The organism is Martelella sp. NC20, assembly GCF_013459645.1.
In the GTDB taxonomy this organism is placed as follows: Bacteria; Pseudomonadota; Alphaproteobacteria; order Rhizobiales; family Rhizobiaceae; genus Martelella.
This window is the reverse complement of record NZ_CP054861.1, coordinates 292,501-346,440: the sequence shown is the minus strand read 5'-3', so window position 1 is coordinate 346,440 and position 53,940 is coordinate 292,501. Positions and strand designations below refer to the sequence as shown.

Below are 53,940 nucleotides of genomic sequence, written 5' to 3'. Positions count from 1 at the left end.
CGCCGATGCCGGAGCGGACCGGAACCAGAATGACATCGCGATACTTGTAGACCTGCATCGAGAAGCCGGCAACGATATAGGCCGAGCCCGAGACGCCGCCATAGCGATGATAGAGATCGGGCACCGAGGGCAGATTGTAGACCAGCATCATCACCCGCGAGCCGTCACCGCCGTAATCGATGCCGAGCGACGGTCCCTGCCAGAACACCTTGTGGGAGCCGACATTCTTGGTGTTGAGCACGCCCTCGCCATAGGTAAGGCCGGCGATGAAGGCGCCCGACCCTTCCGCTCCGAGAATATAGCCATTGGGCAGGCCGTATTTGGAAAAGGCGTTCTGCAGCGTCTGGGCCAGGCCCGAACTCGCTTCGCCGAAGAAGGTGTTGCCGGCGGCGACGACCTCATCCGGCGAGAACGTGTCGGATTGCTGGGCCTGCTGTTGCGCTCCGGCCGGAACGATGGCGAGCGCCACCATCCAAAGGGCGAAGACAAGTGTCTGTATGGACCTTGCGGCTTTTCTGGCAAACATGGCGGTTCCATTCCTGTTGCTTTTGGTCTGATCCGCGCGCGTCGCACATGCCTGACAGCGGCAATCCGGCGAAGAGCGGTCTTTTGGCGGACATTGTGGGCCATACCCCTTAACAATGGATTTACCAAATGAGAGGAATTTCCGGGAACGCGATTATCGCTTGCCATGGCGCGGCGATAACAGCAAAAGACATTGGCGGCCAATGGCTGCCCGATCTGAAGGCCCGATCTGAAGAATGGTGGACGCGATGAAGAACCCGAACCTGACCCTGAGCGGCGCAGATCTTGCGGCCCTGCTCGCAAGCCGCATCTGCCACGATGTCGTCAATCCGATCGGGGCCGCCGGAAACGGGCTGGAACTGCTGGATGAAGGCGGGATGGACGAGGACGCGCTGCAGCTCATCCGCCAGAGCACGGCTTCTGCGACGGTTCACCTGAAATTTGCCCGCATCGCCTTCGGCGCCTCTGGCACGCTGGATACGCCGCTCGACACCGGCGAGGCGGAGACGGCCGCGCGCGATCTGATCGGGCTCGGCAAGCGCATGACGCTCAACTGGAGCGGCCCGCGCATCAATGCTCCCAAGAACCGGGTCAAACTGCTTTTGAACCTGTTCCTGGTGGCCCAGTCCACGATCCCGCGCGGCGGCACCATCGATGTCGGCCTCGATGCCGCGGGCGACATCTTCGCCTTCATCATCCGCACCCGCGGCAATTACGTGCAGATGCCGGCCGATTTCGCCCGCATCTATGGCGGCGTGATGGAAGAGCCGATCACCTCGCACAATGTGCAGCCCTATTACACTGCATTGCTGGCGGAGGAATCCGGCATGGCCATCGAATTCGTGGTCAATGAGGGCGAGGTCGTGTTCGAGGCCAAGCCGGCGGTCTGAGCGGCGCTTTCCAATCTCTTTTGCGGTGCAGCGGGTAACATCCCATTTTTGCCAAGCTTTAGGTTCACTCTCACGCCATTGAATCGATCGTAGTTCGGCTTTTGCGGAAACAAGTCGCCGTCCAAGGCGTTCCTCCGAAGCCAGAACTGCAATTTTCCCGTCAGTTTCTGAGGGAGAGACCAGCCGTGAGATATCCACAAATTTCTGTGCCTTTATCGGCGGTCACCGCCGCTTTCGCGCGCATGGACAGCCCGATGCCTGACGGCATGACGCTGTTTCCCGGAGAAATCATTCGCACCCGCACAACCGGTCGTGGTCACCTGGATAAGCGGTCAGCGGGACTCGAGGGGCGCAATCGCCGGAGACCGCTTCCTTTCCGGCTTCAAACCGGGTGATGTCGGCCTTGATTGATCGAAACTTGCGAAACGTTAGGCCAGCCAGGGTGGGCATGGGCGTTCTTGCTGGCGTCGGGCTTGCGCTTGCCGGTTGCGCCTCGCATCAGTTGCAGGAAACCGCTGAGCAGATCGACGTGATGGCGCAGGAGCTTGCCGCGCCGCCGCCCGAACCGCCCGAAGATGGCGCGGCGCTCGGGCCGGCGGACCTGCTCGCGAATGCGGAAAGCCGGGGCAAGGATTTCATGCGCGCCCGCATCAGCCGGGCGCGGGCGATGCTCGAACTCGACAAGGTGAAATCCGCGCGCCTGCCGCGCATCAGCGCCGAAGCGCGCCAGATCTCCACCTATAAAGGCGACGATCTGGCGGATGTCGCCAGCGTTTCGAATATCGTGCTCGGCGTGAACTGGGATATCTCGAAGGCCCTGCTGCGCCTCGACCAGCCCGCAGTCAAGGTCGCCGGCCGCCTGATCCCGGTGCAATACCAGATCGCCCAGCGCACCGCGACGACCAATCTCTTCAACACCTACAATGAGTATACGGCGCTCGACTTCAGGCGCCGCAATGCCCTTTTGAAGGAAAGGGGGCTGGCTTGCCGAGCCGGTGATGTGGCGATGGAGGTTGCGGACGGCGACGCGACGCCGCAGGAACTGAAAGCGCTCAAGGATCAGGTCGCCGCCGCCCGCCGTGAGGCCGATGCGGTGTCGCGCTCGCTCGATTCGAAGCGGGATGAAGTGCTGGGGTTGGCGGGGCTTGCCGAGGGCGGCTATCGCGTGGCGCCGGAGCGCTCCGTGCTCTCGGCGCTTTCCGGCTATCAGTCGGTGACGGACGACGATGCGGAAGCCTGTTTTGCGAACTCGGGCAAGAAGCGTCTGGAGGACCTTCTGGTGGAGGCTGCCGCGGCCCAGCTCGACCTTGCCAGACAATCGCGCCTCACCAAGCTCAAGACCTCGATCCCGAGTTTCATGACCCAGACCGGCGGCCTCAATCTGCAGTTCCTGGTCTCCTACGTCCTGCCGCTGATCGATGAGGGCGATGCGCTGCGCATGACGCAGAATGCCCGGCTGACGCTGCTGGAAACGATTATCGGCGCGCGCGACAACCGACGCCATTTCATGAGTGATTTCGCTTCGCTGAAACTGGGCATTGCCGCGGCGGACAGCGATCTGGCGGCGGCAAGCGCGGCATTGGTGCGGGCGGAAAACCAGCGGCAGAATGCCGATCCGGCGCAATGCGCGGCGAATGTCGATGTCGAAAAGGCGAAAACCACCGTCGCGGCCGCGAAGTTCAAGATCGACATGCTGAAAAGCCGTCTGCGGCTTCTCTGCGCACCGCTCAGCGAGAAGACCACCGATGAGGCCGGCCCGTAAACAAAAAAAGCGGCGCCGGGGCGCCGCGCTTTGTTCAGCAGGGTGAGACGCGTCAGGCGCGTTTTTGCATTTCCTGCTGGTCCTGCTCGCGCAGCACATAGCCGCGGCCCCAGACCGTTTCGATGAAATTGGTGCCGCCGGCGGCGTTGGCGAGCTTCTTCCTGAGCTTGCAGATGAAGACGTCGATGATCTTCAGTTCCGGCTCGTCCATGCCGCCATAGAGGTGATTGAGGAACATTTCCTTGGTCAGCGTCGTGCCCTTGCGCAGCGAAAGCAGCTCGAGCATCTGATATTCCTTGCCGGTCAGATGAACCCGCTGGCCCGCGACCTCGACGGTCTTGGCATCGACATTGACGGCGAGGTCGCCGGTGGAGATGATCGATTGCGCATGGCCCTTGGAGCGGCGCACGATGGCGTGGATGCGGGCGACCAGCTCTTCCTTGTGGAAGGGTTTCGTCAGATAATCGTCGGCGCCGGAGCCGAAACCGCGCACCTTGTCGTCCGTGCCCGACATGCCCGAGAGAATGAGGATCGGCGTTGCGATCTTCGAAACCCGAAGCGCCTTGAGCACTTCATAGCCGGACATATCCGGCAGGTTGAGATCGAGAAGGATGATGTCGTAATCGTAGATCTTGCCGAGGTCGACGCCCTCCTCGCCCAGATCCGTGGTGTACACGTTGAAGCTTTCGCTCTTGAGCATCAGTTCGATGCTCTGTGCTGTGGCGCCGTCGTCTTCGATTAAAAGAACCCGCATGTCTTTCCCCTTGAACCGCCGCTGTGAAAGGTCTGTTGTCGCCCCCGACGCGATACGGACTCAGTGATGACCTGATTTGGAAGCTGCCATCTAATGGTTAACAAATTCTGATTCTTTTTGGCAAGACGGACAGAAGATATTAATGAACATTAGAATGGCATTGATTTTATTGTATTTTTTTAAGACCGATTGCCGATAAAAAAGATTAACCAAGTCTGCTAAGTGACTCATCTGACTCGCTAGTTTTTGTTTGAATCCGATAATGCGGTTTACCGACCCTTAAGTCCTGACGGCTATGATCGGACATGACTGTAAACGAAAGGTTACCGCGATTTCGATTTCGTTAATCAATTTTGGTGCGAATCAGAAGCCGAGGGGGGACCGATCCGCTACGCGTTCGTCAGCCGGGGAGTTTTGCGTATGAAGGCACGAAACAGTCTGTTGCGTCTGAAGGCGTTTCAGGTGAAGGAAAAGAAGCGGCAGTTGCAGCAATTGCAACTCATGATGGATGAGTTCGCCCGCATGTCCGGCGAACTGATGCAGCAGATCGCCGCCGAGGAAAAGAAATCCGGGATCACCGACCCCGGGCATTTCGCATATTCGACATTTGCCAAATCGGCGCGCCAGCGCGCCGACAATCTGGCCGTCTCCGTCGCCGACCTGCGCCAGCAGCGCGACAGGGCCGAGGCCGATCTTGCGGAGATGGAACTGGATTATGAGCGCGCCGCCGCCATCGAGGTGCGTGACGCAGCGGGCCGCAAGCGCGCCTGAGGGCGTGTCGAGGGGATCCGTCAAAACCAAAGGCCGCATCGTCACGATGCGGCCTTTGGTTTTTCGGCCCCTGGCGGGCGTGATCTGGTATCGTTGAATGCTGGAGAGTTTCCGCAAAGAGCAGCGGGTGAGTGCTTGAAATCGCGCGGCGCCGTCGTCTTCTTTCGTTGGCGGATCGGGTTCTCGGAAGTCCGGCCTCCGCTCCGACGCTCTAGATTCTCTATTTTTACGCGTCGGGTTAACGAAAAATCGGATTCCACTTTTTCGCCCGACGCTCTGGCCGTTCTTGGAAAAAGCCGGCATTCATGCAGCGGCGATCCTGCCTTGCCGAGTCGAAAGTGCCTTCGCGATGAGATGGGCCGAAAGGAAGCGCGCGGGTCGTCCGACGTCAGCCGGGACCCGCGGGGCGGCGCGATGTCGCGCCGGTCAGTTGCGGTATTGCTGGATCCGGGTGGTGCGCAGGCCGGCAAGGCCGTGATCGTCGATCGAGGCCTGCCAGGAGAGGAACTCCTCCACCGTCAGGCGGTATCGCTCACAGGCCTCCTCCAGGCTCAGCAGGCCGCCGCGCACGGCCGCCACCACCTCTGCCTTGCGCCGGATCACCCAGCGCCGCGTATTGGAAGGGGGCAGGTCGGCAACGGTCAGCGGACTGCCGTCGGGACCTATGACATATTTTGCGCGAACGCGGGCTAGCTCGGTCATCGTACTCTCTACAAAACTCACAACCTACGCTCACAACCTAGCGCCACACTTTTAAAATTTGCCTAAGGCGAGTGTAACGCTCTGGTAACCAGGATTTTCGGGCTTCCGGCCGGAGATTTTCCGCGCGGGTTGCGGGTATCGCCAGGCATCGTCCTGTGCACCCATCACGAGAAGTCAACGTTGCGACTGTACCTTCCGGGCGGCAGGGAGCCGGCGACCGTATCCGGCGCTTTCCACGCATGATCCGTTTTGCCAGCGTCGTGGCGACAGGGTGGCGACCGGGAATTCACGCAGCAAATCCGCCTTATGGCGAATCGGCGGAAGTCTATGATTTTCTTGGAGAAACTGGAGCGGGTGAGGCGATTCGAACGCCCGACCCCAACCTTGGCAAGGTTGTGCTCTACCCCTGAGCTACACCCGCTCGTGAAATCCGGCCGGGGGTAAATCGGAGACCGGATATGTCATCTCGGCGACGACGAAGGCGTATATGGCCCAAGCGGATTTCAAATGCAACAGAGAAATCGCGGGAATTGCGCATTTTTTTGTCTCCCCCGGAAAATTTTTGTTTTTCAATATATTACGTGATTTTTGCGGCGGCAGGCGGAACCCGGAATGGCGGAGGGCGCCTCCGCAAAATGCTGCCGCCCGGCAAAAAGACGAAGCGCATCGCCGGGATGCGGCTTGTTGGCGGCCGAAAATGCAGCGGCGCACGGGCTTGCCTCCCGCGCCTTTGTTGCATTGACCGCCATTTGGTGCTGAAACAGGCACCAATTCGAAAACGGAACAGCCCTGATGACCAAGACGTCCGATGACGTGTTCGCCTTTCTCGATAAACTCGGCATTTCCTATCAGAATCACGAGCATCGGCCGGTGTTCACCGTGGCGGAAGGCGATGATCTGCGCGCCAAAATTCCCGGCGGTCACACCAAGAACCTGTTCGTGAAGGACAAGAAAAGCCGATATTTTATGCTCACCGTGGAAGAATATGCCACCGTCGACCTGAAGACGGTGCACACGCTGATCGGGGCGTCGGGTCGTGTGTCCTTCGGCAAGCCGGAACCGATGATGGACTATCTCGGCGTCGAGCCCGGTTCCGTGACGGCGCTTTGCGCCATCAATGACGATCAGCGCCAGGTTACCTTCATTCTGGACGAGAGCCTGATGGAGAACGCGATCATCAACTGCCACCCGCTGCGCAATACCGCCACGACCTCGATCGGGCGCGATGATCTCTTGAGCTTCATCAGGGCGACCGGGCACGAGCCGGTTGTCTTGAAAGTAACGGTGTGACACACGATCTTACATCCAACAAAGATGCGGCCGGCGCGGCCATACGGAGAGAGTAGTGATGAGCGGATTTGACAACCCCTATAGCGGTTCCTTCGGCGGCCAGATGAGTGTTTCGGCCGATGGCGCCGTCAATGGCGCGACGCCCCCCGGCGGGCTGATCAAGGACACGACCACCGCCGAATTCGCCAAGGACGTCATCGAGGAATCGAAGAGCCAGCCGGTGCTTGTGGATTTCTGGGCGCCCTGGTGCGGCCCGTGCAAGCAGCTTGGCCCCGTGCTCGAAAAGGCGGTGACGGCCGCCGCCGGCAAGGTCAAGCTGGTGAAGATGAATATCGACGATCACCCGTCGATCGCCGGCCAGCTCGGCATCCAGTCGATCCCCGCCGTCATCGCATTTGCCGCCGGTCAGCCGGTGGACGGCTTCATGGGCGCCGTGCCGGAAAGCCAGGTCAACGAATTCATCGACAAGCTTTCCCAGAACAGCCCGTCCGAGCAGGATCGCAAGGCCGAAATCGCCGGCGCGCTCGATCAGGCAGAACAATTGCTCGCCGAGGACAAGCTGCAGGAGGCGGGACAGCTTTTCGCCGCCGTGATGCAGGCCGATCCTGAAAACCCGAAAGCGCTGGCCGGGATCGGACGCTGCATGGTGGCCGCGGGCCAGCTCGACCGTGCCCGTCAGGTGCTGGAGCAGGTGCCGGAGGAATTGCGCGAGGATGACGCCATCAAGGCGCTCGTGACCAAGATCGAGCAGATCGAGGAAGCGCGCAAGTTCGGCGATCCGGCAGCGCTCGAACATACCCTTGCCCAGAATCCGGACGATCATGAATCCCGTATGAAGCTTGCCAAGGTGCTGAATGCCGAGGGCAAGCGCGAGGCGGCGGCCGAGCAGTTGCTGATCATCATGCGCAAGGATCGCGAATTCGACGATGATGGCGCGCGCCGGCAGTTGGTCGCGTTTTTCGAGGCCTGGGGACCAAAGGACCCGGCGACGATTTCCGCGCGCCGGAGGCTTTCGACCATCCTCTTTTCCTGAAGGACGATATCGCCATGCAGGTTGGCAATGCCCGTTATCTGACCGCGAAGGATCTGCCGGAGAGCGCTCCGGTGTTTCCGCTGACGGGCGGGCTGCTGCTGCCATACGCGCAATTGCCGCTCAATATTTTCGAGCCGCGCTATCTTGCCATGGTCGATCAGGCGATCGCCGGCAACCGGCTGATCGTCATGGTCCAGCCCTCCCGCCACGACGAGACGCTTGCGGTGACCGAGGATACGCCCGTTTCCGGTATCGGATGTCTCGGGCGGATCACTTCCTTTGCGGAAACCGGCGACGGGCGCTATCTGGTGGCGCTTACCGGCATTTGCCGTGTGCGTCTGATCGACGAGTTGAAAACGACACGGCCGTTCCGCAGCTTCGCCATTACCCCTTTCCTTGGCGATCTCAACTCCGAGGGCCAGGACGATGGCGTGGACCGGGCGGGTCTTATCCGGGCCTTCCGGAACTATCTCGATTCCGAGGGGCTCGATACCGAGTGGGATCATATCGAGCAGGCGAGCAATCTCACGCTCGTCAATTCGCTGTCGATGATGGCGCCGTTTGGCCCCGCTGAAAAACAGGCATTGCTGGAAGCGCCCGATCTCAAGGCGCGGGCGGCGCTGTTCATCGCGATCATCGAATTCGCGCTTGCCGGCGATCCCGGCGACCGGCTGCAATAGGATAAGCCATGATCGCCAAGGAAGCCGGGATCGATCCCAAGATGCTCGAACTGCTCATCTGCCCGCTGACCAAGGGACGGCTGACCTATGATGGCGAGCGCCAGGAGCTTGTCTCGCAAAAGGCGAAGCTCGCCTATCCGATCCGCGATGGCGTGCCGATCATGCTGGCCTCCGAAGCCCGCCCGCTCGAAGACTGAGTCCGGCTGACTTCCCCGTCTTGGAGCCGCTTGCTGGCCGCAGGCCGCTGCTCTGATCTTTGTTCTATTAGCGAAATTTTTACAGCAAATCGGAAATGGTTTCATTTCAACCTGAAGGGCTCTAACGTGCGGTGAAAGCGCAGGCCGCCGCAGGCTTTGCGCGAAAGCGAAGCAGGAGCATTGTCGGGGCACCGAAATATGCTCGGGAAGTGTTGGATTGCCCTTGAGGCCTGATCGGCCGGGGGATGGAGATCAGATGTCGCGTGTCATCATGCAGGCCCCGGCCGGAGACGAGTATTATCCGGTCCGGGTGGAACGGTCCTATTTCAAGCGCGGTGACGCGATCGTGGCAGGCGATCCGCTTTACGATCTCGCCACCGCCAACGGAAGGCAGTTGAGGATTCGCGCGACCCATAGCGGCCTTGCGCTCTCGTCGCCCTATGAGGCCGGCGATCATCTGGGCGCGCCCGAAAGCCTGATTGAAATCGAACTCGGTTTTCACGAACGCGCGCGCCCGGCCCCGCAGCCAGCCGGGATACCGGCGGTTCCGGCATGGGACGATGATGTCGACGACGAGGTGTGGGATGCCACCCCACGCCAGACGCGAAAACGGGACCCGCGCAAAATCCTGCTGTGGCTCGGCGGCGGCGTCATCGCCTTTGTGCTTTTCGGCGTAGTGGGCTGGTTTGCGCTGTCATATATGCCGCTCGGCTCCGACAGCGGGGATACTGACGGTTATTACGGCGCGCGCACCGGCCTGGAGCCGCTCGGGGGCAAACGCAGGCTTTTCATTTCGGACGAACAGCAGGAAAGGTTCGAGCTATGGCTCGATACATAACGTCTCTGCTGCTGGGCGGGCTCGTGCTTTTTCTGCCGGCAGCTGCGAGCGCCGACGATAATCGTCTGGTCGAGGCGCGGGGGCAGGGCTACAGCGCGAGCTTCACCCCTTCAGCGTCGCCGGCGGACGAGCCGTCGACAACCAGTCTCTTATGGGATGCGGATCTGCAAATGGCGCTGGAGAATGACGCGCCGGCGCTGACGGTCCGTTTTCGCTACGAGATCGAGGACTGGCGCTATCTGTTGCCGACATTCGGACCGGGCACGGTGCAGGCTTGGTCGCCGGGAGATGCGACTGGCACGGCGCTACCCGAGGAAGCTCCGCGCATTCAACCCCTTGACGTGAAACTGATGTTCCGGTTTTACGCGCCCGGGCAGAATGCCTATGTCGGCGTGTCGCAGGAAATCGCAACGCCCGGCGCGCCGGGCGAATGGGCGGAGAGCGCGCCAACCCGGCCGGACTGGGGCCAGACCTTCATCTGGCTGAGCGGCATCAACAAGGACGCGTGGCTTGCGCCGGATACGGCGCGTTCGGTCTGGCAGGGCGAGCTTCGTCCCGAAGGGGTGACGATCCTGGAGACGGCGTGGTCGGCGGACGAACTGATGGCGTTTCTGGCTGAAAACAACATGCGCAATCGCGCGGTGGCGGCCGCCGAGGCGGTCAACCGGCTGCTCGACGGCGTGGCGCGCAGTTTCGGCTACGAGGTCGATGCGATGCGCGAGGACCCGGAAAAATACCTGGAACCAGCCTTTCGCCGAGGGGTGCCGATCGCGCTTCTGCGCAAGCTTGAGCGGCTGAAACACCTGCCGAACGGGCTGAAGCAGGGCGATGACGCAGCCTATGAGCAGGCCCGCAGCGAGGCCGACGCGATCATGGCCGCCATGGAACGTGATCGGGAAAGCCATGCCGGGCAGGGCTGGCAGAAGCCGTCGGGCGGGGAGCAGAATAATGAATAGGCGGATATCGCGGTTGCCCGTCTTCCTGTACCTGCTTTTCGCGGGCTGGTTTTTCTTTTCCGCGGCATCGGCCGCGACCTTTGTCGAGCCGGTGGATGCTGGTCGGGTCAGGGACCGGAGCCTTGCCGCGATCGTCACCGGGGTGGACGATGTTGTCTGCACCGGCACGGTCATCGGCCCGCGCCATGTCTTGACGGCGGCGTCCTGCGTGATCGATCCGGAAACCGGCGCGCCGTTCCGGGACCGGCAGATCATGCCGCGCATCGACCTTGATGATGGCTATATTCCCGCCGCGCGGCGCTTCGTCCGGCGGGTCTATCTACCGGCCGCCGATGCGTCGTTCGGGCCGGGCGGAGCGTTGGAAAGTCAGCTTGCGATCGTCGAGGTGATCGACGGACAGCCTGCCTTTTCCGAGGTCACATCGGAGACGGGCTTTCACTACGGCCATGCCGGCAATGACGGGCTGGACGCGCTTTTCTATGACGCCGTCACCGGCGGCCAGATGACGAGCGTCAGTTGCGCGGCGCTTTCCATCGAGGCCGGCGATCTGATGCCGCTGTCCTGTAGCTTGCCGGAGGGCGCCGCCGGCGCCGCCATCCGCTCGGCCTCGGGTATTGTCGGCATCTATCTCGGCCCGGGCCGCGGCCGCTATATCGGCAAGGCGGAACAGGAGGGGATCGGCCGGATCATCACCGGGCTTCAGCCCGGCCATTTCCGCGTCGCGGAAGCCGGTTACGCGCCGTTCATCTCATTCGTACTGGCCAATGCCTGTGACCGGCCGATCAGCTATGTCGCCCGCTACCGCCCGATCGCCGCGCGCAAGGATCAGCCGTTCGCGACGGTGTCCGGAGAGGTCGATGGGGGAGCGAGTGCGATACTGCCGTTCAAGACCGAAAATGGCGTGATCTATCTTCGCGGCATGGCCGACGGCGGCAGGCTGACCTGGGGCGGGGATCATCGTTTTGCCGGAGAGGGCTATTTCAAGGTGGCGATCACCGATTGGGGCGACCATTTCCACGCGCTGAGCTGCGGCGAATGAAGCTCCTCACTCGCCGGGGGTATCCTTGGTGCTGAAATAATGCCGGTCGGGCGAGAGGAAGAAGATGTAGGCCATATAGGCGGCCGCCGCGCCGAACGGGATCGCCCAGAAGGGGGAGCCGATAAACAATTCGGCGACAGCCCAGCCTGCGCACAGCACCACGGCCAGGATGCGCACCCACAGGGGTTTCAGCGAAGGGTGTTTGAGATCGAAACTCTTCCGCCAGTCCGTGCCCGCCATGGCTTGCCCTTTCTTCACCGCGTTTGTCCGGAGCGGATCCGCCTTTGACGAAAGCCCGCTCCATCTGTTGGTTTTACCGCATTTCGCAGTCAGGCGATTGTACCTGACCGCGAAATGCGCGTTTCCGAGAGATAGCCTTGTTTGCGGACTGCATTCAAGCGCCGTGTGCACTCAGACCAGCATCGCGACCACTTCGGTGGCGCCGTAGCCGAGGTTGTAGGTTGCTTCTCCGGTGAATGCCAGACGGGCGTCGTCGCCGGCGGCAAAATAGCCGACAGCGATTGCCGACAGGGTGACCTCGGTTCCGCCGGTTGCGCCGCCGCGCACGATCACCACGTTTTCCGAGGCGTTCTTTTCGAGCGTAACCGAAAAGGCATCGCTTGCGCTTGCTGCGACATTGAGGGTGATCGCGTAGTAGCCGCTGACCGGAAACAACAGCGTGAGGCCGCCGCCGGAAACGACCGAGCCGAGGGAGAAACCGCCCTGGCCGGTATAGAGCGTGTCGAAGCCGAGCGCGGTCGGGGTGTCGATCAGCGTTGAGCCGGCGGCAAGCGCTACGCGCGCCAGCGGGCGTTCGGGCATGATGACGGCGCCGGAGGGGGCGACGCGAAGGGCCTCGAACCAGCTCGAGCCGTCCGGGCTGATCTTGATCGCAAACCCGTCGGTGCCGGCAAGGCCCATCTCGGCGCGGCCGGACCAGCCGGTCTGGAACAGCAGCGACGCGGTGTCGGCCGGCGTCGCCTTGTTGATCTTGAGTTGGTGGCCGGCGCCGGCATTATTCAGCAACGTCGCGGGCGCCACGACCGAAAGGCGGTTGGTCGCATCCGCCGTGGCGTTGATGCCGACCATTGCAAACACCGCCTCATTCGGGGCGGGCGGCGTCACCCAGCCGGAACCGTCGAATATGCGCCATGCCTCATCGCTGCCAAACCAGGCCGACCAGCCTGCCGCAGGGGCAACGAACTGCCACAGGCCATCCTGATAGATTGCGATGTCGCCGGCGTGGCCGGCAAACAGGCCGCCGGGGCTTGCACCGACCAGATGGCAGACGCCGTCGGCGGGCGTTTCCGGCGGGGTCGCGTCCTCTCCGACGATCAGGAGGTGAACGATTGCATCGAGGCGCTGCAGCGCCTCGTTATGGGTAACGTGTTTTTGCGCCTGGGCGGGCAGGATAAAGGGGAGGCCCAGCTTCGATGTTGCATCCGACATGAAAATCTCCTTCGCGGGCTGCGTTCAGACAAGCCTAGCGCCGCGCGGGAAGATGAGGAAAATGGTTGGCGGAAGGGCGGAAATGGGAATTTCCTGGAGCCTGGAGCCTGGAGCCTGGAGCCTGGAGCCTGGAGCCTGGAGCCTGGAGCCTGGAGCCTGGAGCCTGGAGCCTGGAGCCTGGGCCCGTCGTATCGGGGCCGATGCGCGGCGGTGGAGCGTCACGCCGCGCGACCGCCATCAGGCGATGGCGCCGGTCCTCTCGGACATTGCGACGCGATAGGCGATCGCCTCGCCGATATGCATGCGGCCGACCTGTGCCTTGCCGTCGAGATCGGCGATCGTGCGGGCGACCTTGAGGACGCGGTGATAGCCGCGCGCGGAAAACCGCATCTTCTCCGCCGCCTCGCGCAGCAGCGCAAGACCCGCGGCATCGGGTTCGGCGAGCTTTTCGATGAGGTTCGCCGAACAGCGGGCGTTGACCGTTGTCGCCGTTACGTCGAGCGCGGCAAAGCGCTCGCGCTGGGCGTTGCGGGCGCGTTCCACCCTTCGCGCGACCGCGCTGCTGGCCTCGCCGGTCGATTTGGCGCCGATCAGGTCGATGGCGCTGACGGCGGGCACGTCGATGCGGATATCGATCCTGTCCATCAGCGGGCCGGATATGCGGGCCTGATAGTCGGCGGCGCAGCGCGGTCCGCGCGCGCAGCTATGGCCGGGCTCGCCCGCCATGCCGCAACGGCACGGGTTCATCGCCGCGACAAGCTGGAAGGCGGCGGGATATGAAACGCGATGATTGGCGCGCGCGATCACGCATTCGCCGCTCTCCAGCGGCTGGCGCAGCGCATCGAGCGCCTGCGGCGAGAACTCCGGAAATTCGTCGAGGAACAGCACGCCGTGATGGGCGAGCGAGGCCTCGCCCGGCCGCGCCTTGAACCCGCCGCCGACCAGCGAGGCCATGCTTGCGGAATGATGCGGTGCCCGGAAGGGCCGGCGGTCCGACAATCTGCCGCCGGCGAGCTTGCCGGCGATCGAGTGGACCATCGACATGTCGAGCAGTTCCTGCGGCAGAAGCGGCGGCAGGATCGAGGGCAGCCGGGCGGCGAGCATGGATTTTCCAGCACCCGGAGGGCCGACCATCAGAAGGTTGTGCCCGCCGGCCGCGGCCACTTCAAGCGCGCGCTTGGCGCTCTCCTGCCCCTTGATGTCGGCAAGGTCCGGCAGATCGAGTGCGGCCGCGCGCACCGCCGGATGCGGTCGGGAAAGCACCTGCGTACCCTTGAAATGATTGGCGATGCCGATCAGGCTCTTGGGCGCCAGAATATCGATATCCGCGCTTGCCCAGGCGGCCTCGGGTCCGCAATCGGCCGGGCAGATCAGGCCCTTGTCGAGCGCGTTGGCGGCAATCGCGGCGGGAAGGGCGCCGGCAACGCTCGCGATCGTGCCGTCGAGGTTCAGTTCGCCGATCACCACATAGCCGGAAAGTGCATCGGCAGGAATGGCCCCGAGCGCCGCCATCAGTCCGAGCGCGATCGCAAGATCGAAATGCGAGCCCTCCTTTGGCAGGTCCGCGGGCGCAAGGTTCACGGTCACCCTCTTGGGCGGAAGCGCAAGGCCCGTGGCATGCAGGGCCGCCTGCACCCGTTCCCGACTTTCGGCGACGGCCTTGTCCGGCAGGCCGACGATCTGCATGCCGATCTTGCCGGGCGCGACCATGACCTGCACGTCGACCGGAACGCCTTCAATGCCCTGAAATGCTACCGTATGAACACGTGAAACCATGACCATCCCGCCCGCTTGCCCGTACCCTCAGGTTGCAAGGATTCCACAATTCCCGTTTACATGCAAGAACAAAAGAAGAACTTTTCATCTTCCCCGGCCTTGGCCGGCTATGGACAATCGCGAAACCCGTGGATACATCTCTTGCGACTGTCTTGAAGGGGCCGCTATGGGACTGACGACCGAAGAACAAATCCTGATCGAGCAGCGCGTGACCAACAGCGCGAAGTCTCCCGCCGCGGCCTATCTGCTGTGGTTTTTCGTGGGCTGGGCCGGCGCCCACCGGTTCTATCTTGGCCGGTCGGGCTCCGGCATTGCCATGCTGTTGCTCTATGTCGTCGGCTGGCTCACGACCGTTTTCATGATCGGTTTCGTGATGCTCGGCGCCTGGGGCATCTGGTGGCTTGTCGACCTGTTCCTGATTTCGGGCATGATCGACGCGCAAAAGAGCGAGGTCCGCGCACGTCTCACGCAGGAAGCGCTTGTTGGCCAGCGCTCATAGGCGCTTGTTCTCGATCGCGTCCCACATCAGGCTGGCGATATCGGCGCCGCCGAATTTCTTGACCTCGCGGATGCCGGTGGGCGAGGTGACGTTGATTTCCGTCATATAGTCGCCGATGACATCGATGCCGACCAGGATAAAACCGCGTTCCTTCAGCGAAGGGCCGATACGGGCGCAGATTTCCTTCTCGCGCTCGGTCAGTTCGGCGGCCTCCGCTCGGCCGCCGACATGCATGTTGGAGCGGCTGTCGGTCTCGGCCGGCACCCGGTTGATCGCGCCGGCGAATTCGCCGTCGATCAGGATGATGCGCTTGTCGCCCTTGCGCACGGCGGGCAGATAGGCCTGTGCGATATAGGGCTCGCGGAACATCTGTGCGAACATTTCCAGAAGCGATGTGAAATTGCGGTCGTCGCGGGTGGAATGAAACACGCCCGCGCCGCCATTGCCGTAAAGCGGCTTCAGGATGATATCGCCCATCTCCTCGCGGAAACGCCGGATTTCGCCGACATCCCTGGTGATCAGCGTCGGCGGCATCAGGTCGGTGAATTCGGTGACGAAGATCTTCTCCGGCGAATTGCGCACCCAGGCCGGATCATTGACCACCAGCGTCTTCGGGTGGATGCGCTCCAGCAGATGGGTGGCGGTGATATAGGCCATGTCGAAGGGCGGGTCCTGGCGCAGCAGCACCACATCCATGGTCGAAAGATCGATCCTGTCCGGCGCGCCGAGGGTATAGTGATCGCCTTCGATGTCGCGCAGCGTCATCGGTTCGACGCTCGCAAACACCTTGCCGTCGCGCAGGCTCAGCCGGTCCGGCGTGTAGTGAAACAGCCGGTAGCCCCGGTTCTGGGCCTCGAGACTCATGGCAAAGGTCGAATCGCCGGCAATCTTGACGGTGGAGATATGGTCCATCTGGACGGCGACGTTCTTGATTGCGGCCATGAAAAGTGTGTCCCGGTTCGGTTAAGGCGACACGATATTTAGTGATCGCGTCGCCCCTTGGCAATCGCAGGCAACGCTCAGGCGTTCGAAAGCCGCTTTCCGGTGGCGTGGTCGTAGAAATGCAGCTTTTCCGGCAACACCGCGAAGGTGAGTTCGTCGGCAAGCGGTATCTCGGGGGAAAGGGCCGCGGTCAGCCGCTCGCCGCCGGTCAGGCAATGGGCAAGCCTTGTGGCGCCGAGTTCCTCGACATAGTCGAGCCGGGCCTTGAGGCCGGCGCCCGTCGTCGGCTGCAGGTCTTCCGGGCGGATGCCGACGGTGACCGGGCCATCGGCGGGCGGCGCGCTTGAAAATTGCATGCTGTTGTCGCCGATCGTGAGCCGGCCTTCAGTAAGCTTGCCCTCAACCAGGTTCATCGCCGGCGAGCCGATGAAGTTGGCGACGAAGGTGGAGGCTGGCTTGTGATAGACATCGAGCGGCGTGCCGATCTGCTCGATCCTGCCGCCGTTCAGCACCACCAGCCGGTCGGCCAGCGTCATCGCCTCAAGCTGGTCGTGGGTGACGTAGATCGAGGTGGTGCCGAGACGCTTCTGCAGGTGCTTGATCTCGCCGCGCATCGAAACGCGCAGCTTGGCGTCGAGGTTCGACAGCGGCTCGTCGAACAGGAAGGCGGCGGGCTTGCGCACGATCGCCCGACCCATGGCCACGCGCTGGCGCTGGCCGCCGGAAAGCGCGCGCGGCTTGCGTTCCAGATAGGGCTCAAGCTCCAGCATGCGGGCGGCTTCCGCGACCCGTTCCTCGATTTCGGCCTTCGGCGTACCGCGATTTTTCAGGCCGTAGGCGAGGTTGTTGTAGACCGTCATGTGCGGATAGAGCGCGTAGTTCTGGAACACCATGGCGATATCGCGCTCGGCCGGGTCCTTTTTGTTGACCACCTTGCCGGCGATCCTGACCTCGCCCTCGGTGATGGTCTCAAGGCCCGCCACCATGCGCAGCAGGGTCGACTTGCCGCAGCCGGACGGGCCGACCAGCACGATGAACTCGCCATCGGCGATCACGATATCGACGGCGTCGACCGCGCGCTGATCGCCGGCATAGATCTTTGAAACCTTAGAGATTTCGATTGCTGACATCGTCGCTGTTCCTATTTGTCGCTTTCGGTCAGGCCCTTGATGAACCAGCTCTGGAAGATCACCACCATCAGAACGGGCGGCAGCATGGCGAGCACGGCAAGGGCGAAGGCCTGATTATATTCGGGGATCTGGGAGCCGACCCAGACCAGCAGGATCTGCTTGATGCCGCGCACCAGCGTGTAGAAGCTCTCGTCATTGGTCATGATCATCGGCCACAGATACTGGTTCCAGCCATAGACGAACATGATGATGAAGATCGCGGCGATCATCGTCTTCGACAGCGGCACCAGAATGTCGATGAAGAATTTTATCGGCCCGGCGCCATCGATGCGGGCGGCTTCCAGCAGTTCATCGGGGATCGACTTGAAGAACTGGCGGAAGAAGAACGTACCGGTGGCCGATGCCAGAAGCGGCACGATCAGGCCGGTATAGGTGTTGATCAGGCCAAGCTTGGTCATCACGTCGTAGGAGGGCAGGATGCGCACTTCGAGCGGCAGCAGCAGCGTGGTGAAGATCATCCAGAAGAACAGCGTCGAAAACCGCGAGCGGAAATAGACGAGGCCATAGGCGGCCAGCATCGAAAGAACGATCTTGCCGACGGCGAAGCCGATGCCGAGGATGAAGGAATTCATCACCATGCGCGCGCCGGTCACCTCGCCGGTGAAGCCGCCCTTGCGGGTTAACAGTTCCGTGTAGGTCTCGACGAAATCGCCGCCCCAGCTCACCTGCAGGCCGTTCATATGAACGTCGAGCGCATTGTGGGTGGAGGTCATGAACGCCACGAAGACCGGGCCGATCATGATGAACACGCCGAACAGCAGAATGATATGGTCGATCAGTTTGGTTCTGTGCATGGCGCCGGCCTCAATTGTAGTGGACGCGCCGCTCGATGAAGCGGAACTGGAAGAAGGTAAGCGCCAGGACGATGATCATCAGGATCACCGATTGCGCCGCCGAGCCGCCGATATCATTGCCGCGGAAGCCGTCCATATAGACCTTGTAGACCAGCGTGATCGGGTTGTTGGCGGCCTTGTCCTTGACGATCACGTCGATGATGCCGAACGTGTCGAACAGCGAATAGGTCATGTTGATGATCAGCAGGAAGAACGCCGTCGGCGCCAGAAGCGGCAGCGTCACGGTCCAAAACCGGCCGAAGCGCGAGCGGTTGTCGATCGCCGCCGCCTCGCGCACGGACACCGGGATCGATTGCAGCCCGGACAGGAAGAAGATGAAATTGTAAGGGATCTGTTTCCATACCGCGACTGTGATCATCGCAAAGGCGGTGTCGTAATAGTCGATGCCGACCTTCATGTCCCAGCCGAACCAGGAGGCAAACTTCACGAACGGGCCGATATGCTGGTCGAAGAACATCATGCCCAGGAGGCCCGCAACCGGCGGCGCGATCGCATAGACCGAGATCAGCAGCGTCTTGTAGCTGCTCGACCCGCGGATGACGTCATCGGCCTTGGAGGCCAGCAGCAGCCCGAGCGAGAGCGACAGGAAGGTCACGATGATGGTGAAGATCACGGTGAACTGCGCGACATGCAGATAGTAGGAGGAGGTCAGCGCATCGGCGTAATTGTCGAAACCGACGAAGGTCTCGCCGAAACCGAACGGGTCCTCGAGAAAGAAGGACGAACGGATCGCCTGCGCCGATGGCCAGTAGAAGAAGACCACGATGATCGCCATCTGCGGCAGCACGAAAAGATAGGGCAGCAGGGGCGATGAGAACTGGACGCGCTTCATAGTGTTTTCCTGTTACGGTCGGAGCGTTCGCGCTCCCGCCCCACCGGCGTCATCCTCGGGCTTGACCCGAGGATCCAAGCACACAACCGCACGACGGGCGTATGCGGGTTAGAGCACGGCGTGCGAGGCGACGCTTCCGGACACGCTCACTCCTCTCGCGACGGAGGTGATTAGATGCTCGGGACAGGCCCGAGCATGACGAGCCGAAAGGTGGTCGCTCATCGTGAAGTCGGGAACCTGATGCGGGTTTAAACGCAAAAAATCGCCGGCTTCGGACGGTAGCCCTCACATCCTCCCTGGATGCGCCAAAATCCGGGGGCGTTAGCCCCCGGACCGTCAGCGACAAGGGTAGGCCCCTTAATTGGTCGCGGTCTTGGCGAAGCGGGCGAGAAGGGCATTGCCTTCCTGCTCGATCGTTGCCATCGCATCTTCAACCGAGGTCTCGCCGGCGAAGATCTTGTTGTATTCGCGTTCCATCACTTCGCGGATCTGCGGGTAGAAGCCCATGCGGTAGCCCTTGGACCATTCGCCGCCCGGCAGCGACAGCTGCTGGATGCCGACCTCGGCAACCGGCTGTTCGTTGTACCAGCCGTCTTCCTTGGCCAGTTCATAGGCGGCGGTGGTGACCGGAACATAACCGGTGGACTTGTGCCAGAAATACTGGATTTCCGGCGAGGTCAGGAATTCGAAGAAGTCGGCGGTGCACTTGTTCTGGTCGTCGGACTTGCCGGAAAGGGCAAACAGCGCCGCGCCGCCGATGAAGGAGTTGGTGCCGGCGCCGTCGATCGCGTTCCAATAGGGCAGGAAGGTCGCCGAGAACGGCATCTGGGCGGTGCTCTGGAGACCGCCGAAGGAACCGGAAGAGCCGACCCAGAGCGCTACCTTGTTTTCCTCAAAAGGCTTCTGGTTGTCGGACCAGCCGGCGCCGAAATAACCGAAATAGCCTTCGTCGTACCATTCCTTGAGCTTCTCATACATCATGACATGCTCAGGCGTGTTGACGAGGATTTCGGTGCCTTCGACGCTGTCATAGCCGTTGTTGTTGGTCGCGAACTGGAGATTGTTGCGCGAGAAGAAGTTCTCGGTCATTTCCCAGGTCAACTGCGACTGGACGAGCGGGATGTAACCGGCATCCTTGAGGGCGGGAGCGACGGCCTCGAACTCTTCCCAGGTCTTGGGCGGCTCGACGCCGGCTTTCTCGAAAGCCTCGGTGTTGATGTACATGATCGGAGCCGAGGAGTTGAACGGCATGCCGACGAATTTGCCATCGGCGTCAGCGTAGAAATAGCGTACGCCCTCGATGAAGTTCTCGCGGTTGAAGTCGTAGCCGGCGTTCTTGATGAGGTCTTCAGCCGGGACGGCGGCGCCCTTGGCGTTCATGATGGTGGCAGCGCCGGCATCGAACACCTGAAGAATGTTGGGCTGTTCGCCGGAGCGGAAGGCGGCGATGCCGGAAGCAAGCGCTTCCTCGTAGGTGCCCTTGGAAACCGGCGTCAGGCTGCAGGCATCCTGGCTTTCATTGAAGCGCTTGGAGATCTCGTTGATGATCTCCTGGTTCTTGCCGCCCATGCCATGCCACCAGGTGATGTCGGTGGCGGCGAGAGCGCTCGAAGTGGAAAGGCCGGCGACAAGCGCGGCCAGAACGAATTTCTTCATGATCAAATTCCCCGGTTCGAAAATCATCGGCTGCGATGATGATCGCCGGGGTAGCCCCGTGCTGTGACGGGCAGACGACGGTTTTGTTGCAGAATTGTTAAACCGCGGGTTCCGGGTCAGAAAGCGTCGGGAAAATGCCGCGGCAGCCGGCCCGGAAGGCAGGCGACGATGTCGTAGCGCTGCGACAGCCGGTGTGCGTCGGCCTGGCGCGACAGCCAGACATCCGAGGCCGCGCGGATGCGGCGCATTGCGGAAGGGGTCACGGCATCGACCGCCACTTGCGCCGCGCGCCGCGCCTTGACCTCGACGAAGACTGCCAGATCGCCCCTTCGGGCGATGATATCGATCTCGCCGGCATGGGTTTTGTAACGGGTGGCGACAATGCGGTAGCCCTTGAACCGCAGATAGAGGACCGCGACGCCTTCGGCGAAGCGGCCGCGCCGTTCGGCCTTCCGGCGCTTCTTCGGCGCGTCAGCCATTCTTCATTGCCAGAAGCTGCCGGTAGAGATCCTTGCGTGGCAGGCCGGTCTGCCTTGCCGCCTCCGCGGCAGCCTTGGCCGTTGGCATATCGGCGGCAAGCGCCTCCAACAGCGCGGCCACGTCGCCGGCCTCCGGGGCCGCCTCGGCAAGCGGCGGGCCGATCAGCAGCACGATCTCGCCCTTGACCGTCTCGCCGCGATAGCTTTCCGCAAGGTCCATAAGCGTTCCGCGCCGGAAGGTCTCGTGGGTCTTGGTCAGTTCGCGGCAGACGGCGGCCGGCCGCTCGCCGCCAAGCACATCGGCTGCCGCCTCAAGCGTGGCGGCGATGCGGTGGGGGGATTCGAAGAAGGCGAGCGTTGCCGGCACCTCGGCCAGTTCGGCAAGCCGGTCGCGGCGCGCCTTGTCCTTGCTCGGCAGGAAACCGGCGAACAGGAATGCATCGCTCGGCAGGCCCGCGCCCACAAGGGCCGCAAGCGGCGCGGAAGCGCCCGGGATCGGCACCACGGCGATGCCCTCTTCAATCGCATGCTGCGCCAGCCTGTAACCGGGGTCGGAAACCAGCGGCGTACCGGCGTCGGAAACCAGCGCCACGGTCTTGCCCGCGCGCAGGGCCTCCATCAGCTTTTCGCCCGCCTTTTCGGCGTTGTGCTCGTGATAGGCATAGGGCCGCTTGCGGATCGCGAAACGATCGAGAAGCTTGCGGGTGACGCGGGTATCCTCGCAGGCGAGAATATCGGCGCCGGCGATCGTCTCCAGCGCGCGGATGGTGATGTCGCCGAGATTGCCGATCGGGGTCGCCACCAGATAGAGCGCCGGCGAGAGCGGCCGCGCCTCGATCGAATGGCCCGCGATTTCGAACCGATTGCTGTTGTCGTCCATCGTCATTTTCCCGGTATTTTCACCGTCCGTTTGACCATGGCGCAGCGGAGGCCGCAAGGGGAGGAAAGGCCCAGCCTGCAATCACTGGGGATGGAGGGCGGCTCGCCCCTTGCAATCGGGCCGGATTTGCTGTCATTTTGTCAGCCCGCCTGCGCCCCTGCGGCGCATGCCCGTCGCCGTCCGCGTAATAAGAGTGAAAGCGAAAGTCATGCGTATCACGCTTGAGAGATCCAACCTGCTGAAGTCCCTGAACCACGTGCATCGCGTGGTCGAGCGGCGCAACACCATTCCGATTCTCTCCAATGTCCTGCTCAAGGCCGAGGGCGGCGATCTGGAGATGAAGGCGACCGACCTCGATCTCGAAATCACCGAGAAGACGGCGGCCATGGTCGAGCAGGCGGGCGCGACCACCGTGCCGGCCCATCTGCTCTACGAAATCGTGCGCAAGCTTGCCGATGGCGCCGAGGTCTCGCTTGCGACCGCCACGGACGGCCAGACGATTTCGGTCGCCTCGGGCAAATCCAAGTTCTCGCTGCAATGCCTGCCGCAGGAGGATTTTCCCGATCTGACCGCCGGCGCGTTCAGCCACGCCTTCAAGCTGAAGGCGAGCGATCTGAAGATGCTGATCGACCGCACCCAGTTCGCGATCTCGACCGAGGAGACGCGCTACTACCTGAACGGCATCTTTTTCCACGCCATGGCCGAGGGCAAGGCGCTGAAACTGCGCGCGGTTGCGACAGACGGCCACCGCCTGGCGCGCGCCGAGATCGACGCACCGTCGGGCTGCGAAAACATGCCGGGCGTGATCATTCCGCGCAAGACGGTCGGCGAACTGCAGAAGCTGCTCGATGATCCCGACGTGATCGTCGCGGTCGAGGTTTCCGATGCCAAGATCCGCTTCACCATCGGGTCGGTGATCATCACCTCGAAGCTGATCGACGGCACCTTCCCGGATTACCAGCGCGTGATTCCCGCCAATAACGACCGCGAGATGCGCATCGACTGTGCCGATTTCACCAGGGCCGTCGACCGCGTTTCGACCGTCTCGTCCGAACGCGGGCGCGCGGTCAAGCTGTCGCTTGCGGAAGGCCAGCTCACGCTCACCGTCAACAACCCCGATTCGGGCAGCGCCACGGACGAGCTTGCCGTCGGCTATGACAGCGAGCCGATGGATATCGGCTTCAACGCCAAATATCTGCTCGACATCACCGGCCAGCTCACCGGCGACGAGGCGGTGTTCCTGTTCGCCGATGCCGGCTCGCCCACGCTGGTGCGCGACACCGACAACCAGAATGCGCTCTACGTGCTGATGCCGATGCGGGTTTAACGGAGGCCTCGGCCGCAGACCCGGGCCTTTTTCGCTTTGCGCGCGGCCGTTTTTATGCGACTTCAGTCGCGGTGAAACGAGACGAAGGAGCCATGACATGCCTGCACGCGATCGCCTCATCCTAAGCCTCGATGTTCCAACCGTGGCCGCGGCCGAAACCATGGTCGAAACCCTCGGCGATACCGTTTCCTTCTACAAGATCGGTTACCAGCTCGTCTTCGCCGGCGGGCTTTCGCTGGCGCGCGAACTGGCCGAGGACGGCAAGCAGGTCTTCCTCGACATGAAGCTCCTCGATATCGACAACACGGTTGCGAAGGGCGTCGAGAGCATCGCGAAGATGGGGGTGACGATGCTGACGCTGCATGCCTATCCGAAGGCGATGCGCGCGGCGGTCGCGGCGGCGGCCGGCTCGCAACTCTGCCTGCTCGGCGTCAGCGTACTGACCTCGATGGACGATGAAGACCTGATCGAAGCCGGCTATAACGTTACCGCCACCGCTCTTGTGGAAAGGCGCGCCCGTCAGGCGGCCGAGGCGGGCATGGGCGGGGTTGTCTGTTCGGCCGCCGAAGCCCGGCTGGTGCGCGGTGTGATCGGCCCCGAAATGGCGCTGGTGACGCCGGGCATCCGTCCCGCGGGCTCCGTTGCCGACGACCAGAAGCGGGTGATGACGCCGCGTAAGGCGATCGCCGCCGGCGCCAGCCATCTCGTGGTCGGCCGTCCGATCGTCAATGCCGACGACCCGAAAGCCGCCGCTCGGCGGATTGTCGATGATATCCAGGCAGAGATGCTGGAGGCCGCGAACGGCTGATGCCTGCGCCGCCGGGGCCACGCAGGGCCGTTTTCGGTGGTATGATATTAACCGCCGCGACGTCTTGTCCCTTCACCTTGGGCGGAGATTGGGCTAAGGGAAAGCGATCATCCAAACTAGAGGCTTGCCATGACGCTATCGAACATCCCCCCGCTGGTCACGGTCTTCGGCGGTTCCGGTTTTGTCGGTCGCTATGTCGTCCGGGCGCTCGCCAAACGGGGATATCGCATCCGCGTCGCGGTCCGTCGCCCCGATCTCGCGCTGTTTCTCCAGCCGCTCGGCAATGTCGGCCAGATCACCTTCATCCAGGCCAATCTGCGCTATGAAGATTCGGTCCGCCGCGCCGTGCACGGCGCCGACCATGTCGTCAATTGCGTCGGCATCCTGTTTGAAAGCGGCAAGAACGGCTTCGATGCGGTGCAGACGGAGGGCGCGCGCCTCGTGGCCGAGGCTGCCCGCGCCGCAGGGGCTGGGCTCACCCACGTCTCCGCCATCGGCGCCGATGCTGACAGCCCCTCCGATTACGCCCGCTCCAAGGGCGAGGCGGAAGCCTCGATCCGCGAGATCTGTCCGGATGCGGTGATCGTGCGGCCCTCGATCATCTTCGGCCCCGAGGACGATTTCTTCAACAAGTTCGGAAAGATGTCCCTGCTTTCGCCGATCCTGCCGCTGATCGGCGGCGGCGAGACGAAGTTCCAGCCGGTCTATGTCGGAGACGTTGCCGAAGTGATCGCGCGCTCCGTCGAAGGCAAGCTTCAGGCCGGCACGGTCTACGAACTCGGCGGCCGCGATGTGCTGACGTTCCGCGAATGTCTCGAACTGGTGCTGAAGGTGACCGGCCGCAAGCGGGCGCTCCTCTCCATGCCGTTCGGCCTCGCGTCACTGTTCGGCGGCATCGCCGGCCTCATTCCGTTCGTTGCGCCGCCGTTGACGGCCGATCAGGTCAAGCTGCTGAAGGCCGACAATATCGTCTCCGACGAGGCGGAAGCGGAGGGGCGCACCCTCAGCGGCCTCGGCATCCGTCCGGCGCAGCTTGAGGTGGTGTTGCAAACTTACCTCGTTCAGTACCGTCAGCACGGCCAGTTCGGGAAAACCGCTTGACGGAATAATGGCGCGGGTGCATATCCCGCGCACATTTCCACAAAATTTCGCCACATTCCGGAACCTGTCACAGTAGTTGCGCCTTTACTGTTTATTGAAAAGTCATCGCGAAGATGATCAAGCGGGTTCGTATCAAAAAGGTCTCTGGAACGATGGGTAAGTCTATCGCTGTTTTGTTCGCAGGCGCGGCATTGATGATCATGGCGGCTTCACTGGCCGCTCCCGGCAGCGTTGCCGCGGGAAAGGCCGGATGCGCGCCCGCCTATGGGATCGACCCATGCGCGCTTGCCGCGGCCAACTGACTCCATTTGTCGAGCAATTGACCTTGGGCGCGGTTCAAGCCTTTGTGAGACCGGGCCGGCAGTTTAATCTTGACAATCAGCCTCGCCTTTAGCACAACACCTCTCATCAGAGACGAATGTCAATGGTGGAAGCATGCTGGTTTGCAGTTGCAATTTCATTACCCAGAAGGAAATTGAACAGACCATCGTCGAACTGCTCGACGAGGACTGCTGGCAGCTTGTTGTTCCCGCGAAAGTGTATCACCGCATGGCCAAGCGTGGCCGCTGCTGCGGATGTTTCCCGAATGTCGCCGATATCATTGTCCGCACAACCGAGTCATACCATAAGAATCGTGACTCGACCGAAGCGGAAATCTGTGATTTTTTGAGCCGCCTCAAAGAGTTCCACCAAAAGAACAGGAGAGCGGATATTGAAAGGCGACAAAAAGGTTATCGAACGGCTGAACGAAGCTCTGTTTCTTGAGCTCGGCGCCGTCAATCAGTACTGGCTGCATTACCGTCTCGTCAAAGACTGGGGTCTGACGAAGCTGGCCGCCAAGGAGCGGGCCGAGTCGATCGAGGAAATGCACCATGCCGACAAGCTGATCGACCGCATCATTTTCCTCGAAGGTCATCCCAATCTGCAGACCGTGGCTCCGCTGCGAATCGGCCAGACCGTCAGGGAAGTGCTTGAATCCGACCTCGCCGGCGAATATGAAGCGCGCAATTCCTACAAGGAATCCCGCGACATCTGTCACGAGGCTGGCGATTACGTCAGCATGAAACTGTTCGAGGAACTGATGATCGACGAGGAAGGTCATATCGACTTTCTCGAAACGCAGCTCGAACTGCTGGATTCGCTCGGCGACGCGAAATACGCGCAGCTCAACGCGGAATCCAGCGAGAAGGCCGAGTAAGCTTTCTCAGGCATTTTCGCATGATTTTCGAAGGCCCGGCTTGTTCCGGGCCTTTTTCGTTGTGTATCAGCCGGCCAGATGCCGGAACTCGTCGACCACCTTTTCATACACCGCGCGCTTGAAGGCGACGATCAGTGCGGGCAGGGTTTCGATATCGACCCATTGCCAGGCGTCGAACTCGCGTTCATGGCCTTCCGGCGGCGGATCGATGGTGATTTCGCCGTCGTCGCCCAGGAAGCGGAAGACGAACCATTTCTGGGTCTGGCCCCGGAATTTTCCGCGCAGGCCGATGCCGATCAGGTGGTCGGGCAGGTCGTAATTGATCCAGCCGGCGGATTCGGCGATGAGTTCCACCGACCTGATGCCGGTCTCCTCGTAAAGCTCGCGGATGGCCGCCGCGATCGGCGTTTCACCCGGATCGATGCCGCCCTGGGGCATCTGCCAGAGCTGCGGCGAGCCGTCGGCTTCCGAATTGTTTTCCGAGAGCCGGCGTCCCAGCCAGATCTGGCCCGCGCGGTTCAGGATCATCACGCCGACATTCGGCCTGTAGGGGAGTTCATGGGCTTTACGGAGGGTCATGGAATGTCTCTTGCAGCGGGTTTGGTTGCGCCTATGCCTAAACCAGATCGGGGCAAAGGGGAATCGGTTGCTGCAATTTGTTGCCAGTATTGGTCTGCGCCTTCGCTTGCCCGAACCGGTAAAGCCTGCCATGGATTACAGGAACATCGATCAGAGGGAATTTTCGAGATGATGGCTTTACCGTTCTTCATGGGTGCGGCGGCGCTCTACCTGGCGGCGCGCGGCAGGCAGGGGGCGGCCGTGGCCGTCACGATCCTGGGGGTGGTCACGGTCCTCGTGCTGTACCGTTTCCACGCCACCGATACCCTTGATCTGGGACTGTGAGGGACGTCATGAGCGAACGACTTGCCAATCTTCTGAATGCGCTCGCGCTTGTCGCGATTTCGATCGTGCTGCTGTTTGCCTTTTATGCGCAGTTTGCAGAGGGCGAGCTTCCCTGCCCGCTCTGCCTGCTGCAGCGCGCGGGCTTCGTGCTGGTCGGCGTCGGCCTGGCGCTGAACGTCATCCTCGGCGTGAAACCGCGCCATTACGGGCTGATGATCCTTGGCGCGGTCGCGGGCGCCATTGCGGCGCTGCGCCAGGTCGCGCTTCATGTGGTGCCGGGCACCGGCGGCTACGGCGATCCCTTTCTCGGCCTGCATTTCTACACCTGGGCCTTCGTGCTGTTCTCGGTGGTCGTGTTCGGCTCGGCAATCATGCTGGTTCTCGGCGGGTTTGCGACAGCGCCCGCGCGCAAACTGTCCGGGCTTGGCCTTGTCGCCGTGGTGTTGTTCGCCGCGATGGCGCTCGGCAATGGCGTGTCGACGCTTGCCGAGTGCGGTCTTGGCCTGTGCCCGGACAATCCGGTCAGCTACGAGGCGCTGGATTCGCTGCTCGGGCGGTGAAGGTTGCCGCGTTCGGCGTTGCGGGAAACCGCCGCGCCGCTCTCATACCAGCCCTTGCTGCGATTGACGATGAACACCACGGAGAGCATGACCGGAACCTCGATCAGCACCCCGACAACGGTGGCAAGGGCCGCGCCCGAGTTGAACCCGAACAGGCTGATGGCGGCGGCAACGGCAAGCTCGAAGAAATTCGAGGCGCCGATCAGGGCCGAGGGGCCCGCCACGCAATGCTGCTCGCCTGCTGCCCGGTTGAGCAGATAGGCAAGGCCGGAGTTGAAATAGACCTGGATCAGGATCGGCACGGCCAGCAGCGCGATGATCATCGGCTGTGCAATGATCTGTTCGCCCTGAAAGCCGAACAGCAGCACCAGCGTCGCAAGCAGGGCCACCAGCGAGGCCGGCTGCAGCCGCGCCAGAAGACCGTCGAGCCGCGCGGATGAGCCGCCCGCCAGCAGCGCCCGGCGGATCAACTGGGCAATGATCACCGGAATGATGATGTAGAGCGCGACCGACAGCACCAGCGTGCCCCATGGCACGGTAATGGCCGACAGGCCCAGCAGCAGCGCCACGATCGGCGCGAAGGCGACGATCATGATCGCGTCGTTGAGGGCCACCTGCGAGAGCGTGAAGTGCGGTTCGCCCCGGGTCAGGTTCGACCAGACAAACACCATGGCGGTGCAGGGGGCGGCTGCCAGAATGATCAGCCCGGCAATATAGGAATCGATCTGGTCGGCGGGCAGATAAGGCCGGAACAGCCAGCCGATGAACAGCCAGCCGAGCAACGCCATGGAAAACGGCTTGACCGCCCAGTTGACGAACAGCGTGACGCCGATGCCGCGCCAGTGGCGGCCGACCTCGGCGAGCGCCGAGAAGTCGATGCGCAGCAGCATCGGAATGATCATCAGCCAGATCAGGACGGCGACCGGCAGGTTGACCTTGGCGATCTCGATTGCGCCGATGGCATGGAACGCCGCCGGGAAGACGTGGCCGAGGGCAACGCCGGCGACGATGCACAGCGCCACCCAAACGGTCAGATAACGTTCGAAAGTGGACATGTCAGCTGGCCTTCGCGCTCTTGTCGGTCGTGCCGTCCATGGCGCCGATCTGCTTCATGCGGGCGTCCAACGCCATGGCGTCGATGGTTTCGTGGGGCAGGTTGAGGAACGCCATGATCCGGCTTTTCAGGAAGGTCGCGGTCTGGGCGAAGGCGCGCAGTTTCTGGTCTTCGGTGCCCTCGACGCTCGCGGGATCCTCGACGCCCCAATGGGCGCGCCTGCCGCTGCCGCGCATGATCGGGCAGCTCTCGCCGGCGGCATTGTCGCAGACGGTAATGATGAAATCGATCGCGGGGGCATCGGGCCCGGAAAATTCGTCCCAGCTTTTGGAGCGGAAGCCTTCCGACGGATAACCCATGGTCCCGAGGGTCTCAAGGGCCAGCGGATGGACCTCGCCCCTGGGCTTGCTGCCGGCGGAAAAGGCATGGAAGCGGCCGGCGCCTTCCTTGTTCATGATCGATTCGGCCATGATCGAGCGGGCGGAGTTTCCAGTGCAGAGAAACAGAACGTTATAGGTTTGGTCGGTCATTTCGGTTGTCCTCGTGGGCGTGTCCGGCATTGGTGCAACAAGGTGCAAGTCCTTCGATCAGCGGCGCGCAGAGATCCGGATTGCCGCCGCAGCAGTCGCGTAGCAGATACAGCACGACGGCGCGGAAGCGTTCCAGTTCGGCCCGGTAGATGATTGAGCGTCCCTGCCGCTCACCGACGACGATGCCCGCGCGGGTCAGCGTCGACAGATGCGCCGACATGGTGTTTTGCGGAACGTCGAGCCTTCGGGCAAGCTCGCCGGCGGCAATGCCGTCCGGTTCGCTTTCCACAAGCAGTCGGAAGGTCTGAAGCCGCGTTGATTGTGCCAGGGCCGCCAGCGCCGTGATTGTCTGTGTTTCATCCATAAATCCAGAATAGTGGATATGTTTGGTTTGTCAAGCACCGGGCTTTGCCGCGATGATATGGCAGGGTATGACGGGCACGGACATTGCGCGGGAGCGGACATGAACAAATGCCTGATGCTCGACGTCGACGGCGTCATCATCAATACGCCTGACGGCTGGGAGCGCGATATCGAACGCGATCTCGGCATCGACCCGAAGCTGCTCGAAACCCACTTCTTCATCCCGCACTGGCCCGAGATCGTCGAGGGTACGAAGGCGCTGCGCGACGTGCTGGAAGAGTGCATGCCGGCGCTCGGGTCCCCGGTCTCGCCGGATGATTTCCTGGCCTACTGGTTCGAGCGCGATTCGGCGATTGACCCCAATGTGCTTGCCGCCTGCGACCGGCTGCGCGCCGGCGGCACCTGCATCTTTCTCGCCACCAATCAGGAGCATCTGCGCGCGGACTACCTGATGGCGCGGCTGAAGCTTGCCGATCGCGTCGACGGCATCGTCTATTCGGCGGCGGTGGGCGCGAAGAAACCGGATCCGGCGTTTTTCAAAGCAGCGGAGGCCAAGAGCGGCTTTGCCCGGCCGGACCATATTCTGGTGGACGACCAGCTCAGGAATATCGAGGCGGCAAGGGCGTTCGGCTGGAGCGCGTTGCAATGGACAGGCCGTGAAGACCTGGTGCAACTGGTGGAGACCGCCGGTCGGTAAGGCGGGGAAGGGGCCGCGGCGGCGAGGCTACAGGCTCGTGCGCGCCCTCAGCGCCGCCACCAGCGTGCCCTCGTCGAGATAATCGAGCTCGCCGCCCACCGGCACGCCATGGGCAAGCCGGGTCACCTTGATGTCGAGGCCGTCGAGCTGGTCGGTGATGTAATGCGCCGTCGACTGACCCTCGACCGTGGCGTTGACGGCGATGATCAGCTCGCGGACCTCGCCGGTCTTCACCCGGTCGACAAGGGCGGCGATGGAAAGGTCGTCCGGGCCGACGCCGTCGAGCGGCGACAGCGTGCCGCCGAGCACGTGATAGCCGGCGTTCAGCGCCGCCGCCCGCTCCAGCGCCCACAGATCGCCGACATCCTCGACCACGATGACGAGACCCTGATCGCGGGTCGGATCGGTGCAAATGGTGCAGGGATCGGATGTATCGACATTGCCGCAGGTCGAGCAGATCTTGACCTTGTCATAGGCATCCTGCATCGCGCCTGAAAGCGGGCCCATCAGCAGGTCGCGCTTCTTGATCAGGTGCAGTGCCGCGCGCCGCGCCGAACGCGGCCCAAGCCCCGGCACCTTCGCCAGAAGCTGGATCAGTTTTTCGATTTCGGGGCCGGTTACACGCTTTGCCATGGTGGCGCTTTAACTGATTGCGGCTTGCAATGGAATCATTATCGCGTCGCGATCGCCACGGCCGCGCCGCCGATCATGCCGGCGCTGAGGCGGTTGGCGATTTTCATCGCGCGCGGGCTTTTCAGTAGCCCTCGGGCCTTCGAGGCCATGAACACCCATGAAAGATCGACGACGGCGAGCACCATCAGCAGGGTGACGGTCAGTTCCGCCCAGCCGACCACTGTGACGCTGCCGAGATCGAGGATCGTCGGCAGCAGCGCCACGTAGAACATCATGATTTTCGGATTGCCGATGGTGATGCTGATGCCGGTCAGGAACATCTTCCAGCCGGAGGTTGCCTGCGGCAGTTCCGCGCCGGCGGTTTCCGTTTCGGCAAACCACATTTTCCAGGCTAGCCACACGAGATAGCCGATCCCCGCCCATTTGATCGCCACGAACACGCCGTGGAAGGCGGTGGCGACGGCTGCCAGACCGAACACCGCAAGCGTCAGCCACAGCGCCTCTCCGAGCCACATCGCCGCCAGAAACGGCAATACGTCGCGGTGCCCGCGCGACAGGACGCGGGCAACGAGTGCCGCAACGCTCGGCCCCGGCGAACCGGCGGCGACGAACAGCGTGATGGCGAACAGGGCGAGCGCGCCGAGCGTCATGGTCTTGTCCTCAGAACGGCAGCTTCATGCCGGGCGGGATCGGCAGACCGGCGGTGATTTCCTGTGTCATTTCCTGCGCCTTTTCATCGGCGCGATCCTTGGCGTCGCGGTGCGCTGCGACGATCAGGTCTTCCAGCATTTCGGCATCGTCGCCGGAAAGCAGGGTCGGGTCGATCTTGATCGACAGCAATTCGCCCTTGCCGGTCATTTCGACCGTGACCATGCCGCCGCCGGACACGCCTTCCACGCGCGCTGCTGCAATATCTTCCTGCAACTGCTCCATCTTGGCCTGCATTTCCTTGACCTTGCCCATCATGCCCATCAGATCGCGCATGTCGTCTCCTTGGTTGTTATCGTTGATTTCTATTCGTCTATATCGTCTTCCGGCAACACGTCGCCGTCTTCGTTGACGGCGGCGTCGGGTGCGTCGCTTTCGGCCGTATCGCCGGCCTCGCTGTCGGCGCGCACCCGGACGTCGCGGATTTCCGCGCCGGGGAAGAATTTCAGGATCGCCGCTATGTCCGGGTCCTCGCGGGCATCGCGGAAACGCTGCTCGCGCTCGGCTTCCTCGGCCTCCAGCAGCGTCGGCGCGCCGGCTTCCCTGCTGAGGCTGACGAACCAGCTTTCGCCGGTCCATTCCCTAAGCTTCGCCCCGAGATCGTTGAGGAAAGTCGCGGAGGTGCCGGGGTGGAGGTTGACCTCCAGCCGGCCCGGTTCAAGACGCACCAGCCGCACGAAATTGCGGATCTCCGAACGCATCTTGATCGCGCGGTTCTTCGAGCAAAGGTCGGTGATGTCCTGCAGCGACTTGATCGCGGAGGTCGTTTGCGGTTCGGGGGCAGGCTCCCGCTCGTCTTCGGCAACGTCTGGCGCAGGCGTCATTTCCGGTGCGCGGGCCTCTGCGCTTTGCGGATGCAGCATGGTCACGGTGGCCGATGGTCGCGGCGATGCCTCGGATCTGTGCGTGGCAACGGCGTTTGTGCCGCCGGCGTGTCCGGCGGATGCCTGAGGACGGCCGGCGGGCTGCGAACTTGCGGGCGTGGCGGCCGGCGCTCCTCCGCCCTCCTCCAGCGCCAGAAGCCTGCGGGCGGCATCCTCGGGCGAGGGCAGGCTTGCGGCATGGGCCAGCCGGATCAGCACCATTTCGGCCGCGCCGAACGGCCGCGCGGCGTTTTCGGTCTCGGGAATGCCCTTCAAAAGCATCTGCCAGATGCGTGAAAGCGCCGAAACCGCGATCTTTTGGGCAAATCCGGTTCCTTCCATGCGCTCGATCTCGCTCAGCGACACGTCTTCCGCGCCTTCCGGCACATATTTCAGCCGCGTCACCAGATGGGTGAAATCGGCAAGGTCGTTGAGCACGACCACCGGATTGGCCCCGGCCTCATACTGCGCCTGAAATTCCGCAAGGGCTGCGGCGACATCACCGCTCACGATATGGCCGAACAGATCGACGATCCGGGCGCGGTCGGCAAGGCCGAGCATGGCGCGCACGGCGCTCGCCTCCACCCGCCCGCTGCCATGCGAAATCGCCTGGTCCAGCAGCGACAGCCCGTCACGGGCCGAGCCTTCGGCGGCGCGCGCGATCATCTGGATCGCCTCGTCCTCGACCGTCACGCCTTCCTTGGCGGAGATCGTCGAAAACAGCCGCACCAGATCGCTGGCCGGTATGCGGCGCAGGTCGAATCGCTGGCAGCGCGACAGCACCGTGATCGGAACCTTGCGGATTTCGGTGGTGGCGAAGATGAATTTCACATGCTCCGGCGGCTCTTCCAGCGTCTTCAACAGGCCGTTGAAGGCCTGGTTGGAGAGCATGTGCACCTCGTCGATGATATAGACCTTGTAGCGCGCGGTCGACGGCCGGTAGCGCACCTGATCGATGATCTCGCGGATATCGTCGATGCCGGTATGGGAGGCGGCGTCCATCTCGATCACGTCGACATGGCGGCCTTCCATGATCGCCCGGCAATGCTCGCCGATCTCCTTCAGCTCGATCGTCGGCTTGTCGACGGCGTCGGTCTTGTAATTGAGGCCACGGGCGAGGATGCGGGCGGTTGTCGTCTTGCCGACCCCGCGCACCCCGGTCAGCATATAGGCCTGCGCGATGCGGCCGGTCTCGAAGGCGTTGGTCAGCGTGCGCACCATCGCCTCCTGGCCGACCATCAGGTCGGAGAAGTCCTTGGGACGGTATTTGCGCGCCAGGACGCGGTATCCGGCATCTTTTTCGCGCTGATGTTCGCTATCGGCCATTGCCACCCACGTGATGTTGCGGCCGCTTTGCGCCGCCACGGTCAAGGATATCGACGGCCGGCCTCCCTGTCACGGGAAAGCCGGGCAAGACTACCGATAAAATACACAGGAAATGTCATAACCGGCGGTCCGGCTGCAAGGTGGGAGGCCGGCACGATGACCCGTACACAGCTCGTTGGGGCTGCTTCCTTCCGGACCTGACCCGGTTGGCGAGTGGCACGTCCACCACCAGCCTCCCGCCCGGACATATCGTCAATTCGGCCGGTGAATGCAAGCGTGGCGGCGAAAAAATCTGGCTGGAGGACTGCCGGACGCAACGGCGGAACGGATTAGCGTTTGCCGTCGTCTCGTCATTTGATAGAAATGGAATCGAGGATCACGAAGGAACGACATGCAGGAATTTCAGATCGACCCGCGTCTCGAGCGGGACAGCATGGCCATCGCCGATCTGGGGCTTTGCCAGTTGCGGCTGATGCGCGATGCGCGCTGGCCATGGCTTCTGGCCGTGCCGCAACGCGTCGGGATCACGGAAATGTTCCAGCTTGCGCCCCTCGACCAGACCATGCTGACCTTCGAGGTCAACGAGGCCGCAAAGGCGCTTTCGGGCGTTACCGGCGCCGCCAAGATCAACGTCGCGGCGATCGGCAATATCGTGCGCCAGCTCCACGTCCATATCGTTGCCCGGTTTGCGGGCGATGCCAATTGGCCGGGCCCGGTCTGGGGCTACGGTACGCCCGAGCCGCGGCCCGAGGACGATAGCGAAGCGCTGGCGCGCAGGATTACAGAGGCAATGGCACACTCATGACATCACAGTTCCACAAGGCCGGGCCGCATGAGGACCCGAGCGCGCTGACCGCCTTTGCCGGCTGCCGGATCATCCGCGACAGCGAACACCGCGACGAGGAGACGCTGGAAAAGGCCGCCGCCGAGCCCAATGCCCGGTTTTTCGGCTTTGCCGCCGGCAAGGCGATCGTCAAGCATGAACGCCAGGTGCTCGATCCCTATTTTGCCCGTTACGAACTGGCCGGGCTCTCCCCCGATCCCGAAAGCGCGATCCTGCTCGGGCGCGATCCGGGCGGCGCGCCGCTGATCTCGATTTCGCTCGGCCTCGATCCCGAAGCGCTTCCGGGACATCTGAAGGTGCTGACCACCCGCGCGGCCTATAGCGAGCAATTGCTGGGCGAGGCGACCCTCGGCGCCTTCGCGCTCGCCGTCAGCCTCAATGCCTGGACCGACAATCATCGCTTTTGCGGGCGCTGCGGGGCTCCATCAAGGTCAGCCGCCGGTGGTTTCCGGCGCGAATGCACGGCCTGCGGCAACATGATGTTTCCGCGCACCGACCCGGTGGTGATCATGCTGATCGTGGACGAGGCGGGCGACCGGGTGCTGCTCGGCCGCAGCCCGCATTTCCCGGCAGGCCGCTATTCCTGCCTCGCCGGTTTTCTGGAGCCCGGCGAAACCATCGAGGACGCGGTCAGGCGCGAAACGCTGGAAGAATCCGGCATTCGCGTCGGTTCCGTGCGCTACCACGCCTCCCAGCCGTGGCCGATGCCGCATTCGCTGATGCTCGGCTGTTATGGCAGGGCCGAAAACTTCGATATCATACCTGATGATGCCGAGCTTGAAGACTGTCGCTGGTTCTCCCGCGCCGAGCTTGCCGCGATTGTCGACGGAACGCATCCCGACGGCATCAACGCGCCGGCGGAAGGCGCGATCGCGTTCCGTCTGGTGCGCGATTTCCTCGACTGGCGATAGAAGTGGCGGGTTCGCGCTCGGAACGGCTGCTGGCGTTGTTGCAGGTGTTGCGCGGCCATCGCTATCCGGTTGCGGGCACGCGGCTTGCCGGTGAACTCGGCATCAGCATTCGAACGCTCTATCGCGATATCGCGAGCCTGAGGGCGCAGGGCGCGGCGATCGAGGGCGAGGCGGGCGTCGGCTATGTGCTGCGACCCGGTTTTCTGCTGCCGCCGATGATGTTCTCGCAGGAGGAGATCGAGGCGCTGGTGCTTGGCAGCCGCTGGGTGGCCAAGGCAACGGACGCCAAGCTTTCCGCCGCCGCAGAGACCGCGCTTGCCAAGATTACGGCCGTGCTGCCGCCCGGCCTCTCTGATATGGTGGACGAAACGGCGCTGATCATCGGTCCGCGCGCCCTTGCCGCGGAGAAGGCCGATATCCCGGCGCTCCGAAGCGCGATCCGCCATGAAAGAAAGCTCGAGATCGGCTACAGCGATGAGGCCGGCGCGATCACCCGAAGGATCATCTGGCCGTTCGGTCTTGCCTATTTCGAGAGTGTGCGCGTCGTTCTCGGCTGGTGCGAGTTGCGGCAGGATTTCCGGCATTTTCGCACCGACCGGATCGCAAGCCTGACAGAGCCCGGCGAGCGCTATCCGAAACGCCGCGCGGTGCTGCTTGCCGAATGGCGACGGACGATGAATTATGTCTGAAGGCTGCTGACAGAACCTGTCACCGGCAGGCATTAAGGGTCTCCTCGTTCCCGCAAACGAAGGAGATACCCATGACCGCACTTCCTTTCAACCTTGTCGTTCTCTATGTCGAAGACCCGAAGGCGAGCGCCCGATTTTACGCCGACTTTCTCGGATTGAAGCCGATGGCGCTTTCCGATGGCTTTTCATCGCTCACCACTGATGCCGGACTGACGCTTGGCTTGTGGCGCAAGTCGACGGCCCATCCGCCGGCTGAAGGCGGGCCGGGATCGTCCGAAATCGGCATCATGGCGGCCGGTGAGGGCGGCGTCGAGGCGTTGTATGATCGGGTGAAGCTGGATGGGCTGACCGTTATCCAGCCGTTGGTCACGGCCGCTTTCGGCCCGACATTCGTGGTCACTGATCCCGATGGCCACCGCATTCGCGTGTGCCAGCCGGATAGCTGAGGCTGCAAAGCCCAGGACGGCGGACCCGTCCGGGGCGAAATTCGCTAGAGTTTGTCTGGGAAAAGTGGAATCCGGTTTTCCCGAAAAGACAAACGAAAACAAATAAATCTAGAGTCTGTCTGGTTCGATTTGAACCTGACAGACTCTAGTGGATTGATCGGATCAAAGGAGTCCGTTGGTTGATTCCCAACCGCTTTGAGATGTGCGAGTCTGCGGCATGCGCAGCAACATTTCCTTTACGGTATCTCCCGACGACCGGCAGCGATTGAGCGCCATCGTCGCGGCCCCGAACAGCCCACAGAAGCACGTCTGGCGGGCACGTATCATCCTTCTGAGCGACGATGGTCTGGGCACCTCGGCGATCATGGCCGAGACCGGCAAGTCGAAAACCTGTGTGTGGCGCTGGCAGGAGCGGTTCATGCATGAGGGCGTCGACGGCCTGCTTCATGACCGGTCCCGGCCACCCGGCAAGGCGCCGGTCCCGCCGGAGCGTGTTGCCGAGATCGTCCGCTTGACGCAGGAACCGCCGCCGCACGAGGCAACACACTGGACGCTGCGCGCCATGGCCAGGGTCGCCGGCATCGCGGCCTCGACGGTTCAGGCGATCTGGAAGGCTCACGGTCTCAGCCCGCATCGCTGGAGGCAGTTCAAACTCTCCAACGATCCAGCCTTCGCCGAAAAGCTCACCGACATCGTTGGTCTTTATGTCGACCCGCCGGCCCATGCCGTGGTGCTGTCGGTTGACGAGAAATCACAGATACAGGCTCTCGACAGAACCCAGCCCGGACTGCCGATGAAGAAGGGCCGTGCCGGCACCATGACCCACGATTACAAGCGCCACGGCACCACCACTCTGTTTGCCGCGCTCAACGTGCTGGATGGCACGGTCATCGGCCAGAACATGCAGCGCCACCGCCATCAGGAGTTCATCCGCTTCCTCAACCGCATCGAGCGCGAGGTGCCGCAAGACAAGGCCATCCACGTCATCCTCGACAATTACGCCGTACACAAAAAGGACAAGGTCCGCGCCTGGCTCGCCCGCCATCCGCGCTGGACCTTCCACTTCACCCCGACATCCTGCTCCTGGCTCAACGCCGTCGAGGGCTTCTTCGCCAAACTCACACGGCGAAGGCTCAAATACGGGGTCTTCCATTCCGTCGTCGATCTGCAGGCCGCAATCAACCGTTTCGTGCGCGAATACAATGCTGACTGTCCCAAGCCATTTGTCTGGAAAGCCGATCCCGAGGACATCATCACCGCACGAAACCGAGGGTTCCAAACGTTGGAATCAAACCACTAGGCCATGTCGTCCAGCGTCTGCAGGTGGCGGCGCATCGGGTGGCCTTCATAGACCCCGAGGATGCGCACCTGCTCGGTGAAGAAATCGAGTTCCTCCAGCGCGCGCGCCACGGCCGGATCGTCGGGATGGCCCTCGATATCGGCATAGAACTGGGTGGCGATGAACTTGCCGCCGATCTGGTAGCTCTCCAGCTTGGTCATGTTGATGCCGTTGGTGGCAAAACCGCCAAGCGCCTTGTAGAGCGCTGCCGGAATATTGCGGACGTTGAAGATGAAGGTGGTCACGATCGTGCGGTCGTGGCCGTTGCGCTCGGCCCGTTTCGCCTTGTCGGAAAGAATCACGAAGCGGGTCACGTTGCTTTCGCTGTCCTCGACGTTTTCGGCCAGGATATCGAGCCCGTAGAGCGAGGCGGCAAGGCGCGGGGCAAGGGCCGCCATGGTGCGGTCGCCGGTTTCCTTCACCAGCATGGCAGCGCCTGCGGTATCGCCGGCGATCACCGCGTTCCACTTGTTGCGGCGGATGATCTTGCGGCACTGGCCGAGCGCGTGGATATGGCTGTGCACGGTCCTGATATCGTCCAGCGTCACGCCCGGCAGCGCCATCAGCTGGAACCGGATCGGCATGAAATATTCGCCGATGATCGACAGGTGCGAATCGGGAAGCTGGTAGTGGATATCGGCGACGCGACCGGCGATCGTGTTCTCGATCGGGATCATCGCCAGATCGGCATCGCCGTTTTCGACCGCCAGAAACGCATCCTCGAAGGTCTTGCACGGCAGCGGCTCCATGTCGGGATACATGTCCCGGCAGGCCATATCGGAATTGGCGCCGTATTCGCCCTGGAACGAGATGCGATTGGTTTTCATGATCATGATCTGACACTTTCGAGAATGCGGCGCGCCTTTTCGAGGTCCTCGGCGGTATCGACCCCGAGCGGCACGGTCTTGACGATCTCGGCATCGATGCGCATGCCGGCTTCCAGCGCGCGCAGCTGCTCGAGCTTCTCGCGCTTTTCGAGCGGCGAGACCGGGAGCGCGACGAAGCGTTCGAGGGCGGAGCGCCGATAGGTATAAAGTCCTATGTGATGATAAAGCGGCCCGTCGCCCCAGGGCGCGGTCGCGCGGGTAAAATAGAGCGCGCGCAGTCTCGATGGGCCGACCGGCGAGCCGACCAGCTTGACCACCTGGGAGGCGGTCTTTTCGGCCTCGTCGGTGATCTCCACCGTCAGCGTTGCGATATCGACCGCGGGGTCGGCAAGCGGCGCGAGCGATGCCTTGATGAGGGCGGGATCAAGGGTCGGCAGATCGCCCTGAACGTTGACGATCAGTTGTGCCTTGCCGCCGGGGTCGACCCTGCCAAGCGCCTCGTGGATGCGGTCGGAGCCGGACTGGTGCGTCATGCCGGTCATCACGGCCTCGAAGCCGGCTTTCTCGACGGCCTCGAAAACGGCCTCGTCATCGACGGCCACGACCACCCGGCCCATGCCTGATTCGCGCGCGCGCTCGGCCACATGAACAATCATCGGCCGGCCGGCGATATCGGCCAGAGGCTTGCCGGGCAGGCGGCTGGAAGCCATGCGGGCGGGAATAAGAATGATCGTTTCATCGGATTTGACGATCGCCACTTGCAAGCTCTCCGTTAATTTGCCACTGACAGTCTGACGGGCCGGTATGCATGCCGATGCGGCGTTGCATCGCGGCATCAAAAGACATAGGTTCTGCAAGAATGCAAGGTGTCCGGTAGAGAGGCTGGACGGAAGGGGAGCGGCAACGCAATGAAATTCAATCTCAATATGGTCCTTGCGGCCCTGTTGGGGACGGTCTTCGTCCTGATGACGGTATCTTTCATCTCAGAAGCGATCTTCGACCCGCACCATCCTGAAAAGGAGGGTTTCGCGATCGAGGTCGTCGAGGCGCCGGGCGGCGGCGCTCCGGCTGCCGTGGAAGAGACGCCGATCGCGGTCCTGCTCGCCGATGCGAATGCCGAAGCCGGTGAACGCGTGTTCAAGCGCTGTCAGGCCTGTCACACCGACACGGAGGGGGGGCCGAACAAGGTTGGCCCCAACCTCTGGGACATCGTCGATCGTCCGGTCGCCAGCCATGAGGGCTTCTCCTATTCCGCCGCGATGCAGGACTTTTCCGAGGGCGGCAGCAAGCTGTGGACCTATGAGAACCTGAACGTTTTCATCAAGGCGCCGAAGAAGGATGTTCCGGGCACGGCCATGGGCTTTGCCGGGCTTTCATCCGACAAGGATCGCGCCGACCTGATCGCCTATCTCGCCACGATGTCGAACGATCCGGTGCCTTTCCCCGAACCGCCGCCCGAAGATGACGCCGCTGCGGCTGAAGCCGGCGCCGAGCCTCAGGAGGCGACCGCCGAACCGGCCGAGGGCGCGACGGCCACGCCGCCCGGCTCCGCCGATGTCGAGCAGCCTGAAAAGAGCGAATAGCGAAAATGACGGGGCTTCGGCCCCGTCAGTTTGTTGACAAACCCTCGTGAGCGATTACGGCGTTGCCTCCCGTTTCGCCGTCATCCCGGCCTTGAGCCGGGGCGACACGACTGCTGCATAAGAAAATTCTCATTAAAGGCATTGCCACAAGGCCCTGGATGCCGGCTCAGGGCCGGCATGACGGAAGATTTTGGCGAGGGCTTTGTCAGTAGTCTGAACGGGGCTGCGGCCGCGTTTTTCCATTGGGCATAACCCTCTGGCCTCTCAGTATCCCAGCAATAACACCCACAGGCTGACCGTGACCACGCCGAGCAGGGTGGTGACGGTGATCGTGGAGGCGGCGATGTTGCGGCCGGTGCCGAACTTGTCGGCAAGCAGGAAGGCGTTGACGCCCGCAGGGCAGGCCGCGCCGAGCACCAGGCCGGCCATGATCGGCTGCGGCAGCCCGAAGGCGTGTGAAAGGGCGAAGACCAGGGCCGGCAGCAGAGCGAGCTTGATAACGGTGATCGCCGAGAACAGGCCGGCATTGCCGGCGACCCTGTATTGCGCGAGGGTCATGCCGATCGAAACCAGCGCCACAGGAGCGGCGATCCCGGCGAGCATCGAGATGACGGTGGCGAGCGGTCCCGCTGGCGTGAGGCCGGTGAAATTCATCACCGCCCCGATGATCAGGCCGATCACCAGCGGATTGGTCGCAAGATTGTAGCCCACCGTGGCTGCAAGCCGTCCCGGGGCGCTGGTGGCGCCGCCTTCGTGCGCCTTGGCGCGTTCGGCCAGCACCGTGGCGGTGACCATCAGCACCGGCATGTGGATCGCAAGCACGATCGAAAGCGCCACCAGCGCGGTTTCACCCGCAATGTGGCTGACGAGGGGAATGCCGAGCAGCGCAAGGTTGGAAAACGTGCCGGAAAGCCCGATGACGACGGCAGACACGCGATCCCGGTTGAAGACGAAGCGGGAAACCATGGCGGCCACGATCCAGGCGATCGCCACGCTGGCAAAATAGACCGCCCAGATCCTGAGCGGATCGGCGCCGGTGAAATCGGCATTGGCGATGGTGCGCATCAACAGCACCGGCAGGCCGATCCTGTACACGAAGCTCGACATCACGCCGGCATGCTCTGCCGGCAGATAGCGTGATTTGACGGCGAGCCAGCCGATCAGGATCAGGGCGAAGATCGGGATGACGCTGTTGAATATTTCTTGCATGGCGGGGCTTTCGGGCGGGCGGCGCGATTTGTGTCGCGTTTTCCGAAACTGTTCCCCGGCTCGTGCGGTGTCAAGCCCGGCGGGTGGCCGGAAAGCCTCCCTTCCGGTCTGAACCGCTAACTTTTCAGCGCGGCCGCCGGCGGCTGACGATAGGCGATGAGGGCGGGCAGGGCGGAAAGCAGGGCGGCGGTTGCCACCAGCACGGCGGCGGAGCCGAGATCGGCCGCGGTGAAACCGACGGGAAGCGACACGCCGCGTTCGGCCGTGATCGACCGCGCGACCGCAAGCGCTGCGGCGAGGCCCGCCGCATAGCCGAGCGCGATGCCGATTGCGACCAGCAGGAAGAGCTCGCTCCAGACGATGGCGAATACCGCGCCGCGCGGCGCGCCGAATGCGCGCAATGCCCCGATCTCGCGCCTTCGCTGCGACACGTGAATGACGGTCACGAGCATGAGCGCCGCGGCGACGAGCACCTGCGCGCCCGCGGCAATCGCCGCCAGCACCTGTTTGGCATCGCCGAGCGTGGCGTAGAGTTTCGTCAGCACTTCCGCCGGGAAAACGGCGAGCGTGTGGTCGCCCCGGTAATCCTGCCTGAGCCGATAGGCATCGGCGATCGACTTCGGCTTCACCAGTATGGCGGGCAGGCCGGGCGTTTCGCCCTCATGCCAGGTTTCATCGAGCGGCGCGGCGGGGTCGAGGTGATGATGCTCCTCATCATGCTCAGCCTCGTCATGCTCGTGGTCGTCGTCATGTTCGGCCTCGTCATGCTCCTCTGCCTCATGCGCTTCCATGCCGTGGATTTCCCAGACGGCCTCGATCGGCACGAAGATGGCGCGGTCCCAGGGCGTGCCGGTCGGGTCGGCCTTTCCGGTAACTGTATAGGCAAGCTCGTCATGGGTATGGCCGCCGCTTTCGATCGTGCCGTGGAGCGGCTTGATCGTGTCGCCGATCGAAAGGTCGACCGCCGAACCGATCACGGCTTCGCCCAGATGCGTGAAATTGCCGCCATCGGAAAAACCGGGCGTGGTGTTGGTGATCAATTCCGCCGTGGTGCCGACGATCGGATAGCCGGCATAGGAATCGCCGAAGCCGATCGGGGCTGCCCAGGCCACGCGCGGGTCCGCCTGAAGCGCGGGCAGGATGTCGCCATCCATCAGCGGCAGGTCGGCGGCCTGCAGGAAGACGGAGGAGAGCACGAGCTGGGTTTCGCTGCCGGGCGCGCCGATGACCAGGTCGAATTTCTCCGAGGCCCGGGCGCTGCCGAGCCTGAGCGCCCGTTCCTCCAGCGTGACGGCGACGCCGAGCGCTGTCGCAAGCATGATCAGGATCACGATGACGACGGAGCCGGCCCAGAGGCGTCGAAGGTCTGCGAGAATAAAACGGAACATCGGGTCAGCCTCTCTTTTCGTCGCTGGCGATGCTGCCTGCAAGCAGCGATATCTCGCGCGTCAGCGGGGCGATCAGCCGCCGGTCATGTGAGACGACGATCAACGTGCTGCCCTCGGCAAGCTCCAGCAGCAGGCGGCCGACGGTCTCGCCCGATGCGGCGTCGAGACTTGCCGTCGGCTCGTCGGCCACGATGATGCCGGGTTCGCGCAAAAGCGCGCGGGCGACCGCCACGCGCTGCATCTCGCCGCGCGACATCGTGCCGGTCTTCTGGTCGTGGCGGGAAAGGCCGACCTGGTCGAGAAGATCGTGGGCGCGGCGGATGCGCTGTTCACCTGCCGCGCGTGCAAGCCTTGCCGGCAGCAACACGTTTTCAAGCGCGGAAAGTGCCGGAAAAAGGTGAAAATCCTGCATGATCAGGCCGATATTCTCGCCGCGAAAACGGTCCCGCCCGCTTTCGGAGAGCGTCGACAGGTCGGTTTCGCCCCAGCGGGCATGGCCATGCGTGAGCCGCTCCAACCCGGTGACGATGTTGACGAAAGTGCTCTTGCCGGAACCCGACGGGCCGGTGATCGCGACCCGCTCGCCGGCGGCGATATCGAGCCGTGGTATCGAAAGCACCGCGCCATCGAGGCCGGGAAAGGTGACGGCAATGTCCGTCAGGGAAAGAGGCAGCATCGGGACTGACCTTTTTGTGGGCGAAAGGAGGTGGCCTCAGACTTTGCTATACCGCGCGTCGCGCAGGCGCAGCTGGCTGATGAAGCCGGTCTCGGGGTCTACCCAGGAGCCGCGATCGAGAATGCCGGTCACCTCGATCATCTGGTTGGGCTGGGTGAAGGTCTGCTTGCGGTCGAGATAGACGACCATGATATTGTCCGGCCAGTCGGCATCCGAGGAACAGAACGGGCAGAGCGCCATCGGGATTTCCGACAGCACGAAGAACTTCGCTTCCGCCTTCAGCGGCGGGGCCATGAAGCCTCGGATCGAGACCTTGCTTCCGGTCAGTTCCTTCACCTTGTCGGAAAATTCGAGCCCGAGCGGGCTGAAGGAGCCGTAGAGCTGGTCGAAAGTCAGTTCACCGGTGGCGGCAAGGGCCGGACGGCAGGCAAGGCCGACGCCGAGCGTGCCGAATGCGGCAAGCAGGCTGCGGCGGGAAAGGGGCGGACGAGCAGTCATGGTTCTCATCTCATGGTTCGTGAGGTCGGAACCGGGCAAAGCCCGCCCGGTTCCCAGTTTGTTGACGAAGGCCTTGACAGATACTTCCGTCATGCCGGGCTTGACCCGGCATCCAGGGCCAAATTTCGAGGGCTATCAACAGGTGGCCCTTTGCGCGTATGGCGTTCCATCGCCCTGGACCCCGGATCAGGTCCGGGGTGACGGACAGAGGGGTAGGCAAACTCAAACTGTCTGCAACATGGTTTGTCAGCAGTCCGAGGACCGGGCGAAGCCCGCCCGGTCCCGTATCGAACGTGAAGCTTACTGCTTCTGGCTGGTGCCGAGAGCGAAAGCGTCGGCCAGTACGCCGTAGACGTCGGACTGTTCCATATAGCCCTTGAAGCCTTCGGCGCCGGGGCCGGACGCCTGAAGGAGAACGTCATCGACGGCGTGAACGCCGGTCGAGGCATCATAGGGCAGGTTGCCGGTGCGCAGAACGGCGCCGGGGACATCCTTGTAGGCCTCGTTGGCGACGTAGCGGCCCTCTTCGTTCTTCACGGCCGGCTCGAACGGACCATCCATCTTCGGGCGGAAGGTCTCGTAATAGTCGGGGAAGTTGTTGGCAAACATGGCCAGGCGGCGGGAGACGTCGACCTGATCCGGGTAACCGTCGCCGTTTTCGTCCGTATAGTTCGGGAAGCCGGCGTCGTCATAGGTCATGACCTTGTTGCGCATTTCGTCGGCTTCGACGTCGTCGTCGATCGTGCCGATCACCGAGACGCCGTGGGTGTGGTCACCGGTGACGACGATCAGCGTATCAGGGTTGGAATTCATCCATTCCATGGCGGCGCCGATGGCCTGGTCGAACTCGATCATGTCGATGGCGGCGCGGTCCCAGTCGAGCGGATGCGACATCTTGTCGACATTGGCGGCCTCGACCATCAGGAAGAAGCCCTCGGGATTCCTGGAAAGCTGGTCGATCGCCGCTTTCGTCATATCCACGAGGCCGGGCTGGTTCGGGAATTTCTCGACGCTGCCCTTCTTCAGGAATTCGCGGTCAAGCGTCGAGTCCATGTTGGCGGTGTGGAACAGGCCGAGCAGCTTGCCGTCTTCCGGCTTCTCGGCGGAAGCCAGTTCGTCGGCGGAGGTGACGACCGTGTAGCCGGCCTCTTCGAACATGGCGATATAGTCGTTGTCATCCTTGCGCTTGGAACCGGCGACATCGGACTTCAGGAAGTAGGCAGAACCGCCGCCGAGAACGACTTCCGGCTTGACGTCATAGAACATGCCGACGATAGCGGCCTTGTCGCCGCGAAGGCGGGTATGGGCGACGACGGCGGCCGGCGTGGCGTCTTCGATTTCGGCGGTGGAGACAACGCCGATCGCCTTGCCGGTCTGGCGGCGCAGCGCCTCGGCAATGGTTTCGACCTTCGGGTCGTCCAGGCTGTCCGGCGTACGGTCGGCATAGACGCCGAGCGCGTTCACGCGGGTCTTGTGGCCGGTCATGTAGGCCGACATGGTGTTGGCGCTGTCGGTTGCGACCGAATGGGTCGAGGAGGTGCCGATCGTTGCCATGCTGTCGAGGTCGTCCATATGGAGACGGCCGTCGGCCTTGCCCTCGGTCATGCCCTTGGACATGATCCGGGCAGCCGTGCGGTGACCCATGGACAGGCCGTCGGCGACGAAGAAGATCACGTTCTTGGCCTTCGGGGTTTCGGCGGTATCGTAAACCGTCCAGGTCACGGTCTTTTCCTCGGCATCGCCGGCCTTGACGGAAACGGTGTAATCACCGGCATCGGCAATGGCCAGATCGCGCAGGATCAACGCCGAGCCGAGGCTCTCGTCATTCTTGCCCTTTTCGTCGGCGACGAATTCTGCCTCATGGCCGAAGACGTCGGCATAGGGCTTGCCGTTGACGGTTACGTCGACATCGCCGGCGTCATAGACCGCGTCGAGTTCGACCTTGAAATCGAAGGGCGAGGACGAAAGCACGGTGGCGCGATCGAGCGGATAGATGGTTGCGGCATTGGCAGCACCTGCAAGGCAGGTGGCGGCGGCGAGAATTGCGAGACGTGCGCGCATGGGAACCTCTTTGAAAGAGCGTCGGGAAGGGTTAGTGCCGTTCCGCGATAGTCCCACGGGATAACAATCGAATGACGTTTTTGCTGCGGTTTGATGACGCTCAGGGCTGGCCGCGCCGGCCGCGCGGCTTCAGGTAGCGCCTGCGCCTGCGCCGCTTGATCGAAAAGTGCAGGACGCGGGTGATGTACCAGAACAGGGCGAGCGAAATGACGCCGGCGGCGAGGAAGCCGGTGGCATTGCCCGCGACGTGGGCGACGGCGATGATGTTGCGGGAGAACATGAAGCCGAGAAGGCTATAGGTCGACACCCAGATTATCTGGCCACAGACGGATGCGGCCGAAAAGGCGCGCCAGCGCATGCCGGCAGCGCCCGCGACCGGGTTGATATAGGGGCCGAACTGGGCCAGCAGCCAGCGCGTGAAGAAGATGGCGAGAACGCCGCGCCGTTCCAGATAGTCCTGTGCACGGTCAACCAGACGCTGGCGTTTGGGGCCGCGCGCGGCGAACCGCTCCACATATTTCGCTCCGCCCTTGCGCCCGACCCAGTAGCCGATCTGGTCGGAGGTGCTTGCGGCGGCGAAACAGGCGGCGATGGCCGGCAGCATCGGCAGATCGCCAGAGGCTGCGAGAGAGCCGCCAAACAGCATGATCACGGCGGCGGGCATCGGTATGCCGAGGCAGCCCAGAAACACGATAAGGGCCATGACCGGGATGCCGTAGACCGGAACCAGCGCCAGAAACTGTTCATTCATCGTCGCCGGCCCGTTCGTGGTCGTCGAGGGCTTCGGCGATCTGGTCTTCCAACTCCTCCAGCGTCTCGCCGCGCTCTCTTGTGATCTGCCAGAGCGGCAGGCGGCGGCTGTTTTCCGGATCGAGGCCGAGCGCCCCGGCGAGTTCGTGCACGGGGATATCGTGCACCATCGCCACCTGGCCGAGCGTCATCCAGCCCTTCAGCTCCAATTGGCGATGGGCCGGGTTGTGCCAGTAATAGACCGCAAGCACGGTCTTGAGCGCGAACGCCAGCGTCAGAATCAGGGCCGCCAGAAAGGCAATGGAAAGCGCGCGGTGGCGTTGCCAAAATGCGCGGACGGGATTTTTCAGACTCATGGCCGTCCTTTCCGGATACGCTGAAGGAAGCGGAGTAGTTCCGCCTTTGTCGGGCTTTGCTTCATGCGATAGCCGCTCGGCCGCGATTGCACAACACCCCTGCGCGCAGCCGCAGGGGGGAGGTTCTCGGCGAGGTCCGCGTTTTTGGGTATCGTCGCGCCGGCCGATCCGCTATGAACCCGGTTTGTGACAGAATGACAGGCTATGGAGAAGCGCGACATGATCCGCGTGCACAAACACGATATTCCGGCGGAACACGCGAGCCGCTATACCGGCGCGATCGCGATCGACAGCGAGACGCTTGGCCTGATTCCGCGCCGCGACCGGCTTTGCGTGGTGCAGATTTCGCCAGGCGACGGCAGCGCCGACCTGATCCAGATCGCGCCGGGGCAGCGGCAAGCGCCGAACCTTACCGCCATGCTGGCCGATCCGGACCGCCAGAAGATCTTTCATTTCGGCCGGTTCGATATCGCCGTGCTCTACCACACCTTCGGCGTGACCACCGCCAATGTATTCTGCACCAAGATCGCCTCGCGCCTGACCCGGACCTATACCGACCGGCACGGGCTCAAGGACAATCTCAGGGAAATGCTCGATGTCGACGTTTCCAAGGCGCAGCAATCCTCCGACTGGGCGGCCGAGGAACTGACCGAGGCGCAGCTTCAATACGCCGCCTCCGACGTTCTCTACCTCCATCGCCTGCGCGACAAGCTGATGGAGAGGCTGATCCGCGATGGCCGGATGGAGCTTGCGAGCGCCTGTTTCGAATTTCTGCCGACACGGGCAAAGCTCGATCTTCTCGGCTGGGAAGAAACCGACATTTTCGCCCATAGCTGAGCAGTGCCGCGGTCAGTCATCGAGGACCGCATTCGTTCGAACGTCGCGACCGCTTCTCCTCCTCTCGGCGTCATCCTCGGGCTTGACCCGAGGATCTATCCACGCCGGTCGCGAGCAGCGCTGGCGTTCGGGTGGGCAAGTTCACCACGAAAAGCGGCCACCGAGACCCCAGTCGCATGGAGAGGTGCTTAGATCCTCGGCACAAGGCCGAGGATGACGTCGGTGAGGGGGAACTGCTTGGAGAAAGACGAGATTCTGGAGGCTTTCACCCCTGTTGCATATCTGCAACGAATTTGTTTCACGGCCTCTTTAAACCCCGGAAATCCGCACCATATCTGCTTCATGGCGGCTGCAAACGCCGCCGTCATCAGCTCGCCTCAACAGAGGGGGTTTGACCTGAATCATCGCTCGGTCGCTTTATAAAGGGCAGGGTGAGGAATGGAGGCATGAAACATGAACATCGAAAAATATTCCGAACGGGTTCGCGGCTTTCTGCAGTCCGCGCAGACCTATGCGCTGGGCGAGGGCCATCAGCAGTTCGACGCCGCGCACATCCTGAAGGTGTTGCTCGACGACCCGGAAGGCATGGCGGCATCGCTGATCGCGCGCGCCGGGGGCGATGCCGCCAAGGCGCGTCTCGCCAATGACGCAGCCCTTGCGAAGCTGCCGAAGGTTTCCGGCGGCAACGGACAGATTTATCTCGCCCAGCCGCTTGCCAAGGTTTTCAGCACCGCCGAAGAGGCCGCCAAGAAGGCGGGCGACAGTTTCGTCACCGTCGAACGCCTGCTCCTGGCGCTCGTCATCGAAAAGAGCGCGTCGACGGCGAAGACCCTTGCCGATGCCGGGGTGACGCCGAACGGCCTCAACCAGGCCATCAACGAAATCCGCAAGGGCCGCACCGCCGACAGCGCCAGCGCCGAGCAGTCCTATGACGCGCTGAAGAAATACGCGCGCGACCTGACGGCGGACGCCCGCGACGGCAAGCTCGATCCCGTGATCGGCCGCGACGACGAAATCCGCCGCACGATCCAGGTCCTGTCGCGCCGCACCAAGAACAATCCGGTGCTGATCGGCGAGCCGGGCGTGGGCAAGACCGCGATCACCGAGGGTCTTGCGCTCCGGATCGTCAATGGCGACGTCCCGGAGAGCCTGAAGGACAAGAAGCTGATGTCGCTCGACATGGGCGCTCTGATCGCCGGCGCGAAATATCGCGGCGAGTTCGAGGAGCGGCTGAAGGCGGTTCTGAACGAGGTTCAGGCCGAGGCTGGCCAGATCATCCTGTTCATCGACGAGATGCACACGCTGGTCGGCGCCGGCAAGGCCGATGGCGCCATGGATGCGTCGAACCTCCTGAAGCCGGCGCTTGCGCGCGGCGAACTGCATTGCGTCGGCGCGACCACGCTCGACGAGTATCGCAAGCATGTCGAAAAGGACGCGGCCCTTGCAAGGCGGTTCCAGCCGGTCATGGTTGCCGAACCGACGGTCGAGGACACGATCTCGATCCTGCGCGGGCTGAAGGAAAAATACGAGCAGCACCACCAGGTGCGCATCGCCGACAGCGCGCTGGTGGCCGCTGCGACGCTTTCCAACCGCTACATCGCCGACCGGTTCCTGCCGGACAAGGCAATCGACCTGATGGACGAGGCGGCAAGCCGCGTTCGCATGCAGGTGGATTCCAAGCCGGAGGAACTCGACGAACTCGATCGCCGCATCATGCAGCTCAAGATCGAGCGGGAAGCGCTGAAGAAGGAAACCGACACCGCATCCAAGGATCGTCTGGCGCGCCTTGAAACCGAACTGGCCTCGCTCGAGGAAGAAGCCGATGCGCTGACGGCGCGCTGGCAGTCCGAGAAGAACAAGCTCAACCGGGCCGCCGATCTGAAGAAGCAGCTCGAGACGGCGCGTAACGATCTGGCGATCGCCCAGCGCGGCGGCGAGTTCCAGAAGGCGGGCGAGCTTGCCTATGGCACGATCCCGAAGCTGGAAAAGGAACTGATCGAGGCGGAGTCGGAAGACAACACCGTCACGGATTCGATCCTGCAGGAGGTCGTGACCCCGGACAACATCGCCCAGGTCGTCTCCCGCTGGACCGGCATTCCGGTCGACAAGATGCTCGAAGGCGAACGCGACAAGCTGTTGCGGATGGAAGACGAACTGGCGAAATGGGTCGTCGGCCAGGGCGAGGCGGTGCAGGCCGTGTCGCGTTCGGTGCGCCGGGCGCGCGCCGGGCTGCAGGATCCGAACCGGCCGATCGGCTCGTTCATCTTCCTCGGCCCCACCGGCGTCGGCAAGACCGAGCTGACGAAATCGCTCGCCCGGTTCCTGTTCGATGACGAGACCGCGATGGTGCGCATGGACATGTCGGAATACATGGAGAAGCACTCCGTCGCCCGGCTGATCGGCGCGCCTCCCGGCTATGTCGGTTATGACGAGGGCGGGGCGCTGACCGAGGCGATCCGGCGCAGGCCGTATCAGGTGGTTCTGTTCGACGAGATCGAAAAGGCCCATCCGGACGTCTTCAACGTGCTGCTGCAGGTGCTCGATGACGGGCGGCTGACCGACGGCCAGGGCCGCACGGTCGACTTCCGCAACACGATCATCATCATGACCTCCAATCTGGGCGCGGAATTCCTGACCCAGCTGGGTGATCATGAGGACAGCGAAGCGGCGCGCGAGCAGGTGATGGCGGTGGTTCGGGCATCGTTCCGGCCGGAATTCCTGAACCGGGTCGACGATATCATCCTGTTCCACCGGCTGCGCCGCGACGACATGGGCCAGATCGTCGACATCCAGCTCGGTCGTCTCGAAAAGCTGCTGTCGGAGCGCAAGATCGTCCTCGACCTGACTCCGGAAGCCCGCAACTGGCTTGCCGAAAAGGGCTACGATCCGGCCTATGGCGCCCGTCCGCTGAAGCGGGTAATCCAGACGGCGGTACAGGATCCGCTGGCCGAGAAGCTGCTGGGCGGCGAACTCTCCGACGGCACCCATGTGCGTGTCGACGCCGGCTCCGACCGGCTGATGTTCACAACCGGCCGCAAGCTGGAAGAGGTGGCGTGATCGGTCGTTGCTGAGATGAAAGGGGCTCGCCTTCGCGGCGGGCCCTTTTTTGTCAGACGGCTATTCGCCGCTCAGTTCGCGTTCGAGGCGACCCGGCTGTCGTTGCCGAGCAGAGAGTCGATGCGGGCGCGCTCGGACTGGAAGCGGGCGAGGTTGTCGCCGGCGAGCGCATCGGAGTTCGGGAAGCGGATCTTCATCGGATCCACTTTCGTGCCGTTGACAATCACTTCGTAGTGCAGATGCGCGCCGGTCACCAGGCCGGTCGCGCCGACATAGCCGATCAGCTGGCCCTGCTTGATGCGCGCGCCGGGCTTGACGCCGCCGGCGATCTTGCTCTGGTGGTTGTAGGAGGTCTCGTAGCCATTGGCGTGGCGAATGATGGTCTGGTTGCCGTATCCGCTGGCCCAGCCGGCCTTTTCGACGACGCCGTCGCCGGCGGCGATGATCGGGGTGCCGGTGGGGGCTGCCCAGTCGACGCCCGGATGCATGCGGCCATATTTCAGCACAGGGTGACGGCGCATGCCGAAACCGGAAGTGAAGCGGCCATTTGGCACCGGGTTGCGCAGCAGGAACCGGCGGATGCTGCGACCATCCTGGTCGTAGAAATCCACCGATCCGGAGTCCGGATCGCGGAAACGGTAGAGCGCGATATCCTCGCCGCTGATCTTTGCGTCGATGTAGAAAAGCTCGGAATCGGCCGTCGCGCCGCCATTGGGGTCGGCATCTGAAAAGAACAGCTCAAGCGCATCATCCGGCGAGGCCTGCGACTGGAGATCGACCTTGCTGGCCAGCAGGTTGACCAGTTGCGCCGACATCTGTTCGGTCAGATCATAGCTCAGCATTGCCCGGTAAATGCCGTCATAGATACGCACCGGCTTCTGGGCCGACCCGAGCAGCAGATCGGTTTCATCGGCGGTGGCATTGGCCACCGCATCGCTCATGGCCGGCGGTGTGCCCTTGACGAAGCGGCCCTTGTCGTTGAGCGCCATCGTCATGCGATGCTCGCCGCTGCGATAGAGGCTGAGGCGGACGACGCGCATGTTGCGGCCCATGCGCAACAGCCCGATGCGCAGCGTATCGCCGGCCTTGAGCGTGGCCGAGCCCGTGCCCTCCTGGATCAGCCGGCCGAGTTCGTTGGCCTGCGGCGGCGGGTAGCCGGCCGCCGTCAGCAGCGCGGCCGTGTCCACTGCCTGACGCACCGGCAGAATGTCGTCGCTGAAATCGCGGGTGAATATGGATTGCAGCGCGCTTACCGTAACATTCTCATCGATGATCTGGGCGCTGAGGGCGGGTTTGAGCGGCAACAGGCTGGGCTCCGGCTCGAACCGGTCGGGATCGACATAGCTCAGCATCGAAATTTCGCCGACGCTGTCCTGAAGCGAGGCCTCGTTGGCAAGGATCGTTGCTTCGATTTCCTCGGTGGTGAGATCGGCTGCGAACGGAGCGTCCGGCCGCGTCATCGGAAAGGCGATGGACCGGATCTCGACTTCGCCCTGGACATCGGTGTCATAAATCACGTCGGCGCCATGCTCGGGGTCTGACGGCGTTGCGGTCGAGGCAAACACGGCGAAGGGATCGAAGGCCGGATAGGAAGGGGTCTCGCCGTAATTGGCGGCAAGCGCCATTTTCACCTCGGAAAACGGCTCGTAATGGATCACGTCGCTGTCGCCCTGCCGCACGGCCGTCGGGACCTGCAGGATGCGACGGTTGGAAGGCTTGGCTATGACGGCGGTCTGTACGAGCCGCGCGCCGCGGGCTGCGCTGTCATTGGCATCGGGACGGTCGAGCCCGGTCTTGGCGAAGGCTGAGGCGGGGATCGCAAGCCGCTCGCGGCCATCGACGGCCACCGAAAGCGCGACCGCCATCAGCGCGGTGCTGGTCAGGCCCGTAAGGCAGACGCCGGCAAGCCAGCGCAGCGAAACAGCACGTCGCGCCGGCGGCGAACGGCCATCGACCACGATCGGGTTTCGCCGGCCGAAGGAACGCGCCGGGTTGTCTTTCACTTTCATAGGTCTGTCGTCTCGCATCGTAGTTTGCGTATCCGCCCGTTTTCATGTGCCGAAATTCAGCCATTGTGTCAAACGACCATCGGTGTCGCGGCTCCTGTGTGGAGCACGTCCGGAAAAGGGCAAACCGTTTTGCCGTCCGGAGCGATCAAGAACAAAGTTGCGAACCGTGTTCGCGGTCAGAAGAAGCGGACATGCGGCAAGCGCCGTCCGCAAACCCTCTCTTGCCGGGACCCCACGCTCGCGCCCAGGCGGCAATCTCTGGTTTGAAAGTGGCATATTGAAGGCGCTGTCATTTGTGGCCGCTGGCGGCGCACGCGTTGGTCCGCTTGTGGCGGTCATTCTCGGGACAAGAGGACGAACGTCACTAAAATATATAGAAATATCAGTGCGATAAC

The 53,940-nt window shown here is 62.9% G+C and carries 59 protein-coding genes, 1 tRNA gene and 1 other RNA gene (1 of these 61 only partly in view); 28 read left to right on the top strand and 33 right to left on the bottom strand.

Annotation, left to right across the window (positions count from 1 at the left end; all coding sequences use genetic code 11):
* Nucleotides 1-526: the 5' portion of a DUF1134 domain-containing protein gene (locus tag HQ843_RS01705; RefSeq protein WP_180900114.1), read on the bottom strand. 65 nt of this gene lie to the left of the window's left edge; only the first 526 of its 591 coding nucleotides appear in the window; it begins with the start codon at nt 524-526; its stop codon lies off the left edge, out of view.
* Between the two features lie 247 nt (nt 527-773).
* On the opposite strand from HQ843_RS01705, the gene chpT reads away from it, so the two are divergent.
* Complete coding sequence (chpT, locus tag HQ843_RS01700) at nt 774-1,415, top strand: histidine phosphotransferase ChpT (RefSeq protein WP_180900115.1); 642 nt, start codon at nt 774-776, stop codon at nt 1,413-1,415.
* Nucleotides 1,416-1,863: 448 nt separating this feature from the next.
* Complete coding sequence (locus HQ843_RS01695) at nt 1,864-3,177, top strand: hypothetical protein (RefSeq protein ID WP_180900116.1); 1,314 nt, start codon at nt 1,864-1,866, stop codon at nt 3,175-3,177.
* Between the two features lie 52 nt (nt 3,178-3,229).
* On the opposite strand, the gene ctrA is transcribed toward HQ843_RS01695, so the two are convergent.
* A complete protein-coding gene (gene ctrA / locus HQ843_RS01690; RefSeq protein ID WP_180900117.1) occupies nt 3,230-3,931 on the bottom strand; it encodes a response regulator transcription factor CtrA in 702 nt (233 codons plus the stop codon).
* A 420-nt stretch (nt 3,932-4,351) separates the two neighbouring features.
* Between ctrA and HQ843_RS01685 the strand changes: the two genes are divergently transcribed.
* A complete protein-coding gene (locus HQ843_RS01685; protein WP_180900118.1) occupies nt 4,352-4,702 on the top strand; it encodes a flagellar export protein FliJ in 351 nt (116 codons plus the stop codon).
* A 426-nt stretch (nt 4,703-5,128) separates the two neighbouring features.
* On the opposite strand, the gene sciP is transcribed toward HQ843_RS01685, so the two are convergent.
* Both sciP and HQ843_RS01675 read right to left on the bottom strand, forming a co-directional pair.
* Nucleotides 5,129-5,404 (bottom strand): CtrA inhibitor SciP, encoded by a 276-nt coding sequence (gene sciP, locus HQ843_RS01680; RefSeq protein WP_174802319.1) that lies wholly within the window; start codon nt 5,402-5,404, stop codon nt 5,129-5,131.
* Between the two features lie 346 nt (nt 5,405-5,750).
* Nucleotides 5,751-5,825 (bottom strand) — tRNA-Gly (locus HQ843_RS01675).
* A 371-nt stretch (nt 5,826-6,196) separates the two neighbouring features.
* Here HQ843_RS01675 and HQ843_RS01670 point away from each other — a divergent pair.
* The 7 genes from HQ843_RS01670 (at nt 6,197) to HQ843_RS01640 (ending at nt 11,437) form a co-directional block, all read left to right on the top strand.
* On the top strand, nt 6,197-6,694 hold the full coding sequence (locus tag HQ843_RS01670) for a prolyl-tRNA synthetase associated domain-containing protein (RefSeq protein WP_180900120.1): 498 nt from the start codon (nt 6,197-6,199) through the stop codon (nt 6,692-6,694).
* Between the two features lie 58 nt (nt 6,695-6,752).
* Complete coding sequence (trxA, locus tag HQ843_RS01665; RefSeq protein ID WP_180900121.1) at nt 6,753-7,727, top strand: thioredoxin; 975 nt, start codon at nt 6,753-6,755, stop codon at nt 7,725-7,727.
* Between the two features lie 14 nt (nt 7,728-7,741).
* The gene (locus tag HQ843_RS01660; RefSeq protein WP_180900122.1) at nt 7,742-8,407 is read left to right on the top strand and encodes an LON peptidase substrate-binding domain-containing protein; all 666 of its coding nucleotides are present in this window, start codon (nt 7,742-7,744) and stop codon (nt 8,405-8,407) included.
* 8 nt (nt 8,408-8,415) lie between these two features.
* Entirely contained in the window at nt 8,416-8,604 is a 189-nt protein-coding gene (locus tag HQ843_RS01655; RefSeq protein WP_180900123.1) for a Trm112 family protein, read from the top strand.
* Between the two features lie 256 nt (nt 8,605-8,860).
* Nucleotides 8,861-9,442 carry a hypothetical protein gene (locus HQ843_RS01650; RefSeq protein WP_180900124.1) on the top strand — a complete coding sequence of 194 codons (582 nt, stop codon included), beginning with the start codon at nt 8,861-8,863 and terminating at the stop codon, nt 9,440-9,442.
* Entirely contained in the window at nt 9,427-10,398 is a 972-nt protein-coding gene (locus HQ843_RS01645; protein WP_180900125.1) for a hypothetical protein, read from the top strand. Before HQ843_RS01650 ends, HQ843_RS01645 begins: the two co-directional genes overlap by 16 nt.
* Nucleotides 10,391-11,437 carry a serine protease family protein gene (locus tag HQ843_RS01640; RefSeq protein WP_180900126.1) on the top strand — a complete coding sequence of 349 codons (1,047 nt, stop codon included), beginning with the start codon at nt 10,391-10,393 and terminating at the stop codon, nt 11,435-11,437. The genes HQ843_RS01645 and HQ843_RS01640 overlap by 8 nt, the downstream gene beginning before the upstream one ends.
* A 6-nt stretch (nt 11,438-11,443) precedes the next feature.
* On the opposite strand, the gene HQ843_RS01635 is transcribed toward HQ843_RS01640, so the two are convergent.
* The 3 genes from HQ843_RS01635 to HQ843_RS01625 all read right to left on the bottom strand — a co-directional run bounded on the left by HQ843_RS01635 (nt 11,444) and on the right by HQ843_RS01625 (nt 14,662).
* A complete protein-coding gene (locus HQ843_RS01635) occupies nt 11,444-11,695 on the bottom strand; it encodes a hypothetical protein (RefSeq protein WP_180903390.1) in 252 nt (83 codons plus the stop codon).
* A gap of 153 nt (nt 11,696-11,848) precedes the next feature.
* Entirely contained in the window at nt 11,849-12,886 is a 1,038-nt protein-coding gene (locus HQ843_RS01630) for a DUF2793 domain-containing protein (protein WP_180900128.1), read from the bottom strand.
* A gap of 237 nt (nt 12,887-13,123) precedes the next feature.
* On the bottom strand, nt 13,124-14,662 hold the full coding sequence (locus HQ843_RS01625; protein ID WP_180900129.1) for a YifB family Mg chelatase-like AAA ATPase: 1,539 nt from the start codon (nt 14,660-14,662) through the stop codon (nt 13,124-13,126).
* Between the two features lie 166 nt (nt 14,663-14,828).
* Between HQ843_RS01625 and HQ843_RS01620 the strand changes: the two genes are divergently transcribed.
* Nucleotides 14,829-15,161 (top strand): TM2 domain-containing protein, encoded by a 333-nt coding sequence (locus HQ843_RS01620; protein ID WP_180900130.1) that lies wholly within the window; start codon nt 14,829-14,831, stop codon nt 15,159-15,161.
* Here HQ843_RS01620 and gshB read toward each other — a convergent pair.
* From gshB to rsmI, 7 genes are all read right to left on the bottom strand, one after another.
* A complete protein-coding gene (gshB, locus tag HQ843_RS01615) occupies nt 15,156-16,103 on the bottom strand; it encodes a glutathione synthase (RefSeq protein WP_180900131.1) in 948 nt (315 codons plus the stop codon). The two genes, HQ843_RS01620 and gshB, sit on opposite strands and share 6 nt — an antisense overlap.
* A gap of 77 nt (nt 16,104-16,180) precedes the next feature.
* Complete coding sequence (locus tag HQ843_RS01610; protein WP_180900132.1) at nt 16,181-17,233, bottom strand: sn-glycerol-3-phosphate import ATP-binding protein UgpC; 1,053 nt, start codon at nt 17,231-17,233, stop codon at nt 16,181-16,183.
* A gap of 11 nt (nt 17,234-17,244) precedes the next feature.
* A complete protein-coding gene (locus HQ843_RS01605) occupies nt 17,245-18,087 on the bottom strand; it encodes an ABC transporter permease subunit (RefSeq protein WP_180900133.1) in 843 nt (280 codons plus the stop codon).
* Nucleotides 18,088-18,097: 10 nt separating this feature from the next.
* Nucleotides 18,098-18,979: an ABC transporter permease subunit gene (locus HQ843_RS01600; RefSeq protein ID WP_180900134.1), complete on the bottom strand. Its 882-nt coding sequence runs from the start codon at nt 18,977-18,979 to the stop codon at nt 18,098-18,100.
* Between the two features lie 357 nt (nt 18,980-19,336).
* Nucleotides 19,337-20,635: an extracellular solute-binding protein gene (locus HQ843_RS01595; protein ID WP_371822090.1), complete on the bottom strand. Its 1,299-nt coding sequence runs from the start codon at nt 20,633-20,635 to the stop codon at nt 19,337-19,339.
* Nucleotides 20,636-20,751: 116 nt separating this feature from the next.
* The gene (locus HQ843_RS01590) at nt 20,752-21,114 is read right to left on the bottom strand and encodes a YraN family protein (protein WP_180900135.1); all 363 of its coding nucleotides are present in this window, start codon (nt 21,112-21,114) and stop codon (nt 20,752-20,754) included.
* Nucleotides 21,107-22,000 carry a 16S rRNA (cytidine(1402)-2'-O)-methyltransferase gene (rsmI, locus tag HQ843_RS01585; RefSeq protein ID WP_180900136.1) on the bottom strand — a complete coding sequence of 298 codons (894 nt, stop codon included), beginning with the start codon at nt 21,998-22,000 and terminating at the stop codon, nt 21,107-21,109. Before rsmI ends, HQ843_RS01590 begins: the two co-directional genes overlap by 8 nt.
* 202 nt (nt 22,001-22,202) lie before the next feature.
* On the opposite strand from rsmI, the gene dnaN reads away from it, so the two are divergent.
* The 6 genes from dnaN to bfr all read left to right on the top strand — a co-directional run bounded on the left by dnaN (nt 22,203) and on the right by bfr (nt 26,428).
* On the top strand, nt 22,203-23,321 hold the full coding sequence (dnaN, locus tag HQ843_RS01580; protein WP_180900137.1) for a DNA polymerase III subunit beta: 1,119 nt from the start codon (nt 22,203-22,205) through the stop codon (nt 23,319-23,321).
* A gap of 97 nt (nt 23,322-23,418) precedes the next feature.
* On the top strand, nt 23,419-24,129 hold the full coding sequence (gene pyrF, locus HQ843_RS01575) for an orotidine-5'-phosphate decarboxylase (RefSeq protein ID WP_180900138.1): 711 nt from the start codon (nt 23,419-23,421) through the stop codon (nt 24,127-24,129).
* 129 nt (nt 24,130-24,258) lie between these two features.
* Nucleotides 24,259-25,230, top strand: a complete 972-nt coding sequence (locus HQ843_RS01570) for a complex I NDUFA9 subunit family protein (RefSeq protein ID WP_180900139.1) — start codon at nt 24,259-24,261, stop codon at nt 25,228-25,230.
* Nucleotides 25,231-25,343: 113 nt separating this feature from the next.
* Entirely contained in the window at nt 25,344-25,532 is a 189-nt protein-coding gene (locus tag HQ843_RS01565) for a hypothetical protein (protein ID WP_180902337.1), read from the top strand.
* A gap of 133 nt (nt 25,533-25,665) precedes the next feature.
* Nucleotides 25,666-25,995: a (2Fe-2S)-binding protein gene (locus HQ843_RS01560; RefSeq protein ID WP_180900140.1), complete on the top strand. Its 330-nt coding sequence runs from the start codon at nt 25,666-25,668 to the stop codon at nt 25,993-25,995.
* Nucleotides 25,943-26,428: a bacterioferritin gene (bfr, locus tag HQ843_RS01555; RefSeq protein ID WP_180900141.1), complete on the top strand. Its 486-nt coding sequence runs from the start codon at nt 25,943-25,945 to the stop codon at nt 26,426-26,428. Before HQ843_RS01560 ends, bfr begins: the two co-directional genes overlap by 53 nt.
* Nucleotides 26,429-26,494: 66 nt before the next feature.
* On the opposite strand, the gene HQ843_RS01550 is transcribed toward bfr, so the two are convergent.
* Nucleotides 26,495-27,007, bottom strand: a complete 513-nt coding sequence (locus HQ843_RS01550) for an RNA pyrophosphohydrolase (RefSeq protein ID WP_180900142.1) — start codon at nt 27,005-27,007, stop codon at nt 26,495-26,497.
* 3 nt (nt 27,008-27,010) lie between these two features.
* Between HQ843_RS01550 and HQ843_RS01545 the strand changes: the two genes are divergently transcribed.
* Both HQ843_RS01545 and HQ843_RS01540 read left to right on the top strand, forming a co-directional pair.
* Complete coding sequence (locus HQ843_RS01545; protein ID WP_180900143.1) at nt 27,011-27,331, top strand: DUF5993 family protein; 321 nt, start codon at nt 27,011-27,013, stop codon at nt 27,329-27,331.
* A gap of 8 nt (nt 27,332-27,339) precedes the next feature.
* Nucleotides 27,340-27,891: a disulfide bond formation protein B gene (locus tag HQ843_RS01540; RefSeq protein WP_180900144.1), complete on the top strand. Its 552-nt coding sequence runs from the start codon at nt 27,340-27,342 to the stop codon at nt 27,889-27,891.
* Here the strand turns inward: HQ843_RS01540 and arsB are convergent.
* From arsB to HQ843_RS01525, 3 genes are read right to left on the bottom strand one after another with little or no spacing between them, the layout of a single operon-like run.
* Nucleotides 27,858-28,946, bottom strand: a complete 1,089-nt coding sequence (gene arsB / locus HQ843_RS01535; protein ID WP_180900145.1) for an ACR3 family arsenite efflux transporter — start codon at nt 28,944-28,946, stop codon at nt 27,858-27,860. The genes HQ843_RS01540 and arsB overlap by 34 nt on opposite strands.
* A 1-nt stretch (nt 28,947) precedes the next feature.
* Nucleotides 28,948-29,475, bottom strand: coding sequence for an arsenate reductase ArsC (locus HQ843_RS01530; protein WP_180900146.1), 528 nt, complete (start codon nt 29,473-29,475; stop codon nt 28,948-28,950).
* Nucleotides 29,456-29,839: an ArsR/SmtB family transcription factor gene (locus HQ843_RS01525; RefSeq protein WP_180900147.1), complete on the bottom strand. Its 384-nt coding sequence runs from the start codon at nt 29,837-29,839 to the stop codon at nt 29,456-29,458. Before HQ843_RS01525 ends, HQ843_RS01530 begins: the two co-directional genes overlap by 20 nt.
* 99 nt (nt 29,840-29,938) lie before the next feature.
* On the opposite strand from HQ843_RS01525, the gene HQ843_RS01520 reads away from it, so the two are divergent.
* The gene (locus HQ843_RS01520) at nt 29,939-30,535 is read left to right on the top strand and encodes an HAD-IA family hydrolase (protein WP_180900148.1); all 597 of its coding nucleotides are present in this window, start codon (nt 29,939-29,941) and stop codon (nt 30,533-30,535) included.
* Nucleotides 30,536-30,562: 27 nt separating this feature from the next.
* Here HQ843_RS01520 and recR read toward each other — a convergent pair whose 3' ends face one another.
* The 5 genes from recR to ffs form a co-directional block, all read right to left on the bottom strand.
* Complete coding sequence (gene recR, locus HQ843_RS01515) at nt 30,563-31,168, bottom strand: recombination mediator RecR (protein ID WP_180900149.1); 606 nt, start codon at nt 31,166-31,168, stop codon at nt 30,563-30,565.
* A 38-nt stretch (nt 31,169-31,206) separates the two neighbouring features.
* Nucleotides 31,207-31,818, bottom strand: a complete 612-nt coding sequence (locus HQ843_RS01510; protein ID WP_180900150.1) for a LysE family translocator — start codon at nt 31,816-31,818, stop codon at nt 31,207-31,209.
* Nucleotides 31,819-31,828: 10 nt separating this feature from the next.
* On the bottom strand, nt 31,829-32,152 hold the full coding sequence (locus HQ843_RS01505) for a YbaB/EbfC family nucleoid-associated protein (RefSeq protein WP_180900151.1): 324 nt from the start codon (nt 32,150-32,152) through the stop codon (nt 31,829-31,831).
* A gap of 29 nt (nt 32,153-32,181) precedes the next feature.
* Nucleotides 32,182-34,065, bottom strand: coding sequence for a DNA polymerase III subunit gamma/tau (locus tag HQ843_RS01500; protein ID WP_180900152.1), 1,884 nt, complete (start codon nt 34,063-34,065; stop codon nt 32,182-32,184).
* Nucleotides 34,066-34,205: 140 nt separating this feature from the next.
* An RNA gene (ffs, locus tag HQ843_RS01495) (signal recognition particle sRNA small type) lies at nt 34,206-34,302 on the bottom strand.
* A 154-nt stretch (nt 34,303-34,456) separates the two neighbouring features.
* Here ffs and HQ843_RS01490 point away from each other — a divergent pair.
* The 5 genes from HQ843_RS01490 to HQ843_RS01470 all read left to right on the top strand — a co-directional run bounded on the left by HQ843_RS01490 (nt 34,457) and on the right by HQ843_RS01470 (nt 38,255).
* The gene (locus HQ843_RS01490) at nt 34,457-34,870 is read left to right on the top strand and encodes an HIT domain-containing protein (RefSeq protein ID WP_180900153.1); all 414 of its coding nucleotides are present in this window, start codon (nt 34,457-34,459) and stop codon (nt 34,868-34,870) included.
* Nucleotides 34,867-35,820, top strand: a complete 954-nt coding sequence (gene nudC / locus HQ843_RS01485; protein ID WP_180900154.1) for an NAD(+) diphosphatase — start codon at nt 34,867-34,869, stop codon at nt 35,818-35,820. Before HQ843_RS01490 ends, nudC begins: the two co-directional genes overlap by 4 nt.
* 2 nt (nt 35,821-35,822) lie before the next feature.
* Nucleotides 35,823-36,509 (top strand): helix-turn-helix transcriptional regulator, encoded by a 687-nt coding sequence (locus tag HQ843_RS01480; RefSeq protein WP_180900155.1) that lies wholly within the window; start codon nt 35,823-35,825, stop codon nt 36,507-36,509.
* Between the two features lie 71 nt (nt 36,510-36,580).
* Entirely contained in the window at nt 36,581-36,955 is a 375-nt protein-coding gene (locus tag HQ843_RS01475) for a VOC family protein (protein WP_180900156.1), read from the top strand.
* 217 nt (nt 36,956-37,172) lie between these two features.
* Complete coding sequence (locus HQ843_RS01470) at nt 37,173-38,255, top strand: IS630 family transposase (RefSeq protein ID WP_180899062.1); 1,083 nt, start codon at nt 37,173-37,175, stop codon at nt 38,253-38,255.
* On the opposite strand, the gene HQ843_RS01465 is transcribed toward HQ843_RS01470, so the two are convergent.
* Both HQ843_RS01465 and HQ843_RS01460 read right to left on the bottom strand, forming a co-directional pair.
* Complete coding sequence (locus tag HQ843_RS01465; RefSeq protein WP_180900157.1) at nt 38,252-39,127, bottom strand: prephenate dehydratase; 876 nt, start codon at nt 39,125-39,127, stop codon at nt 38,252-38,254. The two genes, HQ843_RS01470 and HQ843_RS01465, sit on opposite strands and share 4 nt — an antisense overlap.
* Nucleotides 39,124-39,879, bottom strand: coding sequence for a 3-deoxy-manno-octulosonate cytidylyltransferase (locus HQ843_RS01460; RefSeq protein ID WP_180900158.1), 756 nt, complete (start codon nt 39,877-39,879; stop codon nt 39,124-39,126). Before HQ843_RS01460 ends, HQ843_RS01465 begins: the two co-directional genes overlap by 4 nt.
* Nucleotides 39,880-40,029: 150 nt before the next feature.
* Between HQ843_RS01460 and HQ843_RS01455 the strand changes: the two genes are divergently transcribed.
* A complete protein-coding gene (locus HQ843_RS01455) occupies nt 40,030-40,704 on the top strand; it encodes a c-type cytochrome (protein ID WP_180900159.1) in 675 nt (224 codons plus the stop codon).
* 264 nt (nt 40,705-40,968) lie between these two features.
* On the opposite strand, the gene HQ843_RS01450 is transcribed toward HQ843_RS01455, so the two are convergent.
* The 7 genes from HQ843_RS01450 to HQ843_RS01420 all read right to left on the bottom strand — a co-directional run bounded on the left by HQ843_RS01450 (nt 40,969) and on the right by HQ843_RS01420 (nt 47,642).
* Nucleotides 40,969-41,913, bottom strand: coding sequence for an AEC family transporter (locus HQ843_RS01450; protein WP_180900160.1), 945 nt, complete (start codon nt 41,911-41,913; stop codon nt 40,969-40,971).
* 116 nt (nt 41,914-42,029) lie between these two features.
* Nucleotides 42,030-43,301 carry an FtsX-like permease family protein gene (locus HQ843_RS01445; protein WP_180900161.1) on the bottom strand — a complete coding sequence of 424 codons (1,272 nt, stop codon included), beginning with the start codon at nt 43,299-43,301 and terminating at the stop codon, nt 42,030-42,032.
* A 4-nt stretch (nt 43,302-43,305) separates the two neighbouring features.
* On the bottom strand, nt 43,306-43,977 hold the full coding sequence (locus HQ843_RS01440) for an ABC transporter ATP-binding protein (protein WP_180900162.1): 672 nt from the start codon (nt 43,975-43,977) through the stop codon (nt 43,306-43,308).
* A 36-nt stretch (nt 43,978-44,013) separates the two neighbouring features.
* Nucleotides 44,014-44,475, bottom strand: a complete 462-nt coding sequence (locus tag HQ843_RS01435; RefSeq protein ID WP_180900163.1) for a hypothetical protein — start codon at nt 44,473-44,475, stop codon at nt 44,014-44,016.
* Nucleotides 44,476-44,775: 300 nt separating this feature from the next.
* Entirely contained in the window at nt 44,776-46,536 is a 1,761-nt protein-coding gene (locus tag HQ843_RS01430) for an alkaline phosphatase (RefSeq protein WP_180900164.1), read from the bottom strand.
* A 100-nt stretch (nt 46,537-46,636) separates the two neighbouring features.
* Nucleotides 46,637-47,287 carry a DedA family protein gene (locus tag HQ843_RS01425; RefSeq protein WP_180900165.1) on the bottom strand — a complete coding sequence of 217 codons (651 nt, stop codon included), beginning with the start codon at nt 47,285-47,287 and terminating at the stop codon, nt 46,637-46,639.
* A complete protein-coding gene (locus HQ843_RS01420) occupies nt 47,280-47,642 on the bottom strand; it encodes a hypothetical protein (protein WP_180900166.1) in 363 nt (120 codons plus the stop codon). The genes HQ843_RS01425 and HQ843_RS01420 overlap by 8 nt, the downstream gene beginning before the upstream one ends.
* 219 nt (nt 47,643-47,861) lie before the next feature.
* Between HQ843_RS01420 and HQ843_RS01415 the strand changes: the two genes are divergently transcribed.
* Both HQ843_RS01415 and clpB read left to right on the top strand, forming a co-directional pair.
* Nucleotides 47,862-48,479, top strand: a complete 618-nt coding sequence (locus HQ843_RS01415; RefSeq protein ID WP_180900167.1) for a ribonuclease D — start codon at nt 47,862-47,864, stop codon at nt 48,477-48,479.
* A gap of 453 nt (nt 48,480-48,932) precedes the next feature.
* Nucleotides 48,933-51,536, top strand: a complete 2,604-nt coding sequence (clpB, locus tag HQ843_RS01410) for an ATP-dependent chaperone ClpB (protein ID WP_180900168.1) — start codon at nt 48,933-48,935, stop codon at nt 51,534-51,536.
* A gap of 71 nt (nt 51,537-51,607) precedes the next feature.
* Here clpB and HQ843_RS01405 read toward each other — a convergent pair whose 3' ends face one another.
* A complete protein-coding gene (locus HQ843_RS01405) occupies nt 51,608-53,545 on the bottom strand; it encodes a M23 family metallopeptidase (RefSeq protein WP_180900169.1) in 1,938 nt (645 codons plus the stop codon).
* Nucleotides 53,546-53,940: the final 395 nt, after the last annotated feature.

Coding starts and splice junctions, on each gene's coding strand:
- chpT (WP_180900115.1), top strand. CDS start 774: ATGAAGAACCCGAACCTGACCCTGAGCGGCGCAGATCTTGCGGCCCTG.
- HQ843_RS01695 (WP_180900116.1), top strand. CDS start 1,864: ATGGGCGTTCTTGCTGGCGTCGGGCTTGCGCTTGCCGGTTGCGCCTCG.
- ctrA (WP_180900117.1), bottom strand. CDS start 3,931: ATGCGGGTTCTTTTAATCGAAGACGACGGCGCCACAGCACAGAGCATC.
- HQ843_RS01685 (WP_180900118.1), top strand. CDS start 4,352: ATGAAGGCACGAAACAGTCTGTTGCGTCTGAAGGCGTTTCAGGTGAAG.
- sciP (WP_174802319.1), bottom strand. CDS start 5,404: ATGACCGAGCTAGCCCGCGTTCGCGCAAAATATGTCATAGGTCCCGAC.
- HQ843_RS01670 (WP_180900120.1), top strand. CDS start 6,197: ATGACCAAGACGTCCGATGACGTGTTCGCCTTTCTCGATAAACTCGGC.
- trxA (WP_180900121.1), top strand. CDS start 6,753: ATGAGCGGATTTGACAACCCCTATAGCGGTTCCTTCGGCGGCCAGATG.
- HQ843_RS01660 (WP_180900122.1), top strand. CDS start 7,742: ATGCAGGTTGGCAATGCCCGTTATCTGACCGCGAAGGATCTGCCGGAG.
- HQ843_RS01655 (WP_180900123.1), top strand. CDS start 8,416: ATGATCGCCAAGGAAGCCGGGATCGATCCCAAGATGCTCGAACTGCTC.
- HQ843_RS01650 (WP_180900124.1), top strand. CDS start 8,861: ATGTCGCGTGTCATCATGCAGGCCCCGGCCGGAGACGAGTATTATCCG.
- HQ843_RS01645 (WP_180900125.1), top strand. CDS start 9,427: ATGGCTCGATACATAACGTCTCTGCTGCTGGGCGGGCTCGTGCTTTTT.
- HQ843_RS01640 (WP_180900126.1), top strand. CDS start 10,391: ATGAATAGGCGGATATCGCGGTTGCCCGTCTTCCTGTACCTGCTTTTC.
- HQ843_RS01630 (WP_180900128.1), bottom strand. CDS start 12,886: ATGTCGGATGCAACATCGAAGCTGGGCCTCCCCTTTATCCTGCCCGCC.
- HQ843_RS01625 (WP_180900129.1), bottom strand. CDS start 14,662: ATGGTTTCACGTGTTCATACGGTAGCATTTCAGGGCATTGAAGGCGTT.
- HQ843_RS01620 (WP_180900130.1), top strand. CDS start 14,829: ATGGGACTGACGACCGAAGAACAAATCCTGATCGAGCAGCGCGTGACC.
- gshB (WP_180900131.1), bottom strand. CDS start 16,103: ATGGCCGCAATCAAGAACGTCGCCGTCCAGATGGACCATATCTCCACC.
- HQ843_RS01610 (WP_180900132.1), bottom strand. CDS start 17,233: ATGTCAGCAATCGAAATCTCTAAGGTTTCAAAGATCTATGCCGGCGAT.
- HQ843_RS01605 (WP_180900133.1), bottom strand. CDS start 18,087: ATGCACAGAACCAAACTGATCGACCATATCATTCTGCTGTTCGGCGTG.
- HQ843_RS01600 (WP_180900134.1), bottom strand. CDS start 18,979: ATGAAGCGCGTCCAGTTCTCATCGCCCCTGCTGCCCTATCTTTTCGTG.
- HQ843_RS01595 (WP_371822090.1), bottom strand. CDS start 20,635: ATGAAGAAATTCGTTCTGGCCGCGCTTGTCGCCGGCCTTTCCACTTCG.
- HQ843_RS01590 (WP_180900135.1), bottom strand. CDS start 21,114: ATGGCTGACGCGCCGAAGAAGCGCCGGAAGGCCGAACGGCGCGGCCGC.
- rsmI (WP_180900136.1), bottom strand. CDS start 22,000: ATGACGATGGACGACAACAGCAATCGGTTCGAAATCGCGGGCCATTCG.
- dnaN (WP_180900137.1), top strand. CDS start 22,203: ATGCGTATCACGCTTGAGAGATCCAACCTGCTGAAGTCCCTGAACCAC.
- pyrF (WP_180900138.1), top strand. CDS start 23,419: ATGCCTGCACGCGATCGCCTCATCCTAAGCCTCGATGTTCCAACCGTG.
- HQ843_RS01570 (WP_180900139.1), top strand. CDS start 24,259: ATGACGCTATCGAACATCCCCCCGCTGGTCACGGTCTTCGGCGGTTCC.
- HQ843_RS01565 (WP_180902337.1), top strand. CDS start 25,344: ATGATCAAGCGGGTTCGTATCAAAAAGGTCTCTGGAACGATGGGTAAG.
- HQ843_RS01560 (WP_180900140.1), top strand. CDS start 25,666: ATGCTGGTTTGCAGTTGCAATTTCATTACCCAGAAGGAAATTGAACAG.
- HQ843_RS01550 (WP_180900142.1), bottom strand. CDS start 27,007: ATGACCCTCCGTAAAGCCCATGAACTCCCCTACAGGCCGAATGTCGGC.
- HQ843_RS01545 (WP_180900143.1), top strand. CDS start 27,011: ATGTCTCTTGCAGCGGGTTTGGTTGCGCCTATGCCTAAACCAGATCGG.
- HQ843_RS01540 (WP_180900144.1), top strand. CDS start 27,340: ATGAGCGAACGACTTGCCAATCTTCTGAATGCGCTCGCGCTTGTCGCG.
- arsB (WP_180900145.1), bottom strand. CDS start 28,946: ATGTCCACTTTCGAACGTTATCTGACCGTTTGGGTGGCGCTGTGCATC.
- HQ843_RS01530 (WP_180900146.1), bottom strand. CDS start 29,475: ATGACCGACCAAACCTATAACGTTCTGTTTCTCTGCACTGGAAACTCC.
- HQ843_RS01525 (WP_180900147.1), bottom strand. CDS start 29,839: ATGGATGAAACACAGACAATCACGGCGCTGGCGGCCCTGGCACAATCA.
- HQ843_RS01520 (WP_180900148.1), top strand. CDS start 29,939: ATGAACAAATGCCTGATGCTCGACGTCGACGGCGTCATCATCAATACG.
- recR (WP_180900149.1), bottom strand. CDS start 31,168: ATGGCAAAGCGTGTAACCGGCCCCGAAATCGAAAAACTGATCCAGCTT.
- HQ843_RS01510 (WP_180900150.1), bottom strand. CDS start 31,818: ATGACGCTCGGCGCGCTCGCCCTGTTCGCCATCACGCTGTTCGTCGCC.
- HQ843_RS01505 (WP_180900151.1), bottom strand. CDS start 32,152: ATGCGCGATCTGATGGGCATGATGGGCAAGGTCAAGGAAATGCAGGCC.
- HQ843_RS01500 (WP_180900152.1), bottom strand. CDS start 34,065: ATGGCCGATAGCGAACATCAGCGCGAAAAAGATGCCGGATACCGCGTC.
- HQ843_RS01490 (WP_180900153.1), top strand. CDS start 34,457: ATGCAGGAATTTCAGATCGACCCGCGTCTCGAGCGGGACAGCATGGCC.
- nudC (WP_180900154.1), top strand. CDS start 34,867: ATGACATCACAGTTCCACAAGGCCGGGCCGCATGAGGACCCGAGCGCG.
- HQ843_RS01475 (WP_180900156.1), top strand. CDS start 36,581: ATGACCGCACTTCCTTTCAACCTTGTCGTTCTCTATGTCGAAGACCCG.
- HQ843_RS01470 (WP_180899062.1), top strand. CDS start 37,173: ATGCGCAGCAACATTTCCTTTACGGTATCTCCCGACGACCGGCAGCGA.
- HQ843_RS01465 (WP_180900157.1), bottom strand. CDS start 39,127: ATGATCATGAAAACCAATCGCATCTCGTTCCAGGGCGAATACGGCGCC.
- HQ843_RS01455 (WP_180900159.1), top strand. CDS start 40,030: ATGAAATTCAATCTCAATATGGTCCTTGCGGCCCTGTTGGGGACGGTC.
- HQ843_RS01450 (WP_180900160.1), bottom strand. CDS start 41,913: ATGCAAGAAATATTCAACAGCGTCATCCCGATCTTCGCCCTGATCCTG.
- HQ843_RS01445 (WP_180900161.1), bottom strand. CDS start 43,301: ATGTTCCGTTTTATTCTCGCAGACCTTCGACGCCTCTGGGCCGGCTCC.
- HQ843_RS01440 (WP_180900162.1), bottom strand. CDS start 43,977: ATGCTGCCTCTTTCCCTGACGGACATTGCCGTCACCTTTCCCGGCCTC.
- HQ843_RS01435 (WP_180900163.1), bottom strand. CDS start 44,475: ATGACTGCTCGTCCGCCCCTTTCCCGCCGCAGCCTGCTTGCCGCATTC.
- HQ843_RS01430 (WP_180900164.1), bottom strand. CDS start 46,536: ATGCGCGCACGTCTCGCAATTCTCGCCGCCGCCACCTGCCTTGCAGGT.
- HQ843_RS01425 (WP_180900165.1), bottom strand. CDS start 47,287: ATGAATGAACAGTTTCTGGCGCTGGTTCCGGTCTACGGCATCCCGGTC.
- HQ843_RS01420 (WP_180900166.1), bottom strand. CDS start 47,642: ATGAGTCTGAAAAATCCCGTCCGCGCATTTTGGCAACGCCACCGCGCG.
- HQ843_RS01415 (WP_180900167.1), top strand. CDS start 47,862: ATGATCCGCGTGCACAAACACGATATTCCGGCGGAACACGCGAGCCGC.
- clpB (WP_180900168.1), top strand. CDS start 48,933: ATGAACATCGAAAAATATTCCGAACGGGTTCGCGGCTTTCTGCAGTCC.
- HQ843_RS01405 (WP_180900169.1), bottom strand. CDS start 53,545: ATGAAAGTGAAAGACAACCCGGCGCGTTCCTTCGGCCGGCGAAACCCG.